The 57,671-nt window shown below is 64.7% G+C and carries 43 protein-coding genes and 10 tRNA genes (2 of these 53 running past the window's edge); 42 read left to right on the top strand and 11 right to left on the bottom strand.

All coding sequences use genetic code 11. From position 1 onward, the window contains the following. Window positions 1-2,371, top strand: partial view of a leucine-rich repeat protein gene (locus tag Q0H23_RS02625; RefSeq protein ID WP_366509937.1) — the 3' portion only. The gene continues 533 nt to the left of window position 1, outside the view; the window shows 2,371 of its 2,904 coding nt (coding positions 534-2,904); its start codon lies beyond the left edge, outside the window; its stop codon occupies window positions 2,369-2,371. 391 nt (window positions 2,372-2,762) lie between these two features. Here the strand turns inward: Q0H23_RS02625 and Q0H23_RS02620 are convergent, their stop codons facing one another. Then, complete coding sequence (locus Q0H23_RS02620; protein WP_293835373.1) at window positions 2,763-3,707, bottom strand: DegV family protein; 945 nt, start codon at window positions 3,705-3,707, stop codon at window positions 2,763-2,765. Between the two features lie 227 nt (window positions 3,708-3,934). Between Q0H23_RS02620 and Q0H23_RS02615 the strand changes: the two genes are divergently transcribed. The 4 genes from Q0H23_RS02615 (at window position 3,935) to queA (ending at window position 6,794) form a co-directional block, all read left to right on the top strand. Beyond that, a complete protein-coding gene (locus tag Q0H23_RS02615) occupies window positions 3,935-4,432 on the top strand; it encodes a GNAT family N-acetyltransferase (protein ID WP_293835370.1) in 498 nt (165 codons plus the stop codon). A gap of 351 nt (window positions 4,433-4,783) precedes the next feature. Then, window positions 4,784-4,860: transfer RNA gene (locus Q0H23_RS02610), tRNA-Asp, on the top strand. A 253-nt stretch (window positions 4,861-5,113) separates the two neighbouring features. Continuing rightward, complete coding sequence (locus tag Q0H23_RS02605) at window positions 5,114-5,476, top strand: DUF1622 domain-containing protein (protein WP_293813874.1); 363 nt, start codon at window positions 5,114-5,116, stop codon at window positions 5,474-5,476. Between the two features lie 91 nt (window positions 5,477-5,567). After that, entirely contained in the window at window positions 5,568-6,794 is a 1,227-nt protein-coding gene (queA, locus tag Q0H23_RS02600) for a tRNA preQ1(34) S-adenosylmethionine ribosyltransferase-isomerase QueA (RefSeq protein ID WP_293813875.1), read from the top strand. Between the two features lie 119 nt (window positions 6,795-6,913). Here queA and Q0H23_RS02595 read toward each other — a convergent pair whose 3' ends face one another. The 3 genes from Q0H23_RS02595 to Q0H23_RS02585 form a co-directional block, all read right to left on the bottom strand. Then, window positions 6,914-8,167 (bottom strand): Nramp family divalent metal transporter, encoded by a 1,254-nt coding sequence (locus tag Q0H23_RS02595; RefSeq protein WP_293835367.1) that lies wholly within the window; start codon window positions 8,165-8,167, stop codon window positions 6,914-6,916. 5 nt (window positions 8,168-8,172) lie between these two features. After that, a complete protein-coding gene (gene gpmA, locus Q0H23_RS02590; protein ID WP_293835421.1) occupies window positions 8,173-8,934 on the bottom strand; it encodes a 2,3-diphosphoglycerate-dependent phosphoglycerate mutase in 762 nt (253 codons plus the stop codon). Window positions 8,935-9,147: 213 nt separating this feature from the next. Beyond that, window positions 9,148-10,638, bottom strand: a complete 1,491-nt coding sequence (locus Q0H23_RS02585) for a hypothetical protein (protein WP_293835364.1) — start codon at window positions 10,636-10,638, stop codon at window positions 9,148-9,150. Between the two features lie 235 nt (window positions 10,639-10,873). On the opposite strand from Q0H23_RS02585, the gene tgt reads away from it, so the two are divergent. The 5 genes from tgt to Q0H23_RS02560 all read left to right on the top strand — a co-directional run bounded on the left by tgt (window position 10,874) and on the right by Q0H23_RS02560 (window position 20,293). Next, on the top strand, window positions 10,874-12,019 hold the full coding sequence (tgt, locus tag Q0H23_RS02580) for a tRNA guanosine(34) transglycosylase Tgt (protein WP_293835361.1): 1,146 nt from the start codon (window positions 10,874-10,876) through the stop codon (window positions 12,017-12,019). Window positions 12,020-12,265: 246 nt separating this feature from the next. After that, a complete protein-coding gene (locus Q0H23_RS02575; protein WP_293835359.1) occupies window positions 12,266-13,864 on the top strand; it encodes a hypothetical protein in 1,599 nt (532 codons plus the stop codon). 2 nt (window positions 13,865-13,866) lie between these two features. After that, the gene (gene recJ, locus Q0H23_RS02570) at window positions 13,867-17,193 is read left to right on the top strand and encodes a single-stranded-DNA-specific exonuclease RecJ (RefSeq protein ID WP_293835356.1); all 3,327 of its coding nucleotides are present in this window, start codon (window positions 13,867-13,869) and stop codon (window positions 17,191-17,193) included. A 5-nt stretch (window positions 17,194-17,198) separates the two neighbouring features. After that, entirely contained in the window at window positions 17,199-19,592 is a 2,394-nt protein-coding gene (locus Q0H23_RS02565) for a bifunctional (p)ppGpp synthetase/guanosine-3',5'-bis(diphosphate) 3'-pyrophosphohydrolase (protein WP_293835353.1), read from the top strand. 5 nt (window positions 19,593-19,597) lie between these two features. Then, window positions 19,598-20,293 carry an MBL fold metallo-hydrolase gene (locus tag Q0H23_RS02560; RefSeq protein WP_293835350.1) on the top strand — a complete coding sequence of 232 codons (696 nt, stop codon included), beginning with the start codon at window positions 19,598-19,600 and terminating at the stop codon, window positions 20,291-20,293. 149 nt (window positions 20,294-20,442) lie between these two features. Here Q0H23_RS02560 and Q0H23_RS02555 read toward each other — a convergent pair. After that, a tRNA-Leu gene (locus Q0H23_RS02555) sits at window positions 20,443-20,528 on the bottom strand. A 462-nt stretch (window positions 20,529-20,990) separates the two neighbouring features. On the opposite strand from Q0H23_RS02555, the gene Q0H23_RS02550 reads away from it, so the two are divergent. Next, complete coding sequence (locus Q0H23_RS02550) at window positions 20,991-21,488, top strand: hypothetical protein (RefSeq protein WP_293813882.1); 498 nt, start codon at window positions 20,991-20,993, stop codon at window positions 21,486-21,488. Between the two features lie 47 nt (window positions 21,489-21,535). Here Q0H23_RS02550 and Q0H23_RS02545 read toward each other — a convergent pair whose 3' ends face one another. Beyond that, window positions 21,536-22,621: an RsmB/NOP family class I SAM-dependent RNA methyltransferase gene (locus tag Q0H23_RS02545; protein WP_293835347.1), complete on the bottom strand. Its 1,086-nt coding sequence runs from the start codon at window positions 22,619-22,621 to the stop codon at window positions 21,536-21,538. Window positions 22,622-23,174: 553 nt separating this feature from the next. Between Q0H23_RS02545 and infC the strand changes: the two genes are divergently transcribed. The 3 genes from infC to rplT are packed head-to-tail and all read left to right on the top strand — an operon-like array spanning window position 23,175 to window position 24,360. After that, the gene (gene infC / locus Q0H23_RS02540) at window positions 23,175-23,753 is read left to right on the top strand and encodes a translation initiation factor IF-3 (protein WP_293813884.1); all 579 of its coding nucleotides are present in this window, start codon (window positions 23,175-23,177) and stop codon (window positions 23,751-23,753) included. Window position 23,754: 1 nt separating this feature from the next. Beyond that, window positions 23,755-23,949 (top strand): 50S ribosomal protein L35, encoded by a 195-nt coding sequence (rpmI, locus tag Q0H23_RS02535; protein WP_293813885.1) that lies wholly within the window; start codon window positions 23,755-23,757, stop codon window positions 23,947-23,949. A gap of 45 nt (window positions 23,950-23,994) precedes the next feature. Further along, window positions 23,995-24,360 (top strand): 50S ribosomal protein L20, encoded by a 366-nt coding sequence (rplT, locus tag Q0H23_RS02530; protein ID WP_293813886.1) that lies wholly within the window; start codon window positions 23,995-23,997, stop codon window positions 24,358-24,360. A gap of 258 nt (window positions 24,361-24,618) precedes the next feature. Here the strand turns inward: rplT and Q0H23_RS02525 are convergent, their stop codons facing one another. Then, the gene (locus Q0H23_RS02525; RefSeq protein ID WP_293813887.1) at window positions 24,619-25,800 is read right to left on the bottom strand and encodes an MraY family glycosyltransferase; all 1,182 of its coding nucleotides are present in this window, start codon (window positions 25,798-25,800) and stop codon (window positions 24,619-24,621) included. 732 nt (window positions 25,801-26,532) lie between these two features. Here Q0H23_RS02525 and Q0H23_RS02520 point away from each other — a divergent pair. The 8 genes from Q0H23_RS02520 to Q0H23_RS02485 all read left to right on the top strand — a co-directional run bounded on the left by Q0H23_RS02520 (window position 26,533) and on the right by Q0H23_RS02485 (window position 36,709). Further along, window positions 26,533-26,608: transfer RNA gene (locus Q0H23_RS02520), tRNA-Ala, on the top strand. A gap of 194 nt (window positions 26,609-26,802) precedes the next feature. After that, window positions 26,803-27,744 (top strand): radical SAM protein, encoded by a 942-nt coding sequence (locus tag Q0H23_RS02515; protein ID WP_293835346.1) that lies wholly within the window; start codon window positions 26,803-26,805, stop codon window positions 27,742-27,744. A gap of 193 nt (window positions 27,745-27,937) precedes the next feature. Continuing rightward, window positions 27,938-28,252 carry a hypothetical protein gene (locus tag Q0H23_RS02510; RefSeq protein WP_293813889.1) on the top strand — a complete coding sequence of 105 codons (315 nt, stop codon included), beginning with the start codon at window positions 27,938-27,940 and terminating at the stop codon, window positions 28,250-28,252. A gap of 75 nt (window positions 28,253-28,327) precedes the next feature. Continuing rightward, a complete protein-coding gene (locus tag Q0H23_RS02505; protein WP_293835344.1) occupies window positions 28,328-29,812 on the top strand; it encodes a nicotinate phosphoribosyltransferase in 1,485 nt (494 codons plus the stop codon). A gap of 146 nt (window positions 29,813-29,958) precedes the next feature. Further along, entirely contained in the window at window positions 29,959-31,800 is a 1,842-nt protein-coding gene (argS, locus tag Q0H23_RS02500) for an arginine--tRNA ligase (protein WP_293835341.1), read from the top strand. Window positions 31,801-32,185: 385 nt separating this feature from the next. Continuing rightward, the gene (gene rho / locus Q0H23_RS02495) at window positions 32,186-34,141 is read left to right on the top strand and encodes a transcription termination factor Rho (protein WP_293835339.1); all 1,956 of its coding nucleotides are present in this window, start codon (window positions 32,186-32,188) and stop codon (window positions 34,139-34,141) included. A gap of 424 nt (window positions 34,142-34,565) precedes the next feature. Next, on the top strand, window positions 34,566-36,140 hold the full coding sequence (locus Q0H23_RS02490; RefSeq protein ID WP_293813893.1) for a hypothetical protein: 1,575 nt from the start codon (window positions 34,566-34,568) through the stop codon (window positions 36,138-36,140). Window positions 36,141-36,325: 185 nt separating this feature from the next. Next, entirely contained in the window at window positions 36,326-36,709 is a 384-nt protein-coding gene (locus Q0H23_RS02485) for a VanZ family protein (RefSeq protein ID WP_366509936.1), read from the top strand. On the opposite strand, the gene thrB is transcribed toward Q0H23_RS02485, so the two are convergent. Both thrB and thrC read right to left on the bottom strand, forming a co-directional pair. Next, on the bottom strand, window positions 36,669-37,550 hold the full coding sequence (gene thrB, locus Q0H23_RS02480; protein ID WP_293835337.1) for a homoserine kinase: 882 nt from the start codon (window positions 37,548-37,550) through the stop codon (window positions 36,669-36,671). The two genes, Q0H23_RS02485 and thrB, sit on opposite strands and share 41 nt — an antisense overlap. Beyond that, window positions 37,547-39,031 (bottom strand): threonine synthase, encoded by a 1,485-nt coding sequence (gene thrC / locus Q0H23_RS02475; RefSeq protein WP_293813895.1) that lies wholly within the window; start codon window positions 39,029-39,031, stop codon window positions 37,547-37,549. Before thrC ends, thrB begins: the two co-directional genes overlap by 4 nt. A 203-nt stretch (window positions 39,032-39,234) precedes the next feature. Here thrC and Q0H23_RS02470 point away from each other — a divergent pair, with 203 nt between their 5' ends. The 11 genes from Q0H23_RS02470 (at window position 39,235) to Q0H23_RS02420 (ending at window position 47,798) form a co-directional block, all read left to right on the top strand. Continuing rightward, window positions 39,235-40,551, top strand: coding sequence for an aspartate kinase (locus Q0H23_RS02470; protein WP_293835335.1), 1,317 nt, complete (start codon window positions 39,235-39,237; stop codon window positions 40,549-40,551). 3 nt (window positions 40,552-40,554) lie between these two features. Continuing rightward, window positions 40,555-41,580: an aspartate-semialdehyde dehydrogenase gene (locus Q0H23_RS02465; RefSeq protein WP_293835332.1), complete on the top strand. Its 1,026-nt coding sequence runs from the start codon at window positions 40,555-40,557 to the stop codon at window positions 41,578-41,580. Between the two features lie 242 nt (window positions 41,581-41,822). Next, a tRNA-Arg gene (locus Q0H23_RS02460) sits at window positions 41,823-41,899 on the top strand. A 205-nt stretch (window positions 41,900-42,104) separates the two neighbouring features. Continuing rightward, a tRNA-His gene (locus tag Q0H23_RS02455) sits at window positions 42,105-42,180 on the top strand. 14 nt (window positions 42,181-42,194) lie between these two features. Then, window positions 42,195-42,270 (top strand) — tRNA-Lys (locus tag Q0H23_RS02450). A 43-nt stretch (window positions 42,271-42,313) separates the two neighbouring features. Further along, window positions 42,314-42,389 (top strand) — tRNA-Lys (locus Q0H23_RS02445). A 322-nt stretch (window positions 42,390-42,711) separates the two neighbouring features. Then, window positions 42,712-43,164, top strand: coding sequence for a PTS sugar transporter subunit IIA (locus Q0H23_RS02440; protein ID WP_293835330.1), 453 nt, complete (start codon window positions 42,712-42,714; stop codon window positions 43,162-43,164). Between the two features lie 231 nt (window positions 43,165-43,395). Continuing rightward, window positions 43,396-44,412 (top strand): 1-phosphofructokinase family hexose kinase, encoded by a 1,017-nt coding sequence (locus tag Q0H23_RS02435; RefSeq protein ID WP_293835328.1) that lies wholly within the window; start codon window positions 43,396-43,398, stop codon window positions 44,410-44,412. Between the two features lie 186 nt (window positions 44,413-44,598). Then, window positions 44,599-44,862 (top strand): HPr family phosphocarrier protein, encoded by a 264-nt coding sequence (locus Q0H23_RS02430; protein ID WP_293813900.1) that lies wholly within the window; start codon window positions 44,599-44,601, stop codon window positions 44,860-44,862. Window positions 44,863-44,976: 114 nt separating this feature from the next. Next, window positions 44,977-46,683, top strand: coding sequence for a phosphoenolpyruvate--protein phosphotransferase (gene ptsP / locus Q0H23_RS02425; RefSeq protein ID WP_293835326.1), 1,707 nt, complete (start codon window positions 44,977-44,979; stop codon window positions 46,681-46,683). 626 nt (window positions 46,684-47,309) lie between these two features. Further along, the gene (locus Q0H23_RS02420) at window positions 47,310-47,798 is read left to right on the top strand and encodes a hypothetical protein (protein WP_293835323.1); all 489 of its coding nucleotides are present in this window, start codon (window positions 47,310-47,312) and stop codon (window positions 47,796-47,798) included. Window positions 47,799-48,174: 376 nt separating this feature from the next. On the opposite strand, the gene Q0H23_RS02415 is transcribed toward Q0H23_RS02420, so the two are convergent. Together Q0H23_RS02415 and Q0H23_RS02410 are read right to left on the bottom strand one after the other, a co-directional pair. Next, window positions 48,175-48,248 (bottom strand) — tRNA-Gly (locus Q0H23_RS02415). A gap of 6 nt (window positions 48,249-48,254) precedes the next feature. Then, window positions 48,255-48,331, bottom strand: a tRNA-Pro gene (locus tag Q0H23_RS02410). A gap of 341 nt (window positions 48,332-48,672) precedes the next feature. On the opposite strand from Q0H23_RS02410, the gene Q0H23_RS02405 reads away from it, so the two are divergent. The 9 genes from Q0H23_RS02405 to Q0H23_RS02365 all read left to right on the top strand — a co-directional run. Next, complete coding sequence (locus Q0H23_RS02405) at window positions 48,673-49,602, top strand: YegS/Rv2252/BmrU family lipid kinase (protein ID WP_293813902.1); 930 nt, start codon at window positions 48,673-48,675, stop codon at window positions 49,600-49,602. A gap of 255 nt (window positions 49,603-49,857) precedes the next feature. After that, window positions 49,858-51,213 (top strand): NADP-specific glutamate dehydrogenase, encoded by a 1,356-nt coding sequence (gene gdhA, locus Q0H23_RS02400; RefSeq protein WP_293835321.1) that lies wholly within the window; start codon window positions 49,858-49,860, stop codon window positions 51,211-51,213. Window positions 51,214-51,416: 203 nt separating this feature from the next. Then, window positions 51,417-51,503, top strand: a tRNA-Leu gene (locus Q0H23_RS02395). Between the two features lie 139 nt (window positions 51,504-51,642). Then, window positions 51,643-52,965 (top strand): trigger factor, encoded by a 1,323-nt coding sequence (gene tig, locus Q0H23_RS02390; RefSeq protein ID WP_293835319.1) that lies wholly within the window; start codon window positions 51,643-51,645, stop codon window positions 52,963-52,965. A gap of 175 nt (window positions 52,966-53,140) precedes the next feature. Further along, window positions 53,141-53,764: an ATP-dependent Clp protease proteolytic subunit gene (locus Q0H23_RS02385; RefSeq protein WP_293813905.1), complete on the top strand. Its 624-nt coding sequence runs from the start codon at window positions 53,141-53,143 to the stop codon at window positions 53,762-53,764. A gap of 24 nt (window positions 53,765-53,788) precedes the next feature. Continuing rightward, window positions 53,789-55,144 (top strand): ATP-dependent Clp protease ATP-binding subunit ClpX, encoded by a 1,356-nt coding sequence (gene clpX, locus Q0H23_RS02380; RefSeq protein ID WP_293814037.1) that lies wholly within the window; start codon window positions 53,789-53,791, stop codon window positions 55,142-55,144. Between the two features lie 3 nt (window positions 55,145-55,147). Beyond that, window positions 55,148-55,876: a TRIC cation channel family protein gene (locus tag Q0H23_RS02375; RefSeq protein ID WP_293813906.1), complete on the top strand. Its 729-nt coding sequence runs from the start codon at window positions 55,148-55,150 to the stop codon at window positions 55,874-55,876. A 9-nt stretch (window positions 55,877-55,885) separates the two neighbouring features. Then, window positions 55,886-57,520 (top strand): L-serine ammonia-lyase, iron-sulfur-dependent, subunit alpha, encoded by a 1,635-nt coding sequence (sdaAA, locus tag Q0H23_RS02370; protein ID WP_293835317.1) that lies wholly within the window; start codon window positions 55,886-55,888, stop codon window positions 57,518-57,520. A 105-nt stretch (window positions 57,521-57,625) separates the two neighbouring features. After that, on the top strand, window positions 57,626-57,671 hold the 5' end (the start) of the coding sequence (locus tag Q0H23_RS02365; RefSeq protein WP_293835314.1) for a YitT family protein. Its footprint extends 854 nt past the window's final position; only the first 46 of its 900 coding nucleotides appear in the window; its start codon is at window positions 57,626-57,628; the stop codon falls past the right edge of the window.

Raw genomic sequence — 57,671 nt, 5'->3', positions numbered from 1 at the left:
CATCTGGGGCAACCTCGCGACCGACCTCCCCGACACGCTCGAGTCGATCGGCGCGTATGCTTTCTACGCCGGTTCGCTCCCCGAGACCTTCGTCATTCCTGATTCCGTAACTTCTATCGGTTCGAACGCGTTTGACTCGACCGAAGGCGTGAAGGAGGTCAGGATAGGCAACGGCCTTACGTCGATTAGCGATGGACTGTTTGATGACAGCACCGTCGAGAAGATCGTCATCGATAACAGCGAGGATGACATCACCGGCACGGATAATCTCCCGGCGGTTGAGATCGTTTACCTCTATGAGTCAATCGACGATGGCACGGGCGACACCGTCTCGAGCGAGCCTGGTGCCATGACGCTCCAGGAGGCGGTCAACGCTGCCCCCGATGGCATCGAGACTACTATCGAGATTCGCAAGCACGTGAAGCTCGCTACCACGCTGAACATTCCCGCTGGCAAGAAGATCAAGCTTACGAGCGCGGATCCGTTCACCGTCCTGGCGGTAAAGGACACCTCGGGCGACCTCGTCAATGTCGCCGAGGGTGCCTCCCTTGAGATTGCCGGTAACGTTACCCTGCGCGGTCGTTACAACAGCGGCTCTATCGTTGGCGTCAAGGGAGAGCTCGTTCTCTCCGAGGGCGCGACCATCCTCGATGGCACGGCTCGCTCTGCTGCCTCCGGTGTCGTGAGTGTCGATGGCGCTAATGCCTCCTTCACCCTGAACGGTGGCGTCATCGAGGGCTGCGTGATTGAGGATGCCTACTGCGGTACCGTCCGTGCTTCCAATGGCGCCAAGGTTATTGTGCGTTCGGGCTCCATCAGCGGCAATCGCGTTGCTGCGGCGGAGGGTGACGGCAACTACTGCTCCAGTGCGGGCATTCACCTGACCACTGGTGCCAGCCTCGAGATGTCCGGCGGTTCCATCGCCAGTAACAACGGCTATCAAGGTACCGCCGTTGTGATGTATGGCGATGCTAGCGGTGCGGACAAGAGGGTCTCCTTCCTCATGACCGGTGGCTCGATCGAGAACAACAGGAGCAACAAGATCGGGAACCGCACTCCTTCCGGCGCGGTTCACGTCGAGGGCAATGCGGAGTTCACCATGATCGGCGGCGAGATCTGTGGCAACAGCGCCGCGGCTGACGGCAAGGGAGGCGGCGTCTGCGTCGTCGACCCGGGCGTTCAGGGTATCGGGACAGAGATGAATACCGTGTTTGCGATGAAGGCGTCAGGTGACTCAACGGGTCGCGGTGCGTCTCATGGCGGCACAATCTCTGGAAACAGTGCTTATGCAGGTGGCGGTATCTACTCCTACTCCAACGGAGTGACTCTCAGCGCCGGTGTCATCAGGGATAACACCGCTTGGAACATGGGTGGCGGCGTCTATAGCGAGGGCAACAACGATTACTACAGCACCCTTCATGTCGCCAACGCTCAGATTACGGAGAATAATGCCAGCGAGCAGGGCGGCGGCATGTGGTTCTGCCCGACGGGCGACTCCAAGGTCTTTATCCAGGATGGTGGCCTGATCTCCCGGAACACCTCGGACGGCGTGGGCGACGACTTCGTCTTCACGGGCTTCGAGGGCGACTCCCACACCCTGACGCTCGCTAACCACGCTCCGGGTGGCGGGAAGGTCTCCTGGTACAGGGATGGCGGCCTATTTCAGCCAAACGGCATACTCGCTTCGATCGATGCCAGCGTGCCCCGCTTCGTCGAGGGTGGCGACAACGGCGACGCGATGACCTTCGTGGATGCCGCGCCGAACGTCGCGCTCAAGTCCGTGCTGACAGACGAGGCGTTCGAGCTCGGCGCCGGCCAGACGACGCTGCTCATTTCCGGCAACAAGGCCGCTCGTGGCGGCGGCATCGGTGCGAACGGCGGCGTTGTAGTTGGCAGGGACGAGTGTGTCAGCGTTTCGGTGAAGAAGGTCTGGGCTGACTCCGCTGCCGCCCATCCCGAGAAGGTTACCGTCAATCTGCTCAACGGCGGAACGGTGATCGATTCGATAGAGCTCAGCGAGGGAAACGGCTGGGCTGGCTCCTTCGATGATCTTCCCAAGCTCGCGATCGATGGCTCTGAGATTGAGTACACCGTGGCCGAGGTCGCGGTGGATGGCTTCACTTCTGAAGTCACGGGTAACATGGCGAGCGGCTTTACGATAACTAATACTGCCGAGTCCACGACTCCTGACCCGGAGAATCCCCTACCGGGAACTTCCACGCCGGGGAGTTCCGCGCCGGGGAATTCGGGGTCGGGAGCTGAACTGCCCCAGACTGGCGATGAGAGCGCTGTTCCGGTCGTTTCACTGCTTGTTGGGGGCCTCCTGAGCTTTGTCGGTGCCGCCCTCGCTCGTCGCAGGTGTAGGTCGTAGGCTGGTTGGGCAAGCCAGGCTCAGACGTATTGGCCTTGTAGATTGCGCGTGCCGCCTGGGAAGCTGGGCGGCACGCGCGCTGGCGATGGTGTGCGGCTGCTTCGCGTCTGGCTGTCTGGCGTGCGGCTGCTTCGCGTCTGTCTGGCGGCCGCCCGGCGTGCGGCTGATTCGCGCGACCTCTGGCTATCTGGCGTGCGGCTGCTTCGCGTCAGGACCCACCTCTTGTAAGGGATTGGAGCCGTTTTGGCGGCCAAATCCTTACAAGAGGTGGGTCCTGTCAGCAATTGGGGCTCGAGCGCGAAAGGCGCTCGCCACGCTCGGGCGCGGAGCTTGTCGCCCGGGCATCTCGCCAGAGTGTTTGCGGCAGCTGGCCGTGTTTTCGCCAGCCGGCCTACTTGGCGACGCGGACGCCCTTGACCTTGGTCACGGCTTTGTCGTTGCGGCGGTCGCTGCCCCAGAAGACGAGGGAGAGCATGCCGGGACCGACGTGGGAGCCGATGGTCGGGCCGATGGTGGGGCGGAGGACCTCGAGCGAGTCGTCGAGCGCGCGCAGCTCGGAGGCGATGCCGAAGCCCTCGTCCGCCACGTCAGCATCACCGACGCCGCACACGTTGGCCTCGTCCTCGATCTTGACGTTCTTCGCATAGTAGTCAACGAGCTTGCGCATGCCCTTCTTGCGGCCGCGCGCGACGGAGCGAATGCCGAGCGAACCGTCGAGGTTGAAGTGCAGCAGCGCCTTGACGTCGAGGGCGTCGCCGATGACCGCCACGCCCTTGGGAAGACGCCCGCCTCGGTGGAGGGCGTCGAGGTTATCCACCATAAAGAGGGTATGGACGCGATAGCGCGCCTCCTCGGCCCATATGACGAGACGCTCGGCATTCATGCCCTCGTCGCGCTTGTTGCACGCCTCGTTGAGGAGGAGCGTGAGCGCGGTCGAGGCGAGGAGCGAGTCCACGACGTAGATGCGGATCTCCTCGTCAGGGTGGGCCTCCTTGAGGCGGTCGAGGCTCATGACGGCACCGTTGTAGCCGCCGGAAAGAGCGCTTGAGATGCAGAAGAGCACGGTGGGCACGCCCGACTCGTAAGCGGCCTGGAACGCCTCGTCATATTCGAGCTGGGAGGGCTGCGAGGTCATGGGCGTGGCTCCGTGACGGATGGCGTCATAGAACTCGTGGGCGCTGCGAGACTGGAAGAGGTCATCGTCGCCACAGAGGCCGCCGTTGGGCTTGTCAGCCTCGACGTAGTGGAAGGGGAGGATGGTGACGTTACGCTCCGTCGCCTGCTCGGCGGTGAAGTCGCAGGTGGAGTCACACATGATATTGCACTTTACGGACATGGGTTTCCTCTCGCCCGTGGTTGGTGTTTGAAGTGTTGTATTTTACGCTAGACAGGTGAACAGAGTATTTCGGCTCTTTGTACCTGCTTGCGCGTGAGCGGGTCGCCTGCGGGCGAGGTGGACGTGCGCGTGGGCGACGTGCCCGCGCGCGAGCGCGGTGCCCGTGCGCGGGTGGGTCGGGGTCTTGTTCGCGACTTTTGTCCGGGACCTATGAGAGGATGATTTTCGTGGTGCTCGAAACGGAGCGCTTGATCCTTCGCCCGTGGGAGGATTCTGATGCCGAGGCCCTCTACAAGTACGCTTCGGATCCCGAGATTGGCCCTGCGGCTGGCTGGCCCGTGCATACGTCGGTCCAGATGAGCCGCGAGGTCATTCGCGACGTTTTCGGCGCTCCGGAAACCTACGCCATCGTGTTGCGCGAGACCGCCGAGCCCGTTGGCTCGATTGGGTTGATGAAGCCTCGGCTCCAGGATGTCGCCACGACTGACCATGCGCTTGAGCTGGGGTATTGGATTGGCAAGCCCTATTGGGGCCGCGGGCTTGTTCCCGAGGCGGCCCGGGCCGTGATCGCGCGAGCGTTTGGCGACCTTGGGTGCGACCAGCTCTGGTGCGCACACTATGCCGGCAACCGGAAGTCGGCTCGCGTGCAGGAGAAGCTCGGCTTTGCCCCTCATCACGTCGAGGACCATGGTCGTGTCGAGCACTGGCAGGTCTATCGTGGCTGACCGCGGCATGCGTGAGCGTGCCGGCGAACTACGCCGTTTCGCGCGCGTCGCCTTACCGCGCTCGCCGCGCTGGCCGTCCCTCGCGTTCTGACTGCCCCTGCGCTTCGTTGCGCTCGCCGAGACATGCGTTAATTCGAGTTGCGACGGTGGATTGAGGCGGATAACTCGAAGAAACGCATGTCTCGGCGGCTGGGTTGCTCGGCGGTTTGATTGGCTTGAGTTTCGAGGCGCGCTTGCGGCGCGTTTCGATCGTTGGCATCTACCTGCGCTATCAACAATTTCCACACATGTAGAAATAAGCTCTAGACAATGCGGCAACTCTTCCTGTACTATAACCCTCGCACCTGACACGGGGTATTAGCTCAGCTGGTTAGAGCGCCGGCCTGTCACGTCGGAGGTCGCGGGTTCGAGCCCCGCATATCCCGCCATTGGATGTTCGAAGGGTCCTGGTTCACGCCGGGGCCCTTTTTGTTTTGGGAAGCGCCTGGGCAAACGCTCTGCCGATCGTGCCACCGCGCCATGCGGCCGGATCTGATTACCGGCCACTGGCGGAACCCATTGTCCGAGCTGCTGAAAATAGGGTAGCGTTAAGACTAGGGGCTATCAAAACTGGGGGCAATCGGGAGTCCCGGGCGTTTAACGCGCCCGGGCCAGGCGGGTGGTGAGACGGAGGCTGACTGTATGTTTGAGCTGATCATGGGCGCGCTCGACTTCTACATGGAGAACATCGTCGAGGTCGCCATCCTGCTGTTTGAATTCATCGGCGTCGGAATCATCATTTTCTCGGGCATTCGCGGCTTCTACCTGTACCTGACTCGCTCGCCAGAGACTAAGCTCACGCTCGCGAAGGGCCTCGCCATGGGCCTCGAGTTCAAGTTGGGCAGCGAGATCTTGCGCACGGTCATCGTGCGCGATTGGCACGAGATCGGCACCGTCGCGGGCATCATCGCCCTGAGGGCCGCGCTCACCTTCCTCATCCACTGGGAGATCAAGGAAGAGGAGAAGGAGGAGAAGGGCGAGGCCCGGCGGGCGCTCGAGGAATAGCGGGCGTCGAAGGCGCCCCGGGTGGCGTGGTATTCCGTCGCCCGGGGCGCTAAACTCTCTTGCGGACAAAACAACGAGAGGAACCAAGACCATGCGCACCGATGACTTTGACTACCCGCTGCCGGACGAGTTGATCGCCCAGGCTCCCGCCGAGCCTCGTGACTCGTGCCGTCTGCTCGTCCTTCACCGCGACGGGGGAGATGGAGTCACCGGAACTGCCGAGGCGATCGCGGACGGAGGTTCCGTCGAGCACCGTCACTTCTATGACATCGTCGACTACCTTGAGCCGGGCGACCTGCTCGTCGCCAACAAGACGCGTGTCATGCCCGCCCGTCTCGTGGGCCACAAGGCCAAGACGGGTGGCGTCGCCGAGACCCTCCTGCTCAAGCGCCGCGAGGACCTCGATGCCCTCGGCGGCATCTGGGAGTGCCTCGTCAACCCCGGCAAGCGCTTGAAGCCCGGCGCCGTCATCGAGTACCGCGCCGGTGGCCTCCACGCGCCGGAGAGCTCGCCGGTGGTTCTCACTGGCGAGGTTCTCGACTTCGTGGAGGATTCCAAGGGTGGGCGCCTCGTGCGCTTCGAGGCTCAGGGCGTCGACCCCGCCACGGGCGAGCCCCGCACGCTCGATGCCGCCATCCATGCCGCCGGCCATGTGCCCCTGCCGCCGTATATCACCAGCTACGAGGGTGATCCCGAGAAGTACCAGACCGTATACGCCATGAGCGAGGAGCACTCCGCAGCGGCTCCCACGGCTGGTCTCCACTTCACCCCCGAGCTTATCGAGCGACTCAAGGAGAAGGGCGTCGGTTGGGCGACGGTCGAGCTTGAGGTGGGTATCGACACCTTCCGCCTGGTGGAGGAGGATGACCCGACCCAGCACGTCATGCACACCGAGCGCTACCACGTTGGCCAGGACGTCATCGATGCCGTTCATGCCACGAAGGCCGCCGGTCATCGCGTCGTCGCGGTGGGCACCACGGCCGTTCGCTCGCTCGAGAGCGCGTTCGATGCCGAGGCTCCCGTCTCGACGCCCGCCGTCGTGGCGAGGCATTTCGAGGGCTGCGCGGACGGCGCGGACACCCTTGGCCGCGGTGACGTTGTGGCTCGCGCGAATGCGACCACCCAGCTCTACCTCATGCCTGGCAGCACCTATCACGTGGTCGATGCGCTCATCACGAACTTCCACGTGCCGCGCTCCACGCTTATGATGCTCGTCTCCGCGCTTGCCACGCGCGAGCAGATCATGGATGCGTACGCCGCTGCGATCAGGGAGCGCTATCGCTTCCTGTCCTTCGGCGATGCGATGCTTATCGAGTAACCGTGGGGTCGCGCGCCGTGAGCGCGCTCGTGGAACGGCTTCGGTCGCCATTCCTCGCACTCCGGCGAGTGGTGCGGTGTCGTACCGCCACGATGTGAGCGGTACGACACCGCTTGCCGTCACGACGCGAGCAGCACGGCGTCAAGGGTCGTCACGACGATGCCGATAACCACGAGCAGCGCCGTGAGCGGTCGCGAGTTGACGTACTCGCCCATGACCTTTCGCGAGCTTGTGAGTCGTATCAGCAGAAACACCGTGATCGGCAGTTGAAGCGAGAGCAGGGCCTGGCTCCAGACGAGACCTGCAAAGGCGTCGCCCACCGCCAGGCACGCCACCACCGCTGCCAGAAGGCACGCCACCACGCCGATCGAGGAATGCCTGTCGTGGATGTCGTACTCCTCGCCATACATGCCTGCGGTGATGGTGCCTGCTGCCATGGCCGCGGTCACGCTGCTGGAGAGTCCGGCGAACAGCAACGCCACGGCGAAGATCGTCGAGCTCGCGGGTCCAAGGATGGGGGAGAGCGTCGCCGCGGCCGCTGCGAGGTCGTCGATGACGATGCCGTGCGAGAAGAACGTCGTCGCTGCGAGGATTACCATCGCCGAGTTTATCGCCCAGCCGACGCCCATCGAGAAGAGCGTGTCGAAGAGCTCATAACGAAGCCTCTCCTCGATGACCTCCCTTCCCTTGCCCTCGAAGTGCACGGATTGGATGACCTCGGAGTGCAAGAAGAGGTTGTGCGGCATGACCACCGCCCCGAGCACGCTCACCACGATGGCTGCCGAGCCATTGGGTAGGCTTGGGGTTACCCAGGACATGGTTGCGCTCGGCCAGTCAACCTCGACCAGGGCGAGCTCTGCCAGAAACGAGAGGCCCACTATGCTCACAAAGGCAATGATCCAGCGCTCGGAACGCTTGTAGGAGCTTGTGAGCAGCATCGCAGCCGAGGCCGTCGCCATGATGACGCAGCCAAGGTGCAGCGGCAGGCCAAACAGCATCTCGAGCGCAATCCCGCCACCGAGCACCTCGGCCATGGCCGTGGCGACGGTGGCGAGGTAGGCGCTGCCAAGAATGACGCGGCTTGCGAAACGTGGCAGGTGGCGCGTCGTCGCCTCGGCCAAGCACGTGCCGGTGGCGATGCCCAGGTGCGCCGCGTTGTGCTGCAGCGCGATCAGCATGAGCGTCGAGAGCGTGACGATCCACAGCAGCGAGTAGCCAAACTGCGAGCCCGCCGCCATGTTCGAGGCCCAATTGCCCGGGTCGATGAATCCAACGGTCACGAGGAGGCCGGGGCCTATGTGGCGCAGGATCTCCAGGCCTCCGTGCGTGCCGGTCCTCTCGGCGCCGAAGTGTCGTTTGAGGTAGTTGAGCATGGCCGTTACTTGTGCGCCTTGCCCTGGTTGGCGACGGCGTCGATCTTGGCGGCGATGGTCTCCGGGTCGCCGATGTAATGCTTGTCGAGCACGTTGAAGTTCTCGTCGAAGGTGTAGACGAGGGGCACTCCGGTGGGGATGTTGACCTTGATGATTTCCTCGGGGGTGAGGTTCTCGAACTTCATGATGAGTGAGCGCAGCGAGTTGCCGTGGGCGGCGATGAGTACGCGCTTGCCAGCAAGCATCTGCGGACGGATCTCATCCTCGAAGTAAGGCCAGGCGCGCGCGATGGTGTCCTTGAGACACTCGGTGTAGGGGAGCTGGTCGGGCGCAACGTCGCGGTACTGCTCCTGGACGTGCGGGTCGCGCTCGTCGCCGGGCGCGAGCGCGGGTGGGCGCACGTCGAAGGAGCGGCGCCAGATGAGCACCTGCTCGTCGCCATGCTCGGCTGCGGCGTCCGCCTTGTTGAGGCCCTGCAGAGCGCCGTAGTGGCGCTCGTTGAGCTTCCAGGACTTGATGACGGGCAGCCACTCGCGCCCCATCTCGGCGAGGACGAGGTTGAGGGTGTGGATGGCACGCTTGAGCCGCGAGGTGTAGCAGACGTCGAAGTCGAAACCGACCTCCTTGAGTGCGCGACCGCCAGCGGCGGCCTCCTTCCTGCCCGTCTCGGTGAGTTCAACGTCGGTCCAGCCGGTGAACAGGTTGAGTTTGTTCCACTCGGACTCGCCATGGCGGATGAGGACGAGCTGCATCGTTTTGTCGGCCATCCTTGCGTTGGCCGCTTGATCCCGGTCTTCTGCCTCCGGGGCGTGCTGAGCGATTTGTGCCATATGAGCCTCCTTGGTTTTTGCGGCCGAGCTTTGCCCGGATCGCTTGCTATCACCGCAAGAGTACCCTTTTTCGAGCAGAAGTTAACTATGGCTAACAAGTTTATTCAAATTATTACGCGGCATGCGGAAGCGGGACGTAGCCTGCCCGGGCTATTGCATGACGAAGAACAGGATGGCAATGATGACGATCGCAACCGCGGCGACGATCACGGCGTAGAACATGCGACGTGAGTGCTGCGTGCGCTCGCGGACGATCCGCTCCTCCTCGGCCAGGCTCGCGACGACACGCTTGTGCTCCTCGGTTTTCGCCGTGGCGGCGTTGACCTTCTCTGCGAGGGCCGCCGTGACTTCGGGGTGGGCGTGGATGTCCTCGGCCTCCTCGATGGTGGCGGTTGCGGCGTCGATGCGCCCCTGGGAGACCGTCGCGAGCTCCTCCTGCTCTTCGATCTTCGAGGCGAGGTCGCTCACCTTGTCCGACGCCTCGCGCTCGCGCTCATCCGCGGAGGCCTTGAGCTCGTTGTACTTCTCGCGCTTGGCCTTCTCGTCTGCCTGGGCGCTGGCGAGGTCATCCTCGAGGACCTCGAGAGACTTGCGTTGCGTGTAGAGGTGTGTCTGGGCAATCTCCGCCGCCTGCGAGGTCTCCGCGGTGACGCGGGTGACGTCCGCGCGGGCGTTCTCGAGCTGGGCGAGGGCCGCCGCGACGCCGCCGCTCATCTCGGAGAGCTCCTTGGCGCCGGTCGAGAGGTCGCGCTTGAGCTCGGCAAGCTTGTCTTGGAGACGCTGGAGGCGGCTCGCGGCGTTGTCCGCGGCTCGCATGGCGGCCTGGACGCGCGAGTCGCGCGTGTTGATAGCGTTGTCTGCGGCGGCTTGGGCGGTCTTGACCGAGCGGCGCGCCTCGCGAGCGGCGCGCTCGGCGTCTTCGAGGGAGCCCTTTGCGGAGCTGGCGAGCTCGCGATAGGGAGTGAGGTCGCGCTCGTTGGCGGCTTTGAGCGAGGCGAGGGCATCCTTGGCCGCGAGGTGCTGGGCCTCGAGGGCGGATTTCTCCGTGGAGGCTTGCGTCAGGTTCGCGTTGGCCTCTGCGAGCTCGGCGTTCTGGACCTCCAAGATGGTGTGGTAGTTCTGCTCGACCTCATAGCGGTGGTCGAGTTCCTCCTCGAGGGAGCGCTGCTCGTCCTCGGCCTTGGCGAGCTCGTCGCGGGCGGCGGCGTGCGCGCGCTTGGCCGCGGAGACCTCGCGTACGGCGGCAAAGCCCTCCGTGACTGATGCCGCGCCGGAAGCGGCGAGGTCGCGGGCTATGTCGAGCGGAGCGGGGGAGTCGGGCGCCATGTCGGGCTCCGGCTCGGTGGACTCGAGCTTGGCGGTGGGCTCCGGAGTTTCGGGCGTGGCGGGCTCCGGCGTGTCGGGCACTAGTGTGGCGGGCTCCGACGTGGCGGGAGCCGATGCCTCGGGCTCCGCGGCCGTTGTGGCTTCGTCCGCGCTCTCGACCTCGAGCGCGGGTGCGGGCTCGACGGGCTCCTCGAGCGGCTCCTGCTCTGCCGCCTCGGCCCTCGTGGCCTCCTCTGCCATCTCCGCCTCGATCACCGTGGCCTCCTCAGGCATATCCGCGGCCCGCTCCGGAATTCCCGTCTTCTCGTCAGCCATGAAATACCTCCCTCTCGCGTCATCCTCCACATTGTCTCGCATGGGCAGGACATGATGTGCGCGGCAATGTGAGACAATCGCCTATTGCATAGGATGACAACGCGAGCGCGCGGGCTCCGGCGGCGATGCCGTCCGGCTTGGATGGCGCGAGCGAGCACGCACCGGCAAGTCCGGTGCCGCCCCGCCCAGTCGCGCCCCGCCCAGCCGCGCGCCCGCGCCAAACGAGAAGGAACGTATGGACCTGCCTGAGAACCTCTTTAAGTTCGACATCATCGCGAACGACCCGAACACCCACGCACGCTGCGGCGTCTTCCACACCGCCCACGGCGACATCCCCACCCCCATCTTCATGCCTGTGGGCACCAAGGCCACGGTGAAGGGGCTCATGCCCTTCCAGATTTGCGACCTCGGGGCGAAGATCATCCTCAACAACACCTACCACCTCGCGATGCGCCCCGGCGCGGACCTGGTGGAGGAGATGGGCGGCGTGCACGAGTTCATGCGCTGGGACGGCCCCATCCTCACGGATTCCGGCGGATTCCAGGTCTTCTCCCACAACGAGTTCATGAAGCTCACGAACGACGGCGTGCGCTTCCGCGCCGTCGACTACGACGGCCGCTGGGTCAGCTGGACGCCCAAGGACAACATGGCCATCGCCGAGAAGCTCGGCAGCGACATCTGCATGCAGCTCGACCAGTGTCCGGGCTATCCGGCCACGAAGGACTACGTTGCCCGCGCCGTCGAGCTCTCGAGCATGTGGGGGGAGCGTTGTTGGAACGCCCACACGCGCCCTGACCAGGCGCTCTTTGGCATCGTCCAGGGCGGCATGCACATGGATCTGCGCCTGAGGAGCCTCGCTCACCTCGAGGAGTGCGGCGACTTCCCGGGCTATGGCATCGGCGGCTACTCCGTGGGTGAGGACCACGAGACGATGTACGAGACGCTCGAGCCGCTCGTGGCGGAGCACATGCCTAAGAACAAGCCCCGTTACCTGATGGGCGTGGGCAACCCCACCACGCTCGTGCGTGCCGTCGCCTCGGGCGTCGACATGTTCGACTGCGTGCTGCCCACGCGCACCGCGCGCATGGGCACGGCTTTCTCCAGCGAGGGGCGCCTCAACCTCAAGAACGCGCGCTTCGCCCATGACCACGGGGTGCTGGACGAGCACTGCGATTGCCCGGCGTGCCGTGGCGGTTTCACGCGCGCCTACATCCACCACCTCGTGCGCCAGAAGGAGATGCTGGGCGGCATCCTGCTCTCGCAGCACAACATTCGCTATCTCCTTGCCCTCATGGAGCGCGTGCGCGCCGCCATCGCCGAGGGCCGCTATGCCGAGTTCTATCGCGACTGGATGAACTCGCCCGCCGCGAACGACTTCTAGGGCGTTTCGCTTGGCGGCTTGCTTGGGCCAGACCTGCCGTAAGTGACTGCGGGGGCGACGTGGAAGCGATTCCGCGTCGCCCCTTTGCGTGATTGGCGATGCCGCCGGCACATACCCTTCCCCGAAGGCCGAGAGGTAACCCTCCTGCAACTGTGCGGCCCTCCTATTAGGTACAATCGAGGGGTTAAACAGACTACGGCCGGGTTTGGCGACGCGTTTTGCCGCTCGGCCACACAAGGGGGACCTATGAAGCGTGACGCCGACGAGGCTCGCGACGATGCCGCGGTATCGAGCGACGAGATTTCCAATTCCGAGAAGGACATGAAGGCGGAGGAACCCGCGAAGGCCGCCGAGCCCGGCGAGGCCGAGAAGGCCGCCGAGCCCGAGGGTGACGCCGAGGCTGACGAGCCCGCCGACGCCGAGAAGGACGCCGAGGCTGGCACCTCCGACGAGCCGGACGCCGGGCCCGAGGAGCCCACGGCCAAGGCGGACACTCCGGCGAGTCGCACCGCCCAGGAGCGCAGTCGCCACTCGGGCGTGCTGTTTGCGACCCTCGCGCTCGTGATCCTGGCGCTCGTGGGCCTGCTCCTTCCCGCGTGGGGCATTCCGCTGGGCTGCGACCTCGGCGGCGCTTCCGTCGTGACCCTCACGGCGAGCGACTACGAGGACGGCACCACCGCGGCGGATGCCCTCGCCGTCCTCAAGAACCGCGCCGCGCTCCTCAGCGAGCGTGACATCCAGGTCACCCAGACCGGCGACGACACCTTCGAGCTGCGCGTGCCCGCGGGCTATGATGCGAGCTCCGTCGCCTCCGCCCTCACGCGCAAGGGACACCTCGAGTTCGCCCGCCTCGACTCCGTGTCTGACGCGGACGCCCTCCAGCAGCTCCAGGCCGGCGCCTCGGGCGTCACCCTCGACGAGGGCACCTACGAGCCCTTCCTGACCTCTGACGAGGTGAAGGGCGCCACCGTGGTCTCCCAGAGCTACTACGGCATGACCTACTACGCGCTTTCCGTCTCGCTCAACTCTGATGGCGCCTCCGCGCTCGCCTCCACGACCGAGGACCTCGCCTCCTCCTCTGGCCAGATCGCCGTGCTGCTCGACGGTGCGGTCATCGCCGAACCCTCCGTGAAGAACAAGATCGAGGGCAGCAAGATCAGCATCTCCGGTGGCTATACCGAGGACCAGGCCACGGCGTATGCCGCCGCGCTCTCGGGCGGCGAGCTGCCCTGCTCCCTCTCCCAGACCGAGCCCGTCTCCGTCGGCGCTCGCGCTCGTGGCCACGCACGCGAGCTCGCGGCCGTGGCGGCGCTCGCGCTCGCGATCGTTGCCGGTGCCGTCGCCTCCGCCAAGCTTGGCCGCGCGGGCTTCCTCGCGGCGAAGCTCTCCGTCGCGGTTGTTGCCATCACGCTTGGCGTGCTGACCATCCTCTATCGCTTCGAGCTCGTCATCCTCGGCCGTGCCGAGCTTCTCGGCCTGGCCACCACCGAGGTCATCTCCATCATCTGCGGCGTGCGCATGGCCGCCCGCTATCGCGCGGCTCGCAACGAGGGCTCCTCGGTGCGGAAGAGCCAGCAGCAGGCGACGGGCCCTGAGCTCGCCCTTCTCGTCAAGGCGGCTGTTGTCGTGCTCGCGTTTTCCGTCGCGACTGCCTTCTTCGCGCAAGGCTTTGCCCGCGAGCTTGCGGTGACCCTTGCCGCCGGCACGGCGTCTCTGCTCGTCGCGCTTGGCCTCTTCGCGCCCGCCGCCATTTGCGTCCGCACGGCAGCGGACGTGTTTGAGACCGCCGGTGACGAGTTCACGGCAGCACAGGACGGCGCCGCTGGCGTCACGGACGGCGAGTAGAGATGAGCGGCCTGCGAGAGAGCGGGCGTTGGCATCTGCTGCCCGGCGACGTTGCCGCCGAGCACGAGATTCGCATCGCCTGTGGCGTGTCACCGCTTGTGGCGCGCGTCATGGTGGCGCGCGGCATTCGCGATGCCAAGAGCGCCCAAGAGTTCCTCACCCCGTCGCTTGACAGGGACTGGCTTGATCCGCTCGAGCTTCCTGGCCTGCCCGCCGCGGCCGACCGCGTCGAGCGAGCCGTGCGCAACGGCGAGACCATCGCCGTCTTTGGCGACTTCGACGTGGACGGTATGAGCTCGACCTGCCTCCTTACGCTCGCGCTTCGTGACCTTGGTGCCGAGGTGCACCCCTACATCCCCAGGCGCTTCGGCGAGGGCTACGGCCTTTCCTCCGAGGCGCTCCAGCGCGTGGTGGAGGGCTGCAACCCCGATCTCATCATCACGGTCGACAATGGCGTCGCTGCCGCGGTCGAGGTCGAGATGGTTCGCTCCGAGGGGATCGACGTCGTCGTGACGGACCACCACGAGCCCGCTGACCTCGTGCCCCAGGGCGTTCCCGTCTGCGATCCCAAGCTCGACCATAGCTGCCCCAGCTGCGACCTTGCTGGTGCCGGCGTTGCCCTCAAGCTCGTTCACGAGCTGGGCCGCCGCTTTGGCAGGCCGGACCTCTGGCGCGAGTACACGGACGTGGCGACGCTCGGTACCATCTCCGACATGATGAACCTCACGCGCGAGAACCGCGCCCTCGTCACGGAGGGCATCGCGCTCATGCGTCACACCAAGCGCGTCGGCCTGGTTGCGCTCGCCGCGGCCGCTGGCTGCGACCTCACCCAGATCGAGGCGGGCGGCCTGCCCTTCTCCCTCGTCCCGCGCCTTAACGCCGCAGGTCGCATGGGTGACGTCGATGTGGCGTTCGACCTGCTCATCTCCAACGATCCGGATGAGGCGGCCCGTCTCGCCGCCGAGCTCGAGACCATCAACCAGAACCGCCGCGACATAGAGTGCGAGCTCGCCGACGCCGCCATGGCGATGGTGGAGGAGACCTATGACGGCGGCCGTGCCATCGTCGTGGGTGGCGAGGGCTGGCACGAGGGCGTGAAGGGCATCGTCGCCTCGCGCGTCGTGAACCGCTATCACGTGCCTGCGATCCTGTTCTCCATCTCGGACGGCGTGGCGCACGGCTCCGGTCGCTCGGTCGGCTCCGTCAACCTCTTCGAGGCGGTCGAGAAGTGCGCGGATCTCTGCGTGCGCTTTGGTGGCCACGCCGGCGCCGTGGGCGTCACCATCGACGCCGAGAACCTCGACGCCTTCCGCGAGCGCCTCGAGGCCGTCATGGCGGAGCTGCCGGAGGAGCAGTTCGTCGATACGGATGAGGTCGCGGCCATCGTTGGCCTCGATGAGCTGGACGTGCCAACAATCGACTCCCTCTCCGTCCTGAAGCCGTTTGGCCAGGGGAACAAGGTTCCCCTGCTTGCCGCGACGGGCGTGGTCATGCGCGCCCGCAGCCGCGTGGGCCGTTCGGGCGAGCACCTGCGCTTCCTTGCCACGGACGGCGTGAACACCGTGCCGGCGATCATGTTCCGTACACCGGACGTCGAGAGCGCGTGCGACTACGAGGGTGCCGTCGACCTCGTCTTCGAGGCCGTGGCGGAGACCTGGCAGGGCCGCACGAAGCCCAAGCTCATGGTGCGCGACATCATCTATCGCACGGCTGACTCCGCTCCCGCGCCCGCGATCGTCAACGAGATATTCTCCCGCGTCCCCCAGATTCTCGCGTCAGACTCTCGCGAGGGCCTGCTCGCGGCAGTGCCCGCAAGCGACGCCTCCGCCTCGCCCGCGGGCGAGGACCTCACGGCATCGCTCGTCCATCGCTTCATCGGCAATCATGACCTGCTTCCTGCGCAGAGGCTCGCTCTCGACTCGCTTGAGGCGGGCAAGAGCACCCTTTGCGTTATGGCAACGGGCCGCGGCAAGTCCCTCATCTTCCACGTGCACGCCGCGCGCATCGCCCTCGCGCGCAAGCAGGCGAGCGTCTTCGTGTACCCGCTGCGCGCCCTCGTGGCGGACCAGAGCTTCCACATTGCCGGGGAGCTCGCCGAGCTCGGCCTTTCCGCCCGCGTCCTCACGGGTGAGTCCACGCCGGACGTCCGCGCCGAGGTCTTTTCCGGCCTTGCCGCGGGGGAGGTCGACGTCGTCCTCACCACGCCGGAGTTCCTTGCCATCCATTCCCGCGAGTTCGCCCGTGGCTCGCGCGTGGGCTTTGTCGTCATCGACGAGGCGCATCACGCCGGCACCTCGAAGGGTGGCAATCGCGGCGCCTACCAGGAGCTTCCCCGCGTGCTCGACGAGCTGGGCAACCCGACGGTCCTTGCCGTGACCGCCACGGCCGCCGAGCCCGTTGCCCGCGAGATTTGCCGCCTGGCCTCGATCGGGAGCGTGTTCGTCGACGACACCTGCCGCGAGAACCTCGTCCTCGATGACTCGCGCGAGCTCCGTGACCGCGACGCGGCACTCACCGCAATCGCCAGCACGGGGGAGAAGTGCGTCGCCTACGTGAACTCTCGCGAGCAGTCTGTCGTGCTCGCTCGCGCGCTTCGCAAGACGAATCCCGAGCTCGCGCCCCACATCGCCTTCTACAACGCGGGCCTTACCCGTGCCGAGCGCAACCGCGTGGAGAACGCCTTCCGCGCCGGAGAGCTCACCTGCGTCATCTCGACGAGCGCCTTTGGCGAGGGCGTGAACCTGCCCGACATCCGTCACGTCATGCTCTACCACATGCCCTTCGGCGCGGTGGAGTTCAACCAGATGAGCGGCCGTGCCGGCCGTGACGGCAAGCCCGCGACCATTCACCTGATGTTTGGCGCCCGCGACGCCCGCGTGAACGAGCGCATCCTGTCCTCCTACGCACCCGGCCGAGACGAGCTCGTCTGCCTGTGGCGCGCGCTCCGCTCGCTCTCCGCGCGTGCCGCCGCTGCGGGCGAGAGCAGCATCGCGCATACGAACGCCGAGCTACTCGATGCGTGTCTCCAGGTAACCCCGGGATGCGGCCTTGAGGAGCGGTCGGTCTCCGCGGGGATCGCGATCTTCCGCGACCTGGGCTTTCTGACGGTCGAGGGATATGGCACGCAGCGTCGGATTTGCATGGCGGAGTCGCCCGAGCGTATGGAACTTGACCAGTCAATCCGCTACCTTGAGGGCATGAGGTCTGGCGCCGAGTTTCGCGAGTTCCGCGACTGGGTGCTCTCAGCGACGCCTGAAGAGCTGATTGGGCGCATCAACAGGCCCATCGTTCCCGGTTTTGGGACGATGGCGCGCGAGGGAGGGGAGTGAGCCCCATGGCTGACACCAAGCACGAGGCCTCGACGGATGTCGAGCGACACGTTACCGCTCCGCCCGAGGGCGCGCCGGAGGTCGGCGCGGACGATTACCCGCTGCTGCGCAAGACCTGCTCGCGCTACCTCACTCCGGAGGAGATGGCCAAGGTCGACGAGGCCTATCGCTTCGCTGCCGAGTTCCATCGCGATCAGAGGCGCAGGAGCGGCGAGCCCTACATCAACCATCCCGTCGAGGTGGCCCTCATCCTCGCGCATGACCTTCGCATGGACGAGGACGTCATCTGCGCGGCCCTGCTCCACGATACGGTCGAGGACACGCCCGCCACGCTCTCGGACCTCTCCGAGCTCTTTGGCGAGACGGTGGCCGAGCTCGTCGACGGCGTCACGAAGCTTACGTCCATCGAAGTCGATTCGATGGACGCCAAGCAGGCGCTGAACCTGCGCAAGATGTTCCTCGCGATGAGCCGCGACATTCGCGTCGTGATCATCAAGCTCGCGGACCGCCTGCACAACATGCGCACGCTAGCCGCCCTCCCGCCCGATCGCCGCGTATTCAAGGCCCACGAGACGATGGACGTCTACGCCCCGCTCGCGGACCGTCTCGGCATCTCCTCCATCAAGTGGGAGCTCGAGGACCTTGCCTTCTTCTACCTCGAGCCCGAGGAGTACCAGCGCATCGCCCGCATGGTGCAGGACTCTCGCGACCAGCGCGAACGTGACACCGAGGAGGCCATCAAGACCCTCACTGACGAGCTTCGCCGCGTCGGTCTTGACGGCATCCAGATCACAGGACGCCCGAAGCACCTGTGGAGCATCTACCTCAAGATGAAGCGCAAGGGCAAGGAGTTCTCGGACATCTACGACCTTATCGCCCTGCGCGTCATCCTCAACACCGTGGGTGACTGCTACAGCGCGCTTGGCGCCGTCCACTCGCTCTGGCATCCGCTGCCGGGCCGCTTCAAGGACTACATCGCCACGCCCAAGCCCAATGGCTACCAGTCGCTCCATACGACGGTGGTTGGCCCGGACGCGCGCCCCATCGAGATTCAGATTCGCACGCGCGAGATGCACGAGCAGGCCGAGTACGGTATTGCCGCCCACTGGCTCTACAAGCGCGCCGGCAACTCGCAGGGCAACATGAGCCAGGACGACAAGAGCGTCGACAAGCAGATCTCTTGGATCCGCCGCAGCCTCGACTGGACGGTCGAGGACGACATGGTTGACCCGCACGAGTTCCTCGAGGACCTGCGCGTCGACCTCTTTGGCGACGAGATCTTCGTCTTCACGCCGAAGGGTGAGGTCATGAGCCTGCGTGCGGGTTCCACACCGCTTGACTTCGCCTATCAGGTGCACACCGAGGTGGGCAACCACTGCGTGGGCGCCAAGGTGAACGGCAGCGTGGTCTCGCTCACCACGCCGCTTGCCACGGGTGACCGCATCGAGATCCTCACCAACAAGAACTCCAAGCCCAGCCGCGACTGGATGAACATCGTAGCCACGCCCTCCGCGCGCGCCAAGATCCGCAAGTACTTCGCCGCCTCGACCAAGTCTGACGATGCGGAGTCCGGACGCGGCGAACTCGCCCGCGAGCTGCGCAAGCGTGGCTATGGCATCTCCACGCCGAGGAGCGTCAAGGCGCTCAACCGCGCCGCCGAGGCGCAGTCGTTCAAGACCACGGACGACATGTTCGCCGCTATCGCGAACGGCAAGCTCACTGCCAAGTCCGTCGCCAACAAGGTCGAGGCCATCCTTGAGGAGGGCTCGCCCGAGGAGGTGCTCGCCGCCCAGCAGAAGGCGAACGCCGAGGCCAACGCCGCCCGCCAGCAGTTCTTCGAGGCGGACGTGCCGATGGTCGGTAACAAGCAGACGCGCGCCACACGCGGTCGCAAGCCAGGCGACGGTCGCAAGCGCACGAGCTGCGGCGTCGTTGCCAAGGGTGACGCGGACCTCCTCGTCCACCTCGCGCACTGCTGCAACCCCGTCGCAGGCGACGAGATCGTGGGCTTCATCACGCGTGGCCGCGGCGTGTCCGTCCACCGTGCGAACTGTCCCAACGTGAAGGGTCTCATGGCTCACCCGGAGCGCATGATCGACGTCGAGTGGGATACCTCCGGCGCCACGCAGTTCCAGGTCGAGATCGTCGTCGAGGCGACGGATCGCATGGGCCTGCTCAAGGACGTTACGATCGCCGTGGGAGACGCGGGTGGCAACATCCTTTCCGCCGCGACGAACACCAACTCGCATGGCGTGGCGAAGCTCCGCTTCCTCATCGCCATCAGCGACGCGAACCTGCTCGACACGCTGCTTGCCACGATCGGCCGCGTGCCCTCTGTCTATGACGCGAGGCGCATCATGCCCGGTGAGGGCGCGAGCTCGATTCACGGGAGGAGATAGCTGGCATGGGCATCTACAATGCGGGCGCTATGGGACTGGATGGCGTCGAGGCCGTGGAGTCTGGCAGGCTCGAGGTCATGCTTTTCCACGTCGAGGTCGGCATGCATTCGACCAACTGCTATGCCGTGGTGAGCGAGGGTCGCGCGCTTGTGGTTGACCCTGCCAATATGGGCGCCACTATCGCCAAGGAGCTCGACGTGCCGGTCGACCTGGTGGTTGCCACGCATGGGCACGTGGATCACGTGGGCGGCGTGCTTGGACTGGTCGAGGCTACGGGCGCGAAGTTCGCCATCTCCGCGGCCGACTCCGATGCCGCGATGCATGCCAAGCGCGAGCTATCGATTGGCGCGAACTATGACGATGACGCGCCTAAGCCGGATATCCTGCTTGAGGCTGGCGACGTCGTAGGCGTTGGCGCGGCGAGGTTCCGCGTCCTCTCGACGCCCGGCCACACCCCGGGTGGCATTCTGCTCGTGGGCGAGGGCGATGCCGAGGGGATCTGCTTTACCGGTGACACCATCTTCGCCGGTAGCGTGGGCAGGACGGACCTTCGTGGCGGCGATATGCCCGCCATGCTCGACTCCCTGCGCCGCGCGACGGACGAGATTCCGCCGTCGACGCATCTGCTTCCCGGCCACGGTGACGACACCACGATGAGCTGGGAACTCGGGCACAACCCCTACCTGCGATGGGTGGGCTAGCGGCGGGCGGCTGAGGCTGGTTTGCGCCAGTTGCGGCCGAGCGACGGCTTACGGCGAGCGTGGCCGAGCGCCCGCCTTCGCTGGGCGCGTTTGGGCATAGACACAATGAAAAAGGCCGGCCTCGCAATGCGCGGGGCCGGCCGAATTCTTGGTGCCCGAGGCGAGGGTCGAACTCGCACGAGGTTTCCCCCAGAGGTTTTTGAGACCTCCGTGTCTGCCATTCCACCACTCGGGCTTGAACGCGCTGTCCGCGCGACGGACAAGAGTATACAGAATGCCCGGCAGGAATGCCCGACGACACGCTTAAAGCCGATAAGTGCTCGCCAACGTTTCGACTTCTCGTGATGCGGCGGACTCGTCATACAGAATGACATGTATGGGAGTGCTAAGCCAACTATATGCATAAACATGCATGCGCTTGCTGTGAGCTCATGGCGGGGCAGTTGGCCCTTCTCGCTGGACCGCGCGGCCTGCGGGCCGCTCCCGCCGCGCTCCGACCTTCGGCGCGGCACCGTACCATCAACTTCTTACGCAGGGGATTCTCATGCCGACTGTGAATTTACCTGCGGTTATACAGAATCGTAGTGATACTATAGGGTTTAGCCGATTTACTCGGTTTAGCCGGCTGGGTCGTTTGAACCGGTTGAGCCGGACGCCTGTCGAGGTTAGCGAGTGCGAACCTTTCGTGGAGGTTGATATGTTTGCAATTGGGGAGCGTGTCATGCATCCCGGTCAGGGCCTGTGCACGGTTGTCGGTTTCGAGGATTCGCCGTTTCCCGTACTCGTCCTTGAGGCTGGTGACGGACGCAGCACCACGAAGCTGCTGTATCCCCAGGCCCAGGCAGACAAGCTTCATCCTCCCGTGAGTCGTGAGGACGCTCTTGCGGTCATCGAGGGCTACGACGATTTGACCTGCGACGATTTCACTGATCGTAATTCTGGTCTCGAGGAGAAGCACTTTAAGGCACTTCTCAAGAATGGCGTGCCGGATTCCGTTCGTGTGGTCAAGACCATGCGCCAGCGCATTGCCGCTGCGGAGGCTGAGGGAAAAAAGCCCAGTACGTTCATGTCGCGCGTGCTGAGGGAGGCGCAGCGTAGGTCCCTCGAGGAGCTCGCGTGTGCGCTCGACTCCACGCCCGATGAGATCGTCTCGATGTTCGAGGCGCGTGGCCACGACATGGCAGATGAGGCTTAGGGCCGATCGTTCGCCTTGCTAGTTACGTGCAGGGCTAGCCTACGGGGCTAGCCAAGCTTGCGAATCTTAGCCAGGAAGAATCCCTCGAACAAATCGCTCGGGCATACCGTGAGGGCACCGTCCAGCTCGCATGGCAGGGTGGGCACGGAGAACTCCTCTGACCCAAGTGCGCTGGCGGGCAAGCCGGCGCCAACCAGCTCGCAATCCCTGTGACGTGAGAGCGCCCAGCTAACCACGTCTTCGTTTTCGCGCGCAAGCACGGAGCAGGTTGAGTAGACGAGCTCTCCGCCGGGCTTGAGTACGCGAAGCGCCTTGTCGATAAGGGCGCGCTGCGAACGTTCGACGCCACTCGCGAGGGCCGGCGTGAGGTATCGCGCCGCGTGGTCGTCCTGTACATGGACGGTGCCGGAACCCGTGCAGGGCGCGTCGAGCAGAATCTGGTCGAAGGAGAACCAATCATCGAGCTTGCTCGCGTCCGTGCGCATGACCTGGACGTTCTTTGCTCCAAGTTTAGCAAGGTTGTGTTCGAGCTTCTCGGCGCGTGGCTTAGAGACTTCGCAAGCCGTCGCACGTGCGGCACGGACTCCATCCCCACCGGGAGCGAGCGCTGCCATCTGGCTGGTCTTGCCACCGGGGGCCGCGCACATGTCGAGGATATCTGCCCCGGCGCGCGGCGAAAGGGCGAGAGGGGGCAGCATGGAGGAAAGGCTTTGCAGGTAGATTTTGCCCTGCTTATACAAATCGAGATCCCAGAGGTCGCGTTCGCGCGCTCCGTCTGCCAGGACGAAGGCATCCTCGTACCAAGGCACGCGCGTGAAGGCGATGCCAGCCGCATCAAGGTCGCCGGCGACCTGCTCCGCACTGGCGAGGAGCGTGTTGGCGCGCAAGGTCACGCGACGGCTGCATGCCCACCCTGCCTCGATGCGCATTGCCTCCTCACCATACTGGCAGCGAACGGCTTCGATGAGGTGGAGGGGGAGGCCAAGCTCGGCATCTAGCTCCTGCGGCTCGGGAATGGCTTTGGGCTCGCGGGGGCGTGCGTCCTGCCTGCCTGCGGACTTGCCGCGCTTGCTTCCACGCCTGCGCGAGCCAGCGCCCTGATATCCGCTCTTGCCTTGATAGCCCCTGGTCATGAATCCCTCGTTCCTCGTAATTCGCCTATGACGTAGTATGGCAGAGGTTGCGGACAAGATTACCGCGCGAGGGAACGACGTCTTCTTGGCACGTTGGCGTGCCGTTTTGCAGCGGCGCTCGGTAAGACGTATTGTGGGAATCGCTCGGCAAATGCGCTGCGGACAAGCCGCTCGTCTCGCGAACGTTCGCCATGTGGAAGCCCCCATACTTTCCGTCGTGCGAGCGCGCGCTATGTGGAGACCTTCACATTTGAGGGCGCGCTCAACTTTGTGCTTGCGCGTCTTGTGAATGCGTGGCATACTACATAACCGTTGTGGCCAGACGGCCTCAATTCGAAGTGGGTCAGAGCTTATGACCCCACCTGAACGGCGCCACGGGCAGCTGTCTGGTCAGACAAAGGAAGATACGCTCAGATCATAGGAGCGATTTACCTGAATCTTGCCGGGGCTGCACATGTCGCAGCTCCGGTTTTTTCGTGCGGTGGCGCCCACAAGGGCCAAGCCGCAACCGCGGCGAGGTGCCCCCCACCAGGCACACCGCAACGAAAGGAAGGTGTGTAAGATAGCCAAATCCGATGGTCCCCGTATTAACGGGGAGATCACTGCTCGTTCCTGCCGTCTTATCGGTGTCGATGGCTCTCAGCTGGGTCTTTTCGGCGTTCGTGACGCGCAGCGCATCGCTTCCGAGCAGGGCCTCGACCTCGTCGAGATTGCCCCCAACGCGGAGCCGCCCGTCTGCAAGGTCATGGACTACGGCAAGTACAAGTACGAGCAGGCGATCAAGGCCAAGCAGGCTCGTAAGAACCAGGCCAAGGTCGAGGTCAAGGAGATGAAGTTCCGTCCCAAGATCGACACCGGCGACTACGAGACCAAGAAGGGTCACGTCATGCGCTTCCTCAAGAAGGGCGCGCGCGTGAAGGTGACCATCATGTTCCGTGGTCGTGAGATGGCTCATCCCGAGCAGGGTCTCAACGTGCTCGAGCGCCTGACGGAGGACCTCAAGCCCTACGCCACGGTCGAGAGCCAGCCCAAGATGGAAGGCCGCAACATGCACATGCTCGTCGCGCCGATCAAGGGCGCCTTCGACGAGAAGGCCGCAGTGGCAGACGAGAAGGATACGAAGGAGAACTAGCATGCCCAAGATGAAGACGCACAAGGGTACGGCCAAGCGTTTCCGCAAGACCGGCACCGGCAAGATCATGCGCGCCAAGGCTTTCAAGAGCCACATCCTCACCAAGAAGTCGCCCAAGCGCATTCGTGGCTTCCGCCAGGAGACCGAGCTCGCCCCCGCCGACGTCAAGGTCGTTTCGTCCCGCATGGGCAAGTAGCGCGCAGCGCAAGCCCTGTCTTTTTTCACTAGGAGTTGATCACACATGGCACGAGTCAAGCGCGCTGTCGCCGGTCGTAAGAAGCGTAATACCCTGAAGGAGCTCTCCAAGGGCTACTACGGCACTTCCTCCCGCACCTTCCGCGGCATGAAGGAGCAGGTCCAGCACTCCCTGCAGTACCAGTACCGCGATCGTCGTAACAAGAAGCGCGACATCCGTCGTCTCTGGATTCAGCGCATCAACGCTGCCGCCCGCATGAACGACATGAGCTACTCCACCTTCATGCACGGCCTGAAGCTCGCCGGCGTCGATCTCGACCGTAAGGTCCTCTCGCAGATCGCCTACGAGGACGAGGCTGCTTTCGCCGCCCTCGCCGAGGTCGCCAAGAAGGCCATCGCTGACGCCGAGTAACTTACTCGTCTCAAGCACATTGCTCGTCTAAGGTCCGTACGCAACGGTCCGTACGCAACGCGCGTGCGGACCTTTTTTGTGCCGCACGTGTTCCGCACACGCGAGGCCAGCTATTTGCGCCGTCAAGCCGAGTCGGCTAGTGCGCATGCATAGGGCTTTTAAGCATGTCTCAATATGCGTGAAACCGGGTTAATGTCAAACGGCGGTGCCTCCAGCCGGCGGGCCTCGCGCAGCCAGCAGGCTTCCCTGCAGCCAGCGCTACTTGTCGTCGTGGTGGAGGAGGTCCGAGATGGCCTCGTGACGCTCTTCTCGGCGTTCTTCGCGATGTTCCTCGCGACGCTCCTGCTCGACTGCGAACGCGGGGTCATCGGGAGTCACGAGCTCGTCCTCGCCGCTCTTTGGGTTGTAGTGGTGAAGCAGCACCGGATCGAAAAGGTGAAGGTGCGCGGCGAACGCGAATGACGCGCCAATAAGGATGCAGAAGACGACGATGCGCGGCGCGGTCTCGATCTGCGTCATGATGAGGGCCCCCACGGACAGCATTGCCGTCCAGAGGTACATGAGCAGAACCGCCTGCTTCTGGTCATAGCCGTCCTGGATGAGGCGGTGGTGAATGTGGCCCTTGTCCGCCTGCCCCACGCTCACGTGCGCGCGCTTGCGACGGATGATCGCAGAGAGCGTGTCGACGATGGGCACGAAGGAAATGACGAGAGGGACGATGATTGTGGTGAGGCCGGCGACGCGGCGGACGTTCAGCAGCGAGATCGTACCGAGCGAGAAGCCGAGCAGCAGCGAGCCGGAGTCGCCCAGGAAAATCGACGCCGGGTTGAAGTTGTAGCGGAGAAAACCAAGCGTGGCACCGGCGACAGCGATGGAGAGTGCCGCGGCGTCGCGCCTGCCGGCGAGGTTCGCGAGCACGAAGAGCGTGCAGCACGAGATGAACGTGATGCCTGACGCAAGGCCGTCGAGACCGTCGATTAGGTTGATGATGTTCACGTAGGCTACGAGGTAGATGACGGTGATGGGGTAGGCGACCCAGCCAAGAACGAGCTCGCCGGGGCCAAACGGGTTCATGATGGTGCCAACGGTGAGGCCGGCAGCCACGGCGATGCTCGCCGCGAGGACCTGGCCCGCGAGCTTCGCGAGGGGCCTCAGCTGGAAAACGTCATCAAGCGCGCCCGTCATGAAGATGACGAGGAACGCGAGGCCGAGCATCGGGTAGTTGTAGATCGAAAAGCGACCGGGCATGAAGACGATGGGCCAGTGAAGGTGCATCGTCCCCATGTACTGGAGGATGACGGCTGCGATGAGTGAGAGGAAAATCGCGATGCCGCCCATACGCGGGATGGTGCGCTTGTTGATGCGTCGCTTACTGGGCTTATCGACCGCGCCGAGGCGAGTGGCTATGAGCCGAGCGAGCGGTGTGGTTACCAGCGTCACAACGAGCGCCGTTGCAAAGAGCGACGCGTAGGGAATCCACCATCTCACCAAGCGAGTAGCCTTTCAAACCTGCGGGCGGCATGCCGCGCGCGAGGGTATTCGTATCCGTTGCCCGGCAGATCGCCGGGTGCTTCGACCGACGGATGCGCCGGTCACGTTGAAGCGGGGCGGTTGCCGCCCCGTGAGTGCGCCGCAGATTGTTACGGCACAGTAACTACCTATGATACCAGCTCTGCGTTGGCGCGCGTCCCTAAGACGCAATCTCGGAGAGCAGGTTAATCTCATGTCAAGACTGGAACCGATAAATGGCTTCGGTATAGTGAAGGTGTCAGCTCCCCGCAGGGCAAACTGGGTGAACCGACAAGCGTTTCCTGGGAGCCCATATACCAGGCTCAGTACGGGCATCCTCCGTTGTTGAGGAAGGCGGAACAGCCGGTGAGGGCACCCACCTTTTGAGAGGTGGGTTCATTATCGCACCTGCGGGGAGCGACGTTGTTTTTACGCGCCGCTTATCTATGGTGGTGCCACGCGCGGCAGGAGTGCTATCACGCGCGGAGTAGACCGGCATCACGCGTGGCGCCTATGCCGCGGATGACTCGCGCCCCATTCGAGATAATCCACGTTACACGGCGGGGCTTTCTACGTCCTCGCCATGCAATCTTTCATTCTTGCGAGATTCTCGTTTGACAGACGGGGCAAGCACGGTACAATAACCAACGCGCAAACGCGCCTGGGGACGTAGCTCAGCTGGGAGAGCGCTGCCGTCGCATGGCAGAGGCCGAGGGTTCGATTCCCTTCGTCTCCACCAGGAATTGTCGAGCGGGCCACGATGTGGTCCGCTCTTTTTGTATGCGCACGTCATTCGAGCGCGCCTCGCGTGGCGCTTGTCGTTCGATGCCGGCCAGATGCGGGCTGCCACCGCACGGACGCCCGGCATGGGATGTCGTGACGCGCCGGCTCCGCCGCCGTGCGGACGCCCGGCACATGACGAGGGGAGAGGCTATGGCCGAGATGCCGCGAGAATATGAGACGTGTCGCCTTTGTCCGCGTGCCTGCGGGGCTCACAGGGCGGAGGGAGCCCGCGGTGCGTGTGGAGCGACCTCGACCCTGCGCGTGGCTCGCTCCGCACTTCACTTCTGGGAGGAGCCTCCCGTGTCGGGTGAGGCGGGCAGCGGCGCCATCTTCTTCTCCGGCTGCACCCTGCGCTGCGTCTTCTGCCAGAATGCGGAGATCAGCGCCGGCAACTTCGGCATTGACGTGAGCGTCGCGCGCCTCGCCCAGATGATGCTCGAGCTCGAGTCCCAGGGCGCGCTCAACATCAACCTCGTCACGCCCGGCCACTTTGCTCCGCAGGTCGTCGAGGCGGCAAAGGCCGCACGGAAGGCGGGCCTCACGGTGCCCATCCTCTGCAACACCGGCGGCTACGAGACGGTGGAGACCGTTCGTCTCCTCGCCCAGGTCGTCGACGTATGGCTGACGGACTTCAAGTATGCGGACCCGGCGCTCGCCCGTGCGCTCTCTGTCGCTGGCGATTATCCGGAGGTCGCGGCGGCGGCGCTCAAGGAAATGCTCGAGATCACGCGCTCGCGCGGGGGTCGCTCGCTCGGCGAGGATGGCAGGATACTTCGCGGCATCATCGTGCGCCATCTCGTCCTGCCGGGTCACGTGGATGACTCGCTTGCGGTCCTCGACCGTGTCTGGGACATCTGTGGCAACGAGGCGGACCTCTCCGTCATGAACCAGTACACGCCCAACGCAGCGTGCCGCGAGCGCGGGGGAGACCTCGCCCGCGCGCTAGGCGACGACGAGTACGAGGTTGTGCTCGATCATGCCGACGACCTGGGCTTCGAACGCATGTGGTGGCAGCAGGGAGGTACGGTCTCGGAGAGCTTCGTGCCCGCGTTCGACGCGACTGGAGTCGAGGGCCCGGAGCTTGCGGGCTAGTGGCCCGCGCCGGGACCGGAACTTGCGGGCTAGTGGCCCGCATCGGGGTTGGGCTCGTGGACTAGTGGCCTGACCCGGGGCCCGGAGCTCGCGGGCTAGCTGCCGGCATTCGCGTCCTTGCCCTTGACGGACTGAGCCATGCCCAAAAGGGATAGACTCTCTAGGATTGATGAAGACTCGCAAAGGAGTTCACATGGCAGACGAACAGGCCCCCCTCACTGACGAGGAGCGCGCCGAGCTCGAGCGCCTTCGCGCCGAGAAGGCCGCGCGCGAGAATGCCGCCCAGGCCGCGGCCCAGAAGGCCGAGCTCGAGCGTCTTCGTGCCGAGCAGGCCGAGGCGGATGCGGATGCCCGCGATGCCGCGAGGCGAGAGCGCGCCCGCGAGTACATGGAGCCTGATGAGGATCTCAAGATGCCCCTCGCCCAGAAGCTCGTGCTCCTTTTCGTAGCGCTGCTTATCGCTTGGTTTGTCGTGCAGGTTGTCGGCGGCGGACTCATCACCAATTAGGGCAACCCTCCGCGCCAGCCGTGGTGCAAGGACCCAAACCGCGCCGTCAGGGCGCCAGACGAAAGGGGAGGGCGCATGTCTCTCACCGACGTAACCAAGCCCACTGATGTGTCTCTTAACACGGACCTCTATGAGCTTACGATGGCCCAGGGATTCTGGGAGAGCGGCCTCATGGACGCGGAGGCGTGCTTCACCGTCTTCTTCCGTGACGCCCCGTTTGACGGCGGCTATGCCGTAGCGTGCGGCACGGGCCAGATCGCCGAGCTTGTTGAGAACTTCCGCTATACGCCCGAGGACATCGCCTACCTCGCGAGCATCCAGGCTCCCGGCGGCGGCGCGATGTTCAAGCAGGGCTTCCTCGACTGGCTCGCCGAGTTCACGCCCGACCTCGACGTCTGGGCCGTGCCGGAGGGCGAGGTCGTGTTCCCGCGCGAGCCGCTCGTGCGCGTGCAGGGCTCCATGGCGGCGTGCCAGCTCATCGAGACGGCGCTGCTCAACCTCGTGAACTTCCAGACCCTCGTGGCCACCAAGACCGCGCGCGTCGTCCAGGCGGCCGAGGGCCATGCCGTGTCAGACTTTGGCCTGCGCCGCGCGCAGGGCCCGGATGGCGGCCTCGCCGTCGCGCGCGCGTCGTTCGTGGGTGGTGCCAACTCGACCTCCAACTGCCTTGCCGGCAAGATCTACGGCATTCCGGTCTTCGGCACCCACGCCCACTCCTGGGTGATGGCCTTCCCGTCCGAGCTCGAGGCCTTCCGCGCCTTCGCGCGCTCCATGCCGAAGAACTGCGTCCTGCTCGTCGATACGTACGACGTTCGCCAGGGTATCGAGAACGCGATCACCGTCGCCAAGGAGATGGAGGCCGCCGGCGAGCGCCTCGCGGCCATCCGCATCGACTCGGGCGATCTCGCCAAGCTCTCCAAGTACGCGCGCGAGGCCTTTGACGCGGCTGGTCTGCCCTACGTGAAGATCTCCGTCTCGAATGACCTCGACGAGTACACAATCCAGTCCCTGTTCGCCCAGGGTGCGCCGATTGACTCGTTTGGCGTGGGTACCAAGCTCGCCACGTGCGACCCCCAGCCCTCCCTTGGTGGCGTGTACAAGCTTGCTGCCGTACGCAAGGCGGGCGAGGCGGAGTGGCGTCCCACGATGAAGCTGTCCGAGGTTGCCTATAAGCGCACCATCCCTGGCATCCAACAGGTCAAGCGCTTCGTCGATGGCTCCGGCTGCCCCGTGGGCGACGTCATCTATGACGAGACGATAGCCGGGACCAACTGTGCCCTCGCCGTGAACGTGACCGACTCCGAGGTCGGCTATGACTTTGGTGCCTACGAGGGGCGCGACCTCCTCGTTCAGATGGTGGAGGACGGCCGTGGTATCGGCGAGAGGCCGACGCTCGCGGAGTCTCGCCGCGCCTGCCGTGAGGCGCTCATGCGTCTCGACCCGGCGGTGAAGCGCTTCCTGAACCCGCAGCTCTATCCCGTGGGCGTCGAGGACAACCTCGCCGCGCTGCGCGTGAGGCTCGCACGCGAGGAGCGTATTGCCTCGTCGCCCATTCGCTAGGACGCTGCCTGGCAAGTTGCGTCGAGGACCTCGCGCCTGGTGACGTTCCCCAGGCTCGCTTTTGCTACACTCATAGCCGCTTTACGGCACGAAATGTTAATTCGCGGCCCCGCTTTGGGGCCGCGCGCACGTTGGAAGGACGCATCGTGGTCGAGACGATCGAGAAGCTGGTCAGGGCTGCACTGGCCGAGGCACAGTCTGCAGGCGAGCTGCCTGAGTTCGAGGTGGCGGACCTCGGCCTCGAGCGCCCCGCGGATTCCGCGAACGGCGATTGGACGAGCACCGTCGCCCTCCGCAGCGCCAAGGTCGCCCACATGGCGCCCCGCGCGATCGCCGAGGCCATCGCCGCCCACCTCCCCGAGGCTCCGGAGATCGATCGCGTCGAGGTCGCTGGCCCGGGCTTCGTGAACATCTACCTTTCCGTCGCCGCCGGTAACGAGATCTTCCGCACCGTGCGCGAGCAGGGCGAGGACTTTGGCCGCTCTGACCTCGGTGCTGGTCAGCGCGTCCAGGTCGAGTACGTCTCCGCTAACCCCGTTGGTCCGCTGCACATCGGCCATGGCCGTTGGGCCGCGCTCGGCGACTCCCTCGCCCGCGTTCTCGACCACGCCGGTTACGAGGTCGAGCGCGAGTACTACGTGAATGACCACGGCAACCAGATGAACACCTTTGGCAACTCGGTGTCCGCGCGCTATCTCCAGCTCGCCCGGATCATGGACGAGAAGGGCGTCGACGCCCACGCCGCCCACGAGGCCCTCATCGCCGACTGGGCCGCCTTCGTCTCTGACGAGGCTGACGAGCACCCCGAGAGCCATCCCTACATGGACGCCTTCCGCGAGTCCCTCGGCGCTGACTCTTACGGCGGAGACTACATCATCGACCTTGCCGCCCACTTCATGGAGGCTGACGGCACCCGCTGGGTCGACGCCGACGCCTCCGAGCGCATGACCTCCTTCCGCGAGCGCGGCTACAAGCTCATGCTCGAGGACATCCGCCAGACCTGCGACGACATGCGCACCAGCTTTGACGTGTGGTTCAGCGAGCGCTCCCTGTATGAGAAGGACGCGAGCGGCACGAGCGCCGTCGACCGCGCCTTCGCCCGCCTGCGCGAGCAGGGTTACCTCTACGAGAAGGACGACGCCCTCTGGTTCCGCTCCACTGACTTTGGCGACGACAAGGACCGCGTCCTCGTGAAGGCTGACGGCGCCTACACCTACTTCGCTTCTGACGTCGCCTATCACTGGAACAAGTACGAGCGCGTCGACCACGTCATCGACGTCTGGGGCGCCGACCACCACGGCTATATCGCCCGCGTGCGCGCCGCGACTGATGCCCTCGGTTACGAGGGTAAGTTTGAGGTCCTTCTCGGCCAGCTCGTGAACCTGCTGCGCAACGGCCAGCCCGTCAGGATGAGCAAGCGTAAGGGCACGATGGTCCCGCTGCGCGAGCTGCTCGACGAGGTGGGCGCTGACGCCACGCGCTTCACGCTCGTCTCCAAGAGCTCCAACCAGATGATCGACTTCGACATCGAGGCCGTGAAGCGCCAGGACAACACCAACCCGGTGTACTACGTCCAGTACGCCCACGCCCGCATCTGCTCGATCCTGCGCCGCGCCGCCGGCGTCACCGCTGAGGAGGCCGCCGAGCTCGGCATGGACGAGATTGCCTCTCGCGCCTGCCCGATCGACTGCGACCTCTCCGTCCTCACCGATCCCACCGAGGCCGCCCTCGCGCGTAAGCTCGGCGAGTTTGGCGACCTGGTCGAGAGCTGCGCCCGTGACCGTGCGCCGTTCCGCCTCACGCACTACGCGCAGGAGCTCGCTGGTAGCTTCCACTCGTTCTACACCGCCTGCCAGGTGCTGCCGAGCGAGGGCCGTCCGGTCGACGAGGCCGTTTCGAAGGCCCGCCTTGCCGCGTGCGATGCCGCCCGTCGCGTGCTTGCGCTCACGCTCTCGCTCATCGGCGTCTCTGCTCCGGAGCGTATGTAGCGCGTGACGTTCGCTAGATAGATTGCTTGGCGCCCGCTGGGAGTTGTCCCGGCGGGCGTCTTTGTTTGGGGCGCGCATGGGTGCGCTTGCGATTCTGCTGCGTGACTGACGCTCAACTCATGCTTGTGCGGTGGGGATCAACTGGCTGCCGATCGCATCGCTTGGACGCGAACTAATGCCGGACGCCGGTGAAGTAACGTTTTGCTCGCACGATACTGTGACGAGTGTTATAGTCGAGAAAATCAGGCCTTTAAGCCTACGTTGTGCCGCGCTTTTGCGGCGCCCACTATTTCCCCAACCTCAGGCTTTACTTTCGCAGGACAATGCCGCGTTAGCAGCGTGGGGTGGGAGGCGACGAGTTCGCCCGATTCGAAGGGTCACCCACGTGACAGAAGAAAACAACGAGATTCCGCAGGCACCAAAGCGCCGCCGTCCTCGCGCGCGCAAGGCCGATGCCGTCCAGGAGGCTTCTGCCTCGTCTAAGGGCGACGCTGCTGCTAAGGCCCCTGCCGCTCAGAAGACTGATGCCGCCCCGAAGGCCGACGCTCCCAAGGCCCGTGCCACCAAGGCTCGCGCCGCCAAGGCCGATTCGGCCAAGGGCGAGGCGCCATCCAAGGCCGACTCCGCTCCCAAGGTCCGCGCCGCCAAGGCTGATGACGCATCCAGGGCCCACGCCGCCAAGGTCGACACCGCGCAGAAGGCGCCCGTCACTCCCAAGGCGGATGCCGCTCCCAAAGCCGACGTCGCCCCCAGGACTGACGCTGCCGGTGACGAAGGCGCGTTCAAGCGTCGTCGCTCGCGCGCCCGCAAGGACCGTGACCAGGCTTCCGCCCCTGCGTCCGAGGGAGGCCAGAACGCCTCTTCGCAGGCAAGCGGCCAGAACGCTGACAAGCAGCAGCGCGGCTATCAGCGCGACCGCCGCGACGTTCGCCCGGGCCGCGGTGCCGACAAGCAGAACGCGCAGGGCCAGCGCCAGTTCCAGAACAACAATGGCGGCAACAACCGTCGCCGCAACCGTCACAACAACAACGGCAACAACGCGGGCAACAACAACGGCGGTCCCACGCTCTCTCGCGAGCGTGCCGCCTCCATGCTCGTGGCAGAGCTGCGTCGCGAGGCGGTTAACCTCGGCGTTGAGTACGTGGGCATCCGCAAGGCCCAGCTCGCTGAGGCGGTCTACGTTGCCGCCGCGCGTGCCGAGGGCTTCCGCGACGTCGCCGGCGTGCTTGACATCACGGGCGAAGGCTATGGCTTCGTTCGTACCGGCAACTATATGGCCGGCGACGACGACGCCTTCGTTCCCCAGCAGATGATCAAGCACATGGGCCTTCGTCGTGGCGACTGGATTGAGGGAACCGTTCGCCCGAGCCGTCCCAACGACAAGTACCCCGCGCTTTACAAGATCGCCACGGTCAATGGTCTCGAGCCCGAGCTTGTTCGCTCGCGCCCGCGCTTCCGCGACCTCACGCCCGTCTATCCCAACGAGCGCCTTCGCATGGAGCACGGCCGTGACTCCATCACCGGTCGCGCCATTGACCTCGTGGCTCCTATCGGCAAGGGCCAGCGCGGCCTAATCGTGAGCCCGCCCAAGGCCGGCAAGACCACGGTGCTCAAGCGCATCTGCGAGTCCATCGCCGCCAACAACCCCGAGGTCTATCTCATCTGCCTGCTTGTCGACGAGCGCCCCGAAGAGGTTACTGACATGCAGCGCTCCATCAGGGGCGATGTCGTTGCCTCGACGTTCGACATGCCTGCCGAGAACCACACCATGGTCTCCGAGCTCGTAATCGAGCGCGCGAAGCGCCTGGTCGAGATGGGCCGCGACGTCGTGGTCGTCCTCGACTCCATCACGCGCCTTGCCCGCGCCTACAACCTCGCTGCTCCCGCAAGCGGCCGCATCCTGTCCGGCGGCGTTGACTCCGCGGCGCTCTACCCGCCCAAGAAGTTCCTCGGCGCGGCGCGCAACATCGAGAACGGTGGCTCCCTGACCATCCTCGCCTCCGCCCTTGTCGAGACTGGCTCCAAGATGGACGAGGTCATCTTCGAGGAGTTCAAGGGCACCGGCAACATGGAGCTCAAGCTCGACCGCGAGCTTGCCGACAAGCGCATCTTCCCGGCAATCGATCCGGTTGCCTCCGGCACGCGCAACGAGGACCTGCTCATTGATGCGGATCTCCAGCCGTTCGTCTGGGGCCTCCGTCGCATCCTCGCGAACATGAACAACATCGAGCGTGCCGAGGCTTCTCTCGTCAAGAGTCTCCGCGCTACGGCGACGAACGAGGAGTTCCTCATCCGCTCGGCCAAGAAGGCCCAGCAGTCGGAGTACGTCGACTCGCTGTAATGGCTTGTCGTGCCGGGGGCGTGACGTTTCCTGGGCGCGCGCCGGCTGAATCGAGAGACATGCGGTCGCGTTGGCGTTGAATGCGCCAGCGCGACCGTTTTGCTGTTCGTGGTGCCATGCGGCGGTTGTGCGGACGCGCTTGCGGCTTCCCCCTCCAAGAATTCATTGCCTGGGGCGCATTTCGCCGCACTATAATGACTCGCTGATGTATAGTCATTCTATTGGTGCCCACGTGCTGTAAAAGCAGCCTTTGCGCCACGAGGTGCCTATGCACCATGAGGAATAATTGTTCGAGCGACGGTACACGCAGACTAAACACACCAAGCCGTTGCCCGATTGGCCGCCAGATGTCTGGTGGGCCCGTCGTCGCAATCCAGTGGACAATCTGCGCACGCCGTCGCCTCCGCGAGGGAGGCGTTTGGTCATGACGAGCAGGCACACGAACCCTGCCATTTGTGCCGGTCTGGCCGGCGTTGCTGCGTGGGCGACCCCCACGTGGGCCAATGCGCTTACGGTTCTGGGCCAAGACGTCTCTAGGATCGATCCCGGCCTTAGCTTCGCTGCCGGATGCATCGCCGGTGCGGTTATCGCCAGCGGTACCTCACTCGTAGTCACGCGCATGGCGGAGACGCGCCATCGGGCTGCCTTTGATTCCGCGGGTCGTATGCGGGGAGCTAATGACCAGGCGGGTCCCTCCGCTTGGGATATGTCTGGCCAAGATGCCACCGGGACTCTCTCGTCCGGCGGCGCTGGGGAGATCTCGGCGGCTGTCGTATCCGAGCAACAGCCTCGCCATGCCGCGCGCAGCACGCAGCGTGGCATGACCGGATCTTGGGAGCAGACGGGCAACATCCGCGTCCAGCCCGCGCCGCACGTGGCCGCAGCCGCGTCAGAGGGCGCGACCGCCGCACCCGTCGCAAACAACCACACCGCCCCCGCAGCTCCCGCGTCCGGCCACGCCGCCCCCGTATCCGCCACTGCCCAGAGGCAAAAGGAGACCCGCTACACCGTTCCCTCGCACTACGGCGTGATGAGCGATGCCGAGGCGGACGCCGCCTGGGACTCCTGGCTGAAGGGCTCGGATTCCGTCGACTATGCCGACGTCGCGGAGGACTACGTCCGCAAGATCACCCTCGCCGAGCGCATGGCCGCGCGCGCCAAGGGCGTTGCCAGCGTTCTCCAGGAGCGCCTCGGAGCTGCGAAGATGGAGGGACTCCCCGTCATCGCGCGCGCCGATGGCAGCGTTGGCGACGTGGGGGAGGCTTGGTGGGACCAGGCTTTTGGTAACGAGGTTCGCCCCGCGACGGCTTCCGTCGTCGGTATGGAGTCCGTGAACGAAGGCCTGGCGGATAACAGCGCCGTGCTCTTCTGCGCCCAGACGCCCGCCGCCGCTGCCGCCGCGAAGGACCTTTGGGTCGCCCAGGCCGCCCAGGCCGCGGCCAGGCAGCAGTCGGCTGCGCCTGCGCAGGCTGCTCAGCCAGCGTCCTCCGCTTCCGCGCAGGCCGCTCAGCCGGCAGCGCCGCAGACCGCGCGCCCTGCTTCCGTCGCCGTCGAGCCCAGGCACGACCGCGAGACCATCGCGACCCGTCTCGCCGACCCGGCCGAGGCGTTCCCTGCTCAGGGCCAGCGCTGGAGCGACCAGCAGCAGGACCTGTGGGCCGTTGCCCTCGCCGCGCTCGACGAGCGCACCAACGAGGACATCGCCATGGCTGCCGCCAATGCCGTGCCCGCGCCCTCTCCGGCCTCTTTCGACGAGGAGCTGGACGAGGTCGATCACCTCGAGCCGGACACCATCTTCATGGCGTTCAAGCCGCAGGCGGGTCGTCCGGACGTTGCGGACACCGATAGCTACGTCGACATGCTCGTCGACCAGGAGCTTGCCCGCAACGAGAGCAAGAGCGTCCGCAAGCTCGCGCATCACGGTATCCGCAAGCGCTTCAAGGTCATCGACGGCGGCACGGCCGATATCCCCGCCCGCCACCTCGCGCTGCAGGGCTAAGGGTGGCTCTTACCGAGCCCGGCGCCTTGCGAGCTGCTGGCCGCCGGGCAGGTGCCTCGCGAATTGCTGGCTGCCGCGTCGACGCCTCACGAGCCGCTGGCTGTCGCGCCAGTGCCTCAACCAGCAAAACCAAAAGCCACCGCGTCCCCGTGTGGGCGCGGTGGCTTCTCGTCTTTGCGTGGGCCTTGTTCATTTGGAGCAGGTCGCTCTTCCCGGGGCCAGAATCCACGGCTCAGAGCGCCGTTGTCGTCGACATTCTACGTCCTGCCTTCGAGGCGCTTGGTGTCACGGATGCGACCCTCATGTCCTTCCTCGTGCGCAAGGCGGGGCACTTCCTCGAATACGCCCTGCTCGGAGTCCTTCTCGGCAGCACGCCGGAAGATGGTCGTCCCGGGTGGCGTCAGGTCGTTCCGGGCGTGATCGTGCCCTCTGCGGACGAGACCCTCCAGCGCTTCGTGCCGGGCCGCTCGGGGCAGCTCTCGGACGTGGCGCTCGACTGCGCGGGCGTCGCCTTTGGGCTGTTTGTGACTACAGGTATTCGATCTGCGCGCCGCAAGTGTCGCAGGTGAGGATGTGCGTCTCACACTCGGGGAAGCGTTCCTTGAGGCGAACCTGAAGGAACTTGGCCACGATCGTGTCATCCGTCACGGCCATGAGGGTCGAGCCGGAGCCAGAGATCCACATCGTCTTCGCTCCGCCCTCGAGGCAGGTCTCGCGAATGGCATCGTAGTCCGGGATGAGAGCGCGGCGGTAGGGCTCCTGCAGGCGGTCGTCGTTGGCGTCCGCGATGAGCGAGGCGTCACCCGTCTCGAGGCCGCGGGTCAGGCCCGCGACGCGGCCCATCTGCCAGACGGCGGTCGAGAGCGGGACCTCCTGCGGCACGACCTTGCGCGCCTCGCTCGTGTGAACCTCATAGGGAGGGATCACCGTGACGAAACGGAGGCGATCGCTCACGTCGTAGCGCAGGCAGCGCGGCAGGCGGCCGTCAGGGGTGAACGAGCATACGGCTGCGCCCAGGATCGCGGGCGCGACGTTGTCAGGGTGGCCCTCGACGCGCGTCGCCATCGCCACGAGCTCCTCGCGCGTGACGGTGTGGCCGGTGAGCGCCGCCGCGGCCATGATGCCAGCGACGACGCAGGTGCTCGAAGATCCCAGGCCGCGAGCGACGGGCACCTCGGTCTGGATGTCGATCGAGACGCCAAAGGGCTCCTCGCCCCACTCTGCCAGCGCGTCGACGAGCGAGACATAGACGAGATTGTTGGCGTTGCGGAACTCCTCCGGGCAGCCGGTGATCGTGAGCTTATCGGCGCGCTCGAACGTGAAGTGCGAGTAGAGGGAGACCGCCATGCCCAGCGTGTCATAGCCTATGCCGAGGTTCGCGCTGGTGGCGGGTACGGAAATGCGGATCATGCGAGGATCCTCGTCGCCGCGTCCTCCACGTAGCCGCTCATCTCAGGAACGCTTACCACGTCGGAGAACCTCTCCTGGGCGTCACGCAGGGCGGAGAGCGCCTCGGGCACCTTGGCTCCCGTGACCTCGAAGAGGGCGTCCATGCACTCGAAGCCGTCCATGTCGGTCGTGTCGTGGCCGAGTGCCGCGAGGACGTCCGCGGAGAACTTGTAGGGGCTTGCCGTGGAGAGACAGACGCGGGCGACGCCGTCCGCCGGGCGAGCCTCGAGGACGTGGCGGGCGACGGCGGTGTGCGGGTCGAGGATGACGCCGTGGCGCTCCCAGGTATCGCGGATCGTCTCGCGCGTAGCCGTGTCATCGGCGCGGCCGCACTCGAACGTCTCGTGAAGGCGCTCGAGGACATGCTCGGGCACGGTGTAGAAGCCCTGCTCGGCAAGGTTCTTCATGAGGGAGGACACAAGCTCGCAGTCTCCGTCGGACAGGTAGAACAGCAGGCGCTCGAGGTTGGACGACACGAGGATGTCCATCGAGGGCGAGATGGTCTTGTGGAAGGGGCGCCTGCGGTCATAGGTGCCGGTGGTGATGAAGTCCGTTAGGACGTCGTTGGCGTTAGAGGCGACGATGAGCTTGCGCACGGGAAGGCCCATGAGCTTGGCATAGTAGCCGGCGAGCACGTCGCCGAAGTTGCCGGTGGGCACGCAGAAGTCGATCGCGTCGCCGCTCTTGAGCTTGCCTGCGGCCACGAGCTGGGCGTAGGCGTCGAAGTAGTAGGTGACCTGCGGGACGAGGCGACCCACGTTGATCGAGTTTGCGCTCGACAGTACGACGTTCTTCTCCGCGAGGCGCTCGCGCAGGGCCACGTCTGCGAAGATGCGCTTCACCTGGGTCTGGGCGTCGTCGAAGTTGCCTTCGATGGCGCAGACCGCGACGTTCTTGCCGCGCTGGGTGGCCATCTGGAGTCGCTGGACGTCGGAGACCTTACCGTGGGGGTAGAAGACGGTGACGCCGGTGCCGGCAACGTCGGCGAAGCCCTCGAGGGCTGCCTTGCCGGTGTCGCCGCTCGTCGCGGTGACGATCATGACGCCGCGACCGTCACCCTCGCGGGAGACGCGCATGAGCTGCGGGAGCATCTGGAGAGCGATGTCCTTGAAGGCGCTCGTCGGGCCGTGCCACAGCTCGAGCGTCCAATCGTCGCCGCAGGGGACGACGGGCGTTACGGCGGGGGAGTCGAAGTTGGGGCCGTACGCGGCGTCGACGCAGCCGGAAATCTCCTCGGCGGTGAAGTCGTCGAGGAGGTGGCCGAGGACGAGGCACGCGCGGTCCTGATAGGTGCCGGCGAGCAGGCTCTCGAGCGAAGGCGCGCCCTCGGCGACGTCATCGCGAACGAACAGGCCTCCGTCTGGGGCGATACCCTCGAGAATTGCCTGCTTACTTGTTAAGGATTCGTTTCGCGAGCGTGTGCTGTGGTAGAACGTAGTCACTGCTCTTCTCCTTGCGTGTCGGCGCGTTTGCCCGCGAACCTGTTTCCGCGGGCGCTCAGGACGTTTTCCGCATAATAACGCGGGGAGTGGCATCCGGGCCGCTCAAAGCCCAGCTGAGACCGTTTGGTAACAGGCGGGCTGCCTGGCGGAGGTTTGGAACGGGGCGCGGAGGCGCTCAGGGATCGACCTTGACGAGGAGTCACATGATCAAGATCACCAAGTTCGGCGGATCGAGCGTCGCAGACGCCGGCCAGTTCAAGAAGGTCAAGCGCATCATCGAGGCTGACGAGGGCCGTCGCTTCGTGGTGGTCTCTGCCGCGGGTAAGCGCAACTCCGAGGACAACAAGATTACTGACCTCCTCTATCTGGTCGACGCGCACCGCACCTATCACGTCGACTGCACCCCGCTTCTCGCGGATATCAAGCAGCGCTTCGTCGACATCGCGACCGAGCTTGGCCTCAGCTATCCCATGGCCGAGAAGTTCGACGAGTTCGCCGCGCATATCAAGGAATACTCGACCGAGTACATCGTGAGCCGTGGCGAGTACTTCACCGCCCGACTTATGAGCGAGTACCTGGGCCTTCCGTTCGCGGACGCCGCCGAGTACGTGCGCTTCCACCACGACGGGTCTCTCGACATGGAACGCACCTGCGACCGCATCCATGACCTCGTCGTGCGGGAGGGCAGCTTCGTGCTCCCGGGCTTCTATGGCGCCACGAGCGAGGGCGACATCAAGCTCTTCAGCCGTGGCGGCGGCGACATCACGGGCGCCATCGCGGCTCGCGCCCTCAACGCGGACCTCTACGAGAACTGGACGGACGTCTCGGGCTTCCTCACAGCCGACCCGCGCATCGTCAAGCGCCCGCGCGCCATTCGCCGCATCACCTTCGACGAGATGCACGAGCTCTCCTACATGGGCGCGAGCGTCCTGCACGAGGAGGCGATCTTCCCCGTGCGCGAGGCCAACATCCCCATCGCGATTCTCAACACCAATCACCCGGAGGAGCGCGGCACCATCATCCAGGAGCGCGTCGAGCCCACCGAGGACGACCCCGTCATCACGGGCATCGCCGGCAAGAAGGACTTCCTGACGGTCCACATCGCCAAGGCCAAGATGGGCAGCTCCGTCGGCCTGCTCGCCCGCGCGCTCGCGATCTTCGAGCGCTATGGCGTCTCCGTCGAGCACGTGCCCACGGGCATCGACTCGTTCGGCGTGGTTGTCAACGGCGCTGACGTGCACGACAAGATCTACTCGATCGTGGCCGACATCCAGCGTGAGCTCAAGCCCGACGAGGTCAAGATTATCGACCACCTCGCCCTCATCAGCGTGGTTGGCCGCAACATGTCCAACCGCCCCGGCACCTCGGGCCGCCTGTTCAACGAGCTGGGCGAGAAGGGCATCAACATCCGCCTCATCACCCAGAGCTCCCAGGAGATCAGCATCATCTTCGGTGTGAACGACGCCGACTTCAAGAAGACCATCCGCGCCGTCTATGACGCGTTCCTTGACGAGGAGTAACTCATGGCTGACAAGAAGAACGTAGCGATCCTTGGTGCCACGGGAGCCGTTGGCACGCAGATGCTCGAGTGCCTGACCGAGCGTGACTTTCCCGTGGGCGAGCTCAAGCTCCTGGCGAGCGCGCGCTCTGCGGGCAAGGTCGTCGAGTGGTGCGGCCGCGAGGTCGTAATCGAGGAGGCGCGTCCGGAGGCCTTCGAGGGCATGGATATCGTCCTCGGCGCCGCGGATGACGACATCGCCAAGGCGCTCTTGCCCGAGGCCGTCCGTCGTGGCGCCACGGTGGTGGACAACTCCCACGCCTTCCGCCTCGACGAGGACGTGCCTCTTGTCGTCCCGGAGATCAACCCCCAGGACGTCGCCTGGAACAAGGGCCTCATCTCGAACCCCAACTGCGCCACGATCATCGGCCTCGTCCCCACGTGGCCGCTGCACAAGCTCGGCCACGTCTCGCGCATGATCGTGAGCACGTACCAGGCTGCGAGCGGCGCTGGCGTACCGGGCATGCGCCAGCTCGAGAACGAGCTGGGGGCCATCGGCCGCGGCGAGGAGCTGCCTGAGCCCACCGCGTTCGTCGACCAGCTCGCGAGCAACCTCATTCCGCAGATTGGCTCCGAGAAGTTCGAGGGCTTCACGTCCGAGGAGATGAAGCTGCAGAACGAGGGCCGCAAGATCATGCATCTGCCCGAGCTGCGCGTGAACTGCACCTGCGTGCGCGTGCCCGTGCTGCGCTCGCACTCCGAGAGCATCACGCTGGAGTTCGAGGAACCCGTTTCGCTCGAGGACGCCCGCGAGGCCCTGGCCGCGGCTCCGGGCGTGAAGCTCGTCGACGACCTCGGTGCTGACGTCGCGCACGACCGCTACCCGATGCCGCTCTACACGAGCGACCAGGACCTCATCTGGGTCGGTCGCATCCGCCGCGACATCTCCAACCCCGAGCAGGGTCGCGGCATCACCTTCTGGTGCTGCGGTGACCAGATTCGCAAGGGTGCCGCCACCAATGCCGTCCAGGTGGCAGAGCTCCTGCTCTAGGGGCTTAGACGGGCGCTCAGGCGCTTTTGGGCGGGGATGGCGTGTCCTGCGCGCTTGCCGCGGGGCCAGCGTTTCTCACCCAGGCCATCATGGCCCTGCCGCCGTGGCGCCTGTCTCGCGCTTGCCGCGGGGCCTGCGTGTTTCGTCCAGTGGGGTCGGCCGCTCGAGCTGCGAATGTCTCTTGTCGTAATCGTGGCGTCTTGCGCTAGAATGGGTTGTCCGGCGAGCGAAGCCGGAGTCACGCGCCCTTAGCTCAGCTGGATAGAGCACCGGACTTCTAATCCGACGGTCGAGCGTTCGAATCGCTCAGGGCGCACCATGAGTTGTTGAGGCCAGGGGGCAATTTGTTCCCTGGCCTCTTTGATTTTTGATTTTCTTTTTTGGGTGAGTCGATGAGAACCCCCTGGTCACAAGCCTGAACAACGTTCATTTCGACATAACTTCAAAGAAATCTAAAAATTCCCCTTGCATGGATCGGATGTGGTGTGCATAATAGACGAGCTGCTTCAAGAGGTGGCCAGATGGTGGGTGTAGCTCAGTTGGCAGAGCGACGGACCGTGGCTCCGTAGGTCGAGGGTTCGAGCCCCTTCACCCACCCCATCTTAGACAAGCACGGACCGTTAGCTCAGCTGGTAGAGCAGGGGACTCTTAATCCCAAGGTCCAGGGTTCGAGTCCCTGACGGTCCACCATGTACTTCCGCTTGCACTCGCCAGGGTGTAAGATACATAGCACGGACCGTTAGCTCAGCTGGTAGAGCAGGGGACTCTTAATCCCAAGGTCCAGGGTTCGAGTCCCTGACGGTCCACCATTGCATGCAAGGCCCCGGTAATCCCGGGGCCTTTTGCTATTTCTGGCTACTGCGTCGCGATGCGGCCCTGGGCTCGCTCTGCTGCGTCGCGATGTGGCCCTATTACCACGAGCCACGAGCGCGCCTTGGATGCATATGGCTCGCCTGGTTTTGCAAACAGTTCGGACTGCCATGTGTTTTGCTCCTGCTAACGCTTGTGAGATTTGGTATATCTTTTTGCAAATCGGTTACATCTATTTGCGAGCTGGCACGCACGTGAGTACCATGCTTCCGGTACAAATGACATCGGCCGGCGGGGGCTGGCCGGGAGAGGGGAGACCCAATGGCACTGCTCGACAATGACCACGTGATTCTTGATTGCGCCGCCACCGCTCGTGACGAGGCTCTTGACCTTGCCGCGCGGAAGGCAGCCGAGCTCGGCGTTGGCGCGGACGCGTCCACGCTCGCAGAGGCCCTCAAGGCGCGCGAGGCCGAGGGTTCCACGGGTATGGCGGGAGGCTTCGCCATTCCTCACTGCAAGTGCGCTGAGGTCACAGATCCCTGCATCGTCGTCCTCCGCTTCGCCGAGCCCGTCGAGTGGGAGACCATGGACAAGGCTCCCGTCAAGGTCGCCGTCGCCCTGTTCATCCCCGATGGCGAGCGTGGCACCGAGCACCTTCGCATCCTCTCGAAGCTTGCCGTCATGGTTTCGGATGCCAACTTCTGCTCCTCCGTCTTTGACGCCGCGGAGGCCTCCCAGATCGTCGACGCGATCAACGCCGGCCTCGAGCAGTAGGGAGATTTCTCGTCGCACGGCGGTACGTCGAGCCGTGCCAAAAGAGTCCCTTACTTCTTGTCGGGTTCGTCCTCCGCGCTGAGGCGCCCGATGGCTAGATTTTTGCTAAAACCCAGCATATGGCCATTAAACGGAGGTCAACTTTTTGGCTGAGTGGCTCCTGAAAGCACTGTCGGGGGCCCTTTCGTGTGTCATACTGGAGTCTGCGAAAAACTGAGGAAGGAGCGCCCCTTGATTTACACCGTTACCTTCAACCCTGCCGTCGACTACGTGATGCACCCCACGACGCTCGACATGGGCTTCACCAACCGTTCCACGAGCGAAGAGGTTCGTTGTGGCGGTAACGGCATCAATGTCTCCAGCATCCTGAACGAGCTCAACGTTGACACCATCTGCCTCGGCATCATCGCCGGCTTCACTGGTGACTACATTCTCGAGACCCTTCAGAGCGCGGGCGTCACGTGCAACTTCGTGCGCCTCGAGAAGGGCTTCACGCGCATCAACGTCAAGCTCAACGGCATCGTGATGACCATCATCAACGGCATGGGCCCCAAGATTCCGAACGACAAGGTCGATGAGATGTTTGGCCGCCTTGACCGCATCAAGGCCGGTGACACCCTCGTCCTCACGGGTTCCATCCCCAAGTGCCTGCCTGATGACATGTACCAGATCATCATGACCCGCCTCGCCGGCCGCGGCATCCGCTTCGTCGTCGACGCTCCGGGCACGCTTCTGCTCCAGTCCCTCGAGTCGAAGCCCTTCATGATCAAGCCTAACCACCACGAGCTCGGCAAGCTCTTCGACGTCTCCCCGGAGACCCCGGAGGAGTGCCTGCCCTACGCGCGCCTGCTCCACGAGCGCGGCGCCCAGAACGTCGTTGTCTCCTGCGGTGGCGAGGGCTCTGCGCTCGTCGCGGCTGACGGCAGCGAGTACATCACCAAGTGTCCGCCGTGCCGTCTCGTGAACGCCACGGGCTCCGGTGACTCGATGGTCGCCGGCTTCCTTGCGAGCCTCGACGCCGGCAAGTCCTATCAGGACGCCCTCAACTTTGCGAGCGCCTGTGGTTCCGCCACCGCTGCTAGCAAGGGCCTCGCCCAGCGCTCGACCATCGATAAGTTCTATGACAGCCTCACCAAGATCATGGACGAGGAGCTCGCCAAGAAGGCCACTGCTTCTAAGGAGAAGAAGCCGGCCAAGGAGGCAAAGCCTGAGGCCAAGGAGGCAAAGGAAGCCAAGGACGCAGAGTAGCCGTTTGTCGCAGATTCGATGGTGTTGACGAACGGAAGCGTTCTGGTTGGGTATTTAGGTTCCAGCGTGCTCATGGTCTGCTAGACTCGACCTAAGCACGTGGATGAGTCGCGGGGGTATCCGTCGGCTCATAGTGTTTATGGGGTAGGGCTCGCAAGGGCCATAAAGAAAAAAGAGGAGTTCAGCATGGTTTCCGAGAAGGTTACGCTCATCAATCCGCAGGGTCTTCACATGCGTCCGGCCGGCACCTTTGCCTCCGCCATGGGCAAGTTCGCCAGCACCGTGACCATCGTTGCCGATGGCAAGGAGACCAACGGCAAGTCGCCGATGGCCCTCATGGCCGCTGGTCTTTCCTGCGGCACCGAGATTGAGATCAAGTGCGATGGCGCTGACGAGGCTGACGCTCTCGCCGCCGCCGTCGAGCTCGTCAAGAGCGGCATCGGCGAGTAGTATCGCCTTTGGGGCCTTGGCCCCGTGCCACAAATGGCGTGTTAAGGAGGGCGGCGCACTGCGCTGACCCTCCTTTCTATTGCTACTTAGGGTACTTAGATTCAGGGGGGATTCATGTACAAGGGTGTTAACGCGTCTGACGGTATCGGCATCGGCTCTGCCCAGGTTGCCGTCGAGCCGGATCTGTCCTACGTTCCGGCCACGCACCAGGACACTGACGAGGAGGAGCGTGCCCGCTATCAGGCCGCCCTCGATGCCTTCTGCGTCAAGACGCAGGCTCAGGCTGACCGCATGAAGGTTACGGTCGGCGAGAAGGAGGCCGAGATCATGGTGGGTCACATCACCATGGCCAACGACCCCTTCATGATCGATGAGGTCAACAACCGCATCAACGACGGCAAGTGCGCCGAGCAGGCCATCGATGAGGTCTGCGACATGTTCTACGCCATGTTCGACGCCTCTGAGGAGCAGCTCATTCGCGAGCGCTGCGCTGACGTCCAGGACATCCGCACCGGCATCCTCGCCGAGCTTCTCGGCAAGGAGCTCGTCGACCTCTCCGTCCTTCCCAAGGACTCCATCGTCGTCGTGCACGACCTCACGCCGTCCATGACCGCCACGATCGACAAGGAGAACGTCGTCGGCATCGTGACCGAGGTCGGCGGCCGCACCTCCCACTCCGCGATCATCGCCCGTGCCCTCGAGATTCCGGCTGTCCTGTCGCTCGAGAACGCTTGCTCCCTCATCAAGAACGGCGACACCGTCGTCGTGAACGGCACCACCGGCGAGGTCGTTCTCGCTCCATCTGAGACCGAGCTTGAGGGCTTCAGGGATCTTGCCGAGAAGGCCGCTGCCGAGAAGGCCGCGCTCGAGGCCTACCGTGGCGTCCCGACGAAGACCGCCGACGGTCTCGAGAAGCTTCTCGTCGCCAACATCGGCAACCCCGATGACGCCAACGTCGCCGCCGAGCGCGACGCCGAGGGCGTTGGCCTGTTCCGCTCCGAGTTCCTCTTCATGGATGCCACCGAGCTCCCCAGCGAGGACGAGCAGTTCGCCGCGTACCAGAAGGTCGCCCTTCGCATGAAGGACAAGCCGGTCATCATCCGCACCCTTGATGTGGGCGGCGACAAGGAGATTCCGTACCTCCACCTCACCCATGACGATAACCCGTTCATGGGCTACCGTGCCGTCCGCTATTGCCTCTCCAACGCCGATCAGTACAAGGTGCAGCTCCGCGCCCTGCTCCGCGCCTCTGCCTTTGGCGACATCAAGATCATGATTCCGCTGGTGACTGACCTTGACGAGGTCCGCGACGTCAAGAAGCTTGTTGAGGAGTGCAAGGCCGAGCTCGACGCCGAGGGCGTGGAGTACAACAAGAACATCGAGATTGGCACCATGATGGAGACGCCCGCCGCCTCCCTCATCGCCGACGACCTTGCCGCCGAGTGCGACTTCTTCTCCATCGGCACGAACGACCTCATCGGCTACACGATGTGTGCTGACCGCGGCAACGACGCCGTGCGTTACCTCTACACCGTCTATCAGCCCGCGGTGCTGCGTTCCATCAAGCGCATCATCGAGGAGGGCAACAAGGCCGGCATCATGGTTGGCATGTGCGGCGAGGCCGCGGCCGATCCACTGCTCATCCCGATGCTGATCTCCTTCGGCCTGGACGAGTTCTCCGTGAGCGCCCCGTCGATCCTGCGCACGCGCAAGATCATCTCCCAGTGGACGAAGGCCGAGGCTGACGCCCTGGCCGAGAAGGTCCTCGCGCTCAAGACCAAGGAAGAGGTCAAGGCTGCGCTCGAGGCTGCCCAGAAGTAGTTGGGCGTTTTCTGGTGGCTGCCGGGAGCGTGCCGGGAGCTGCTTAGCGTCATGCGTATCGCGTGATATGGAAGCGGTCGTCATCGTTGCGTGCGGTGGCGACCGCTTTTTCGTTGGGGTGTGGGTGGCGGGTTCAGCGACACGTGCGGGCCGCTTGCATTGGACGCTGGCGGCGCTGCTGCGCTTCCTGGCCTTCGAGGAGTAGGCGGCGCCTCCCCTCGAGGCGAAACGACGAGGGACGCGCCCGGGCCGGTTTGACCGCCAGTGCCCGGACGCGTCCCCCACGTCACGCGCCATTCTACCACGACGAACGAGGCGTGGCGGGCCCATGGCTACGTTCACTTTGCCGCGTGTTCGTGGAAAGAGATTCGAGTTTTGTCACCGCAGCTCTCGCGACCTCGGCACCGCAAAAGTGAGCGAGAGAGATCTCGCGACTCCCACGAAAGGAGGTCGTGCGAGTGCCCGTTCCCGCATTGTTTCTATATACTTCGACGTGATTACCGTCTTTTTCGAGTACGTCGGACGAGGTGTCGGCTACTAGTTCCTCGCCACGTCCCCCTGCAGACGTGTAGTCATCGCGAGTAACGGGCCGGATTGCGCGTTCGGCCTTCTGATGGAAGGCGGCAATGGCGAGCCAAAGCTACGGCAGACTAGACCCGGTCAGGCCGAGGGAGTACAGGGACGAGATCGTCTATCCCGACGGCGAGCGGGAGCCGGTCGAGTACTACCAGGGCGCGGACGCGGAGCACGCGATAGCGGTCACGAACCCGGACGCGTGGCCCTGCTTCTACGTGTACCGAATCAGCAAGGACGAGGTGATGGGCAGGGACGTCCCGAAGTGGGAGCTGGACCACGTGAACCCGGTCGAGCCGCGCGACGTCGCCGAGTGCGAGCGCAGGCGCCGCCTCATCCGCGAGCACTTCGTCCTATACGACGGGACGACCCTAGCGTTCGGCTCGCTCAAGTTCCAGGTTAACTTCGACCTCTCCCACCGCGACGAGGGCGACGCCGACGTGCCGGCCTTCAAGACCGACCGGCCGCCCGTCGTCAGGGAGCCGGTCGAGAGGATCAAGGACAACAAGTCGACGTTCCTTGGTATCAGCTTCAATATCTAGCCAGCTTCGAGAGGATAGTTGACGTGAGGCAATCGGTGAGCGAGCGATCGCGTGTGACTCCAAGGCAGACCTGGGGTCCTGCGGGAGTCTTGCATGACGTCTCTCGAGTGCCTCGCCTTGCGTGTGCTACCATTACGGACGAGCGCGGGACCGGTGGCAGCCGGCCGCGTCTCCTTGTCAACTTTTCAGGTTGAAGAGAGTGGCCGTCCCCTTACCTGGTGGCGGCTATTTTCTTTTTGTACCGGTAGGGGACGCATCTGGTACTTGGGGCGTGTTTTTTTGCATCGTCTGCCATGCGGTTCAAATCCACTTGCTCCGTTGAGCGCAATAACAAAGCAGCTCAGAGGCATTAACGCCTCTGAGCTGCTGTTTTGCATGGAGCGGGTGACGGGAGTCGAACCCGCGTCATCAGCTTGGAAGGCTGAGGTTCTACCGTTGAACCACACCCGCATGCGTTGGTCGGGGCGACTGGATTCGAACCAGCGACCCTCTGCTCCCAAAGCAGATGCGCTACCAAACTGCGCCACGCCCCGGAACGCCGGTTAAGTATAGGCGAGCAGCCCGATTGGGGCAAACGAAAAGTTGTGCGATTGGAAAATGGTGGGCAAACGATGGCCAAACAACGGGTCTGGCCATCTTGCGATGTGGCTCATGCCACGTGCCGTTGCCGTGCTCGATTCGAGTCTGAGCAACCAGGCGGGCACACAGGTTCGAGCGACTGGTGGATGGCGCGCGAGTTTGAACGACCGGCGGACGGCGCGCAAATTTACCTGTGGCTTCACCGCTCGAACACCCGGGCTCGGCGCGAGTCTGTATTGGGGGATACAATGGATGGCAGCGCCGGCGCAGGACCGGCTGGATCCTCGGAGGGACCATGGCGTTCTCGCTCGGCCACACGCTCGTTATCGCAAACCCGGCATCGCAGAGCGGTGCCGGTGCCGAAGGCGCGGAGTTCGTCCGTCGCACCCTTGCGGCGTATGAGTCCGCGACGGACGGGTTTGACGTTCGCCTCACCACTGGTCCCAAGGCGGCTACGGATATGGCCGCCACCGCGACCTCGTTCGATACGGTGCTCGCCCTTGGTGGCGACGGCGTTATCCATGAGGTTGTGAACGGCCTTATGAAGATGGACTCCTCCGTGCGTCCGCGCCTCGGCATCATCCCCCTGGGATCGGGAAATGACTACGCGCGCACCCTCGGCATGGTCTCGAACGCGCCGGACAAGTCGCTTGCCCAGATTCTGCAGGGTGTTCCGCGTCGCATAGACCTCGGTCTCGTAAACGGCACGTACTTCGATGAGACGTTGTCGTTTGGCGTGGACGCTGCGATCGCGATCGACACCATGGAGCGCCGCCTCGCGACGGGCGCCCATGGCACGCGCCTGTTTGCCGCGTCTGGCGTAGACGTCATTCGCCGAGAAATGCGCCGTTGGCCCTTCCGCGCCACGATTGACGGGGAGCCTCTCGAGGGCAACTCCATTATCTTCGCGATTCAGGTTGGTCCCACGTACGGTGGCGGCTTCCGCATCTGCCCCGATGCCGTGGCCGATGACGGCCTGCTCAACATCTGCTATTCCGAGGGGTCTCCCTCGACCATCGAGGCGCTCGGCATTCTCGCGCGCGCCCGTGTGGCGCTCCACACCGGTTCGCGCTACCTGAACTTCCGCTCGGCGTCGAGCGTTGTCATCGATTTCGAGGGCGAGCCGCCCTGCCAGACTGATGGCGAGCGCTGCGAGGGCTCCCACTTCGAGATCTCTTGCGTCCATCGCGCGATTGAGGTCATCCACCCCACGCGCCGCGCGTAGGTTCGGTGCCCGCCCGCTGCCGCCGCGCGCGCATTGTGAAGACATCGGGTTGAGTTTGTTACAACGGTGCTAATCGTGCTTGCGCGCGTGCTTTGTGGAAACGCCTGAAATGTATTTTATTGAGCGTCTGTCCAATATTTGCCGCGCGCCGTGGGGGCACGGTTCGCGACCTGTGGCTTGGCGTATCTGTCACCTGTGTGACGCGCAATCTGCCAGGCCCGTTCGCGCCTAGATGGCGCATGAGAGGAGACGTCGATGACGTACACCGAGAGGGTTCTCGACGAGCTTAAGACCCGTTACCCCGAGCAGCCCGAGTTCCTCCAGGCGGCGACCGAGATTCTCGGCACCCTTCAGCCTTGCATCGATGCACACCCCGAGTACGAGGAGGCCGCCCTTCTCGAGCGTCTCGTCGAGCCCGAGCGCGTGATCATGTTCCGCGTGCCGTGGGTCGACGACTCCGGCAAGGTCCAGGTCAACCGCGGCTACCGCGTCGAGTTCAACTCCGCCATCGGCCCCTACAAGGGTGGCCTGCGCTTCAACCCCACCGTCACGCTCGGCATGCTCAAGTTCCTCGGCCTCGAGCAGATCCTCAAGAACAGCCTGACCACCCTTCCCATGGGCGGCGGCAAGGGCGGCTCTGACTTCGATCCCAAGGGCAAGTCCAACAACGAGATCATGCACTTCTGCCAGTCCTTCATGACCGAGCTCGCCCGTCACATCGGCCCCAACACCGACGTTCCTGCTGGTGACCTCGGCGTCGGTGGCCGTGAGGTTGCCTACCTGTTCGGTCAGTACAAGCGTCTCCGCAACGAGTGGACCGGCGTTCTCACGGGCAAGGGCCTCTCCTTCGGTGGCTCGCTCGCCCGTACCGAGGCCACCGGTTACGGCCTCGCCTACTTCGTTGACGAGTACCTCAAGAGCAACGGCGACTCCTTCGAGGGCAAGAACGTCGTCGTCCACGGCTCCGGCAACGTCGCCATCTACGCCGTCCAGAAGGTCTCGCAGCTCGGCGGCAAGGTTCTCGCCTGCTCCGACACCCACGGTTGGGTCGAGGACCCCGAGGGTATCGACTACACCGTCCTCGAGCACGTCTACAACAAGAAGCGCTCCGGCCACGACAAGGGCGTCTCCCTCGCCATGTACGTTGATGAGCGCCCCGCTGCCACCTGGCACGAGGGTGACGGCCGCGGCGTCTGGCAGCTTCCCTGCGACATCGCGCTTCCCTGCGCTCGCGAGAACACGCTGCACCTCGAGGACGCCAAGGCCCTCGTCGCCAACGGCGTGAAGGTCGTGGGCGAGGGCGCCAACATGCCCACGACGATCGACGCGACCGAGTACTTCCAGGCCAACGGCGTCGCCTTCATGCCCGGCAAGGCCGCTAACGCCGGCGGCGTGCTCGTCTCCGGCCTCGAGATGAGCCAGAACGCCGAGCACCTCTCCTGGACCTTCGAGGAGGTCGACGGCAAGCTCGAGCAGCTCATGCGCGGCATGTTCCACAATGTCGACGACACCGCCAAGAAGTATGGCCACGAGGGCAACTTCGTCATGGGTGCCAACATCGCCGGCTTCGAGAAGGTCGCCGACGCCATGATGGCCCAGGGCGTCTGCTAGGGAATCTCCCGTATTCGGGCGTTCACCAATGGGTTGCCGGCTTGCCAAGAGCGGCTTGTGAGTCGTCTGCGCCCTCGCGAATCTAGCGCGTGCCAGCGGCGTCGCGTCCCGGCGGGCTTCTGCCCTTTCTCAGTTGGGCGCGACGTCGCAGATTCTCCATCGTTGACAAGCGCTCACTTAGGGTACTATTGAGCGGTTGCCATGCGGGCGTGGCGGAACTGGTAGACGCGCTGGATTTAGGTTCCAGTGGGGGAGACTTCGTGCAGGTTCGATTCCTGTCGCCCGCACCATTGACTGTTTGAGGAGGTCGTCGTGATTGCGGCGACCTCCTTTTGCGTCTCAGCAGATGCTGTTCTCATTTGCTAGAATCGTTATGTTTGTGCATGGGTGGGTCACTCCCGCCCACGGAATGACCATCCAGGAGGAACGTTGAAGATCACCGTCACCGCCACCGAGCCCAAGGACAACAAGCTCGAGGCCAACATTACCGTCGCCGCCGCTGATGTCGATGCCGCCATCAAGAAGGCTTACAAGGACATCGCTAACCAGTATCGCTTCCAGGGCTTCCGCAAGGGCAAGGCCCCGCGTCCGGTCATCGACGGCCTCGTCGGCAAGAACTACGTGCTCGCCCAGGCTTCCGAGGATGTCCTCCAGCAGGCCCAGCCGCTCATGCTCGACGAGCTCGACATCGTGCCCGTCGGCGAGCCCCACTTCGACGGCGAGGCCAAGCTCGTCACCGAGGGCGCTGACTTCGAGGCTACCCTCGTGATCGACGTTCGCCCGGACTGCGAGCTCGAGAGCTATGACGCCCCCGAGATCAACATGCCTCCCGCAGAGGTCACCGAGGCCGAGCTCGCCGAGCAGCTCGACGCCCTCCTGAGCTATCGTGCCTCCTTCGAGGACGCCGCCGAGGACTACGTCGCCGCCGAGAACGACCTGCTCACCATTGACGTCGAGAACGTCGAGAACGGCGAGTCCCTCGCTGGCGAGGACCGTCCGTTCATGCTTGGCTCCACCCAGGTTCCCGCCGAGTTCAACGATGCCATCAAGGACATGAAGGTCGGCGAGACCAAGGACGTCGAGATCCACGTCAACGGCACCGACGAGGCCGAGGCCAAGACCATCAAGGTCAAGGTCACCCTCAAGTCCGCCAAGAAGCGCGTCCTCCCCGAGCTCAATGACGAGTTCGCCAAGTCCGCTGGCTTCGACACCGTCGACGCCTTCAAGGATGCCGTCAAGGACGAGATCGCCAAGGACAAGGAGACCAGCCTCCCCAACCTCAAGGAGAGCCGCGTCATCGAGAAGCTCGCCGAGGCCCTCAAGCTCGACGAGGTCCCCGAGGACTACGTCAAGCAGGTCCACGATGAGATCGCCCAGGACATTCTCGCCCAGCTCCAGTGTCAGGGCCTCACCCTCGACGCCTGGCTTAACGCCCGCGGCATCCAGGCCCACGAGTTCCTGAACGACCTGAACGAGCAGGCCCTCGAGCGCGCTCGTCAGTCCCTCGCCCTCGACGCCCTTGCCAAGAAGCTCGGCTTCGAGGCCTCTGACGAGGACATCCGCGCCGAGTTCGAGGACGCCGGTGTCGCTGACGTCGACGCCTCCCTCAAGGAGTTCAAGGAGGCCGGCCGCATGCCCGCCGTCCGCGAGAGCATCAAGCGCACCAAGGCCGTCGATTGGCTCGTCGAGAACGCCAAGGTCAACATCGTTGACGAGGTTGCCGAGCGTCGTGCCGCTCGCGACGCCGAGTAGCATTTTCCGCCCGTTCGGGCTCCCACTCCCATAAAGGGGTATAAGCGCCGGGCGGGGTGATTTCCCCGCCCGGCTTTTTCTCCCCGAGCGAGCTCGCCAGCATAGGCTGGGAGGCGAACGCTCCCGCAAGACAAGGTGGCCGGCTCATCCGCGCCTGATCACAATGGAGGACCACATGGTCAACCCGGTTCGCAACATCCCCAACATCCCGTATGTCGTCGAGCAGACCCCTCGCGGCGAGCGAAGCTACGACATCTACAGCCGCCTGCTCAACGATCGCATCGTCTTCCTCGGCGAGGAGGTCACTCGCGATTCCGCCAACCTCGTGGTGGCGCAGCTCCTTCACCTCGAGAGCCAGGACCCGGACAAGGACATCATGCTCTACATCGACTCGCCCGGCGGTGACGTCTATGCGGGCCTCGGTATCATCGACACGATGAACTACATCAAGCCCGACGTCTGCACCATCTGCGTGGGTATGGCCGCCTCCATGGGCGCCGCCATCCTCGCCTGCGGCGCAAAGGGCAAGCGCATGGCGCTTCCCAACTCGATGGTCCTCATTCACCAGCCGAGCTCCGGCGTCCAGGGCCAGCAGACCGACATCCAGATCGTCGCTGACGAGACCAAGTGGATTCGCCAGCACCTCAACGAGATGCTGGCTGAGGCCACTGGCCAGCCGGTCGAGCGCATCAACGAGGACACCGAGCGCGATCGCTACCTGCGCGCTGCCGAGGCCTGCGAGTACGGTCTCGTCGACAAGGTCATCACCTCGCGCGCTGACGCCGCCAAGGAGGAGTAACCAGTGCCCCAGTACCATGACCCCATGAACCCCAAGGACGTGTGCTGCTCGTTCTGTGGCAAGTCCCGCGATCAGGTGCGCAAGCTCGTTCAGGGCGCCAACGGCGTCTACATCTGCGACGAGTGCATCGCCGCCTGTTCTGACATCATTCATGGCACGCCTGGCTACGCCCATGACGCCGACATGGATGACGAGGGCACACTCGAGGAGCTCCTGCCGCTCGAGCAGCTTCCCACGCCGCACCAGATCTATGACGAGCTCTCGCAGTACGTCATGGGTCAGGAGGACGCCAAGCGCGCGATGAGCGTGGCCGTCTACAACCACTACCGCCGCGTGCTCTATGGCATGGAGAACGACCTCTACGCCGAGGAGTACGAGCACCTCCAGCATGTCGCCCACGACACCGGCACCGAGGACGTGCTTGGTTCGAACGAGCCCGTTGAGCTTGCGAAGAGCAACATCCTGCTTCTGGGTCCCACGGGCACCGGCAAGACGCTGCTCGCGCAGACGCTCGCGCGCTTCCTGCGCGTCCCCTTCGCCATCGCTGACGCCACCTCTCTCACGGAGAGCGGCTATGTGGGCGAGGATGTCGAGAACATCCTGCTCAAGCTCATCACCGCGGCCGACGGCGACGTCGAGCGCGCCCAGGTCGGTATCGTCTACATCGACGAGGTCGACAAGATCGCGCGCAAGGCGGAGAACCTCTCCATCACGCGAGACGTCTCCGGCGAGGGCGTGCAGCAGTCGCTGCTCAAGATCCTCGAGGGCACCATCGCGAGCGTCCCGCCCCAGGGTGGCCGCAAGCATCCGCAGCAGGAGCTCATCAAGATCGACACGACGAACATCCTGTTCATCTGCGGTGGCGCCTTCGTGGGCCTCGACAAGATTGTTGCGGACCGCATCGGCAAGAAGGGCATCGGCTTTAACTCCGAGCTCGCCAAGAAGGTCACCGAGTCCCAGGATGACCTCATGGCCGAGGTCACGCCCCAGGACCTGCACACCTTCGGCATGATTCCTGAGTTCGTGGGCCGCCTGCCCGTCATCTGTTCCACCAAGCAGCTGACCGAGGACGACCTCGTGCGCATCCTCACCGAGCCGCGTAACGCCATCATCAAGCAGTACGTTCGCATGTTCGAGATCGAGGGCGTTAAGCTCGAGTTCGAGGACGAGGCCGTTCGCGAGATGGCACGCCTCGCGCTGGCCCGCAAGACCGGCGCCCGCGGCCTTCGCGCCATTGCGGAGAAGGTTCTGCAGCAGACGATGTTTGATGTCCCGAGCGACCTCTCCGTCTCCAAGGTCATTGTGACCAAGGAGGCAGTCGCCGGCGAGGAGCAGCCTAAGCTCGTGCACACGCACAAGGCCGGGCACCGTTCGGAGTAACGCATGCCCGTTCTTGACGCTAGCGCCGTTCTGGCGATTCCTTGGGGTATCGATTACGCGTCTGTGGTCGTCGGCGTGCTCACGGGCGCGATGTTCGGCTGCAGGAGCAAGCTCGATGTCGTCGGAACCACCGTCGCGGGCTTTCTCACGGGGTTTGGCGGCGGCATCGTGCGCGATCTGCTACTGGGCGCCTCCAACATCTACTTCATGTCTCACCCGGACCTCATCTTGGTGTCGCTCGCGATCTGCCTTCTGACGTTCTACTTCCGTGGGGTCTTCCTCGACCTCAACCGTTCCATTCTGGTTGCGGACACGCTTTCCGTCGCGCTTTTTGCGCTTGCGGGCTCTTCGAAGGCGTTCGCCTACGGGCTCGACCCGGTCTACGTCGTCATCCTCGGCACCATTACGGCCGTGGGTGGCGGCGCCCTGCGCGACGCGATGGCAGGCGTGACCCCGGCCATCTTCCGCGGGTCGAACTTCTACGCCGTGGCGTGTCTGGGCGGTTCCGTCGCCTTTGCCGCCATGGCGTACTTCGGGCTTCCGCTCGTCGCGGCGGGCTTTGGCTGCGTGGGCGCCGTGCTCGCCTTGCGCTATCTCTCGATTCGCTTCGACTGGAAGACGCGCGAGTACTGCGACCTGACGCCTCGCGTCGTCGCTGCAGCGAAGGGTGCCAGCAGCTCGTCCCATCAACCTGACCGCTTAGAGGCGCTCCCGAACGGGCGCGAAGACTAGGGGGAGACCGTGTCGAACGTCCTCGACATCATCGGGCCCGTCATGATTGGTCCGTCGAGCTCTCACACCGCGGGAGCCGCGAGGCTGGGACTTGTGTCCCGCATGCTGTTGGGGGCGGATCCGAAGAGCGTCCGCGTGACGCTCTATGGGTCGTTCGCGAAGACCTACCGCGGTCACGGCACGGACCGCGCCCTCGTCGCCGGTGCCCTCGGACTCCATGCGGATGACGTGCGCCTGCGTGACTCCCTCGACCTTGCGCGCGAGCGCGGGGTCGAGGTCTCCTTTGCGGTCTGCGACGACGAGGACGAGGGCCTCCACCCCAACACCGCCCTGATCGAGCTCGCCTCTGCGGAGGGCAAGCGCGTGGCCGTGCTCGGCAGCTCCATCGGTGGCGGTCAGGTCGAGGTCACCCGCGTCGACGGCATGCGCGTGCGCATCACTGGCCTCAAGCGCACGCTCATCGTGCGCCACACTGACAAGCCCGGCCTCATCGCCTGCGTGACGGACGTCCTTGCTGCCGGAGGTGCGAACATCTGCGACTTCGCGCTCGCTCGCCAGGAGCGTGGCGGCGTGGCGGTCATGAGCATCGAGGTCGAGAACCAACTCGATGACGACATCGCCGAGCGCATCGAGCGCCTTGACGGCGTCGAGCGCTGCACGGTGCTCGAGCCCGTTGGCGCCATGGACGCGACCGAGCCCGCCAAGGCCGGGGAGGTCCCCGCGACGGACGGTCTTGCGACGGACTTCCTCCTCGGCACGCTCGAGCCTGCCGTCGAGGCGGCACAGGATGCCGGAGTGCCCATCTCCCACGTCATCCTCGCCCAGCAGGCGCGCGCCATGGAGATGACCCCCGCCGAGCTCTACGCGCTCATGCGCGACCGCCTTGCCGTCATGGACTCCTGCGTGGCTCCCGGAAGCGACTCCTCTCTTCGCTCCATGAGCGGACTCACCGGAGGAGACGCCGCCCGCATGCTCGCTCGCGAGGCCGCCGGCAAGCCGCTCTGCGGAGGCATCGTTACGGGTGCCGTGAGGCGGGCCCTCGCCGTGAGCGAGCTCAACGCCGCCATGGGACGCGTCGTCGCCGCGCCCACTGCCGGCTCGTGCGGCATCCTGCCTGCCGCCGTCCTCTCCATGCGAGACGAGCGCGGGTGCTCGGAGGGCGCTTGCGTTATGGCGCTGTTCACCGCCGCTGCCGTGGGCCTCGTGATCGAGCACGCTGCGACGCTTGCCGGTGCCGAGGGAGGATGCCAGGCGGAGACCGGCGCCGCGGCCGCGATGGCCGCCGCGGCCGTGACCGAGCTCGCCGGTGGCTCGCCTCGCCAGTGCGCCTCCGCCGCCTCGATGGCGATTCAGAGCCTGCTCGGCCTGGTCTGTGACCCTGTCGCCGGTCTTGTGGAGGTGCCTTGCGTCAGGCGCAACGCCACGGGTGTGAGCGTCGCCCTCACCTGCGCGGAGATGGCCCTCGCCGGCATCTCCGCCACGATTCCCTTTGATGAGGCGGTCACGGCGATGAGGCGCGTGGGCGCGCTCATGCCGTCGACCCTGCGCGAGACGGGGGAGGGTGGCCTCGCCGCGACGCCCACGGGGCGCGCCCTCGCCGAGAAGGCCTTTGGCGGATGCGCCGCGTGCGGCGCCTGCAGATAGCGCACGCCCGCATTTCTTGTCCCCTATACTCCATCGCGCTGGATTGCCTTTGCCCTCTGCGGCGAGGACAATGGATGGCTGTCGTTACTACGGGAGGGGAGTTCCATGGCTATCGATTTTGAGGCCATCAGCAAGCGCAACCTGGCGCGCG

The organism is uncultured Parolsenella sp., from assembly GCF_934660935.1.
In the GTDB taxonomy this organism is placed as follows: domain Bacteria; phylum Actinomycetota; class Coriobacteriia; order Coriobacteriales; family Atopobiaceae; genus Parolsenella.
This window is presented reverse-complemented; position numbering and strand designations above follow the sequence as displayed.

Coding starts and splice junctions, on each gene's coding strand:
- Q0H23_RS02620 (WP_293835373.1), bottom strand. CDS start 3,707: ATGTCCGTAAAGTGCAATATCATGTGTGACTCCACCTGCGACTTCACC.
- Q0H23_RS02605 (WP_293813874.1), top strand. CDS start 5,114: ATGTTTGAGCTGATCATGGGCGCGCTCGACTTCTACATGGAGAACATC.
- queA (WP_293813875.1), top strand. CDS start 5,568: ATGCGCACCGATGACTTTGACTACCCGCTGCCGGACGAGTTGATCGCC.
- Q0H23_RS02595 (WP_293835367.1), bottom strand. CDS start 8,167: ATGCTCAACTACCTCAAACGACACTTCGGCGCCGAGAGGACCGGCACG.
- gpmA (WP_293835421.1), bottom strand. CDS start 8,934: ATGGCCGACAAAACGATGCAGCTCGTCCTCATCCGCCATGGCGAGTCC.
- Q0H23_RS02585 (WP_293835364.1), bottom strand. CDS start 10,638: ATGGCTGACGAGAAGACGGGAATTCCGGAGCGGGCCGCGGATATGCCT.
- tgt (WP_293835361.1), top strand. CDS start 10,874: ATGGACCTGCCTGAGAACCTCTTTAAGTTCGACATCATCGCGAACGAC.
- Q0H23_RS02575 (WP_293835359.1), top strand. CDS start 12,266: ATGAAGCGTGACGCCGACGAGGCTCGCGACGATGCCGCGGTATCGAGC.
- recJ (WP_293835356.1), top strand. CDS start 13,867: ATGAGCGGCCTGCGAGAGAGCGGGCGTTGGCATCTGCTGCCCGGCGAC.
- Q0H23_RS02565 (WP_293835353.1), top strand. CDS start 17,199: ATGGCTGACACCAAGCACGAGGCCTCGACGGATGTCGAGCGACACGTT.
- Q0H23_RS02560 (WP_293835350.1), top strand. CDS start 19,598: ATGGGCATCTACAATGCGGGCGCTATGGGACTGGATGGCGTCGAGGCC.
- Q0H23_RS02550 (WP_293813882.1), top strand. CDS start 20,991: ATGTTTGCAATTGGGGAGCGTGTCATGCATCCCGGTCAGGGCCTGTGC.
- Q0H23_RS02545 (WP_293835347.1), bottom strand. CDS start 22,621: ATGACCAGGGGCTATCAAGGCAAGAGCGGATATCAGGGCGCTGGCTCG.
- rpmI (WP_293813885.1), top strand. CDS start 23,755: ATGCCCAAGATGAAGACGCACAAGGGTACGGCCAAGCGTTTCCGCAAG.
- rplT (WP_293813886.1), top strand. CDS start 23,995: ATGGCACGAGTCAAGCGCGCTGTCGCCGGTCGTAAGAAGCGTAATACC.
- Q0H23_RS02515 (WP_293835346.1), top strand. CDS start 26,803: ATGGCCGAGATGCCGCGAGAATATGAGACGTGTCGCCTTTGTCCGCGT.
- Q0H23_RS02510 (WP_293813889.1), top strand. CDS start 27,938: ATGGCAGACGAACAGGCCCCCCTCACTGACGAGGAGCGCGCCGAGCTC.
- Q0H23_RS02505 (WP_293835344.1), top strand. CDS start 28,328: ATGTCTCTCACCGACGTAACCAAGCCCACTGATGTGTCTCTTAACACG.
- Q0H23_RS02490 (WP_293813893.1), top strand. CDS start 34,566: ATGACGAGCAGGCACACGAACCCTGCCATTTGTGCCGGTCTGGCCGGC.
- thrB (WP_293835337.1), bottom strand. CDS start 37,550: ATGATCCGCATTTCCGTACCCGCCACCAGCGCGAACCTCGGCATAGGC.
- Q0H23_RS02470 (WP_293835335.1), top strand. CDS start 39,235: ATGATCAAGATCACCAAGTTCGGCGGATCGAGCGTCGCAGACGCCGGC.
- Q0H23_RS02465 (WP_293835332.1), top strand. CDS start 40,555: ATGGCTGACAAGAAGAACGTAGCGATCCTTGGTGCCACGGGAGCCGTT.
- Q0H23_RS02440 (WP_293835330.1), top strand. CDS start 42,712: ATGGCACTGCTCGACAATGACCACGTGATTCTTGATTGCGCCGCCACC.
- Q0H23_RS02430 (WP_293813900.1), top strand. CDS start 44,599: ATGGTTTCCGAGAAGGTTACGCTCATCAATCCGCAGGGTCTTCACATG.
- ptsP (WP_293835326.1), top strand. CDS start 44,977: ATGTACAAGGGTGTTAACGCGTCTGACGGTATCGGCATCGGCTCTGCC.
- Q0H23_RS02420 (WP_293835323.1), top strand. CDS start 47,310: ATGGCGAGCCAAAGCTACGGCAGACTAGACCCGGTCAGGCCGAGGGAG.
- Q0H23_RS02405 (WP_293813902.1), top strand. CDS start 48,673: ATGGCGTTCTCGCTCGGCCACACGCTCGTTATCGCAAACCCGGCATCG.
- gdhA (WP_293835321.1), top strand. CDS start 49,858: ATGACGTACACCGAGAGGGTTCTCGACGAGCTTAAGACCCGTTACCCC.
- Q0H23_RS02385 (WP_293813905.1), top strand. CDS start 53,141: ATGGTCAACCCGGTTCGCAACATCCCCAACATCCCGTATGTCGTCGAG.
- clpX (WP_293814037.1), top strand. CDS start 53,789: ATGAACCCCAAGGACGTGTGCTGCTCGTTCTGTGGCAAGTCCCGCGAT.
- Q0H23_RS02375 (WP_293813906.1), top strand. CDS start 55,148: ATGCCCGTTCTTGACGCTAGCGCCGTTCTGGCGATTCCTTGGGGTATC.